Genomic DNA, 55,602 nt, shown 5'->3' with positions numbered 1-55,602 from the left:
GGTGGCCGAGCGCCGCGCCGAGGCGGTCGAGTCGGTGCGGGAGCTGGCCGCGCGGGTGCGCGCGGGCTGCGATCTCGAAGCGCTGCTGGCGCTGGCGCGCGGCGTGCCGCCACTGCCGGACGCGCCGTGGGACCCGGCGGCCGAGGTGGCCGCGCCGGAGGTGGGCCCCGGCGGCCGGCCGCTGATCGCGGTCGCCGGCGGCGCCGCGTTCACCTTCTCGTACGCCGAGCATGCCGAGCTGCTGGCCGCCGCGGGCGCCGATGTGGCCCCCTTCGACCCGCTGCGCGACGAGCGACTGCCGCCCGGGGCCCAGGGCCTGGTGATCGGCGGCGGCTTCCCCGAGGTGTACGCGCCGGACCTGTCGGCGAACGCACCGCTGCGTGCCGAGGTGGCCCGGCTGTGCGCCACGGGCGCTCCGGTCTCCGCCGAGTGTGCGGGGCTGCTGTATCTCTCCCGGTCCATAGACGGCCGGCCGATGTGCGGGGTGCTGCCCGCCGACGCACGGATGACGGAGCGGCTCACGCTGGGCTACCGCGAGGCGGTGGCACTGGAGGACAACGCGCTGGCCGTGGCCGGGACGCGGGTGCGCGGCCACGAGTTCCACCGCACGGTCCTGGAGCCGGGTGCGGGCGCCTCTGCGGCCTGGGGCATGACACATCCCGAGCGACGGCTGGAGGGCTTCGTCCACGCCGGGGTGCACGCCTCGTATCTGCATGTGCACTGGGCGGCCGAGCCGTCGCTGGCCGCCCGGCTGGTGCGGAGCGCGGCGCGGCACGCGGCGGCGCCGGACGCCGTCCGATGACAGGAGGAGAGACGGTGGCGGACGCGGCCCTGGACCATCTCGTGTACGCCACCCCCGACCTCGACCGCACGGTCGCCGAGGTCGCCGAACTGACCGGCGTGCGGCCGGTGCGCGGCGGCAGCCATCCGGGCAAGGGCACCTGCAACCATCTGCTGGGCCTGGGCGGCGGGGCGTACTTCGAGATCATCGGGCCCGATCCGGCGCAGCCCGCGCCGGCCGGGCCCCGCTGGTTCGGGATCGACGCGCTGACCGGGCCGCGGCTGGTCACCTGGGCGGTCCACGTCACCGCCATCGCCGATCGGGTGGCCGCGGCACGGGCCCGGGGCCACGATCCGGGCGACCCGGTGGCCATGTCCCGGCTCGCACCGGACGGCCGCCGCATCGCCTGGCAGTTGACGCCGCCGGGGGCGGGCGAGCAGGCGACGCCGTTCCTGCTGGACTGGGGCACCGCCCCGCATCCGTCCGGCAGCCGGCTGCCGGTGCTGCCGTTGGTCTCGCTGTCCGCGACGCATCCCGATCCGGCCGGGGTGCGGGCCGCCTGGGCGGCGCTCGGCGCCCGCTGGCCGGGCGGACCGGTCACCGCCGGGCCCGAGGTCCGGCTGACCGCGGTGCTGGCAGGGCGGCACGGCCGGGTGGCCTTCGGCCGGGGAGCCGTCGCACTGTGACGCGCCGGGCGGCCGGCGATGCCGGCGAGGGTGCCGCGCCGCTGGTCGTGGGGGTGGGCGCGAGCCGCGGTGTCCCGGTCTCCGAGGTCCTGGAGTTGATCACGGCCACGCTCGCGGCGGCGGGGTGCGCGGACCGGCCGGTCGCGACGCTCGCGACGGTGACGGCCCGGGCGGCGGAGCCGGGGCTGATCGGGGCGGCGCGGCGGCTCGGGGTGCCGCTGCGGTCGTATCCGGCGGCGGCGCTGGCGACCGTGCGGGGGGCGGATCCGTCCGCGGCGGTACGCGCCGCCGTGGGCACGCCGAGCGTCGCCGAGGCGGCCGCGCTGCTGGCCGCCGGGCCGGGCGCCGAACTGATCGCCGGCAAGCGGAAGTCGGCGCCCGCGGGGCGGCCGGCGCGGGCGACGTGCGCGCTCGCCGCGGTGCCGGTAACACTCAGCGGTGTCGTTACCGCTGGTAGGGAGGGAGCGCCCGCCGCTCCCGCCGCCGCTGCCGATATCGTCATGAGCTTCCCCAACCCGCCCCGCCGTGGGCCGGATCGGCGGACGACGGTCGTCGGCGACGAGGCGCCCGACAGGGAAACCACCGGTACCAAGGAGACCTAGTGACCACCCCTCCCGCACTGCTCATCGCCGGTCACGGCACCCGTGACGAAGGCGGGGCCGAGGCCCTGCGCACGCTGGTGCGCGTGCTCGGCGAGCGCCACCCCGAAGTGCCCGTCGCCGGCGGGTTCTTCGGCGCAGCGGACTCGCCGCTGCCGCTGGACGACGCCGTCGACGCGCTCGCCGGGCGGGGCGTGACCCGGCTCGCCGCCGTACCCCTGTTGCTGGCACCCACCGGGCCGATGGCCGAGCCGCTGCCCGCCGCGCTGGAGCGGGCAGCCGGGCGGCATCCCGGGCTCCGCTACCTCTGCGGCGCCGAGCAGGGTGTGCACCCCAAGCTGCTGGGAGTGCTGGAGCGGCGGCTGGAGGAGGCGCTGGGCGGCGGCGCCCGCACGCCCCGGGACCGGGCCCGCACGACGGTGCTGCTGGTGGGGCGCGGGTCGGCCGACCCGTACGCCAACGCCGAGGTGGTACGGGCCGCGCGGCTGCTGTGGGAGGGGCGGGGCTTCGCGGGCGTGGAGAGCGCGTTCGTCACCCAGGCGGCGCCCGACGTCCCGGCCGGGCTGGACCGGTGCAGAGCGCTCGCCGCACTGACCGCGCAGGCCGGTGTGGCGCGCCGGATCGTGGTGCTGCCGTACTTCTTCTTCGCCGGCGGGCCGCTGGAGCGCCTGCGGATGCAGGCCGAGGGCTGGGCCGCGGTGCACCCGGACACCGAGGTGGTCGGCGCCGAGGTGATCGGGGCGACGTCCGAGGTGGCCGAGGTGGTCATGGAGCGCTATCACGCGCTGGTGGCGGGCGGCGCGCCGGACGGCTCCCGGGCGGCGGCGGAGGACGCCCGGGGCCTCGGCGGCGCGTCGCTGCCGACAGCGACCGGCGGGCGGGGCGGCCATGCGGACGCACGCTGAGGCCGCGGCCGCGGCGGCGCACGAGCCCGACCTGCGCCACCACGGCGACGCCGAGGTCCGGGGGGCGGACGCCGGGCTGACGGACCTGGCGGTCAACGTCCGGGCCGGCACTCCCCCGGCCTGGCTCAAGACCGAGATCGCCGCGTCGCTGGACGGCCTGGCCACGTATCCGGACGGCCGCGCGGCGCGCCGGGCGGTCGCCGCGCGGCACGGGCTGCCGGTGGAGCGGGTGCTGCTGACATCGGGCGCCGCGGAGGCGTTCGTGCTGCTCGCGCGCGCCGTCCGGGCGGTGGCACCGGTCGTGGTGCACCCGCAGTTCACCGAGCCCGAGGCGGCCCTGCGGGACGCCGGCCACACGGTCGAACGGGTGCTGCTGAGCGAACGGTCCGGCTTCCGGCTGGACCCGGACGCGGTCCCCGAGCACGCCGACCTCGTCGTCGTCGGCAACCCCACCAACCCCACCTCCGTGCTGCATCCCGCCGAGACCCTGGCCCGGCTGGCCAGGCCGGGGCGGACACTCGTGGTCGACGAGGCGTTCATGGACGCGGTGCCCGGGGAGCGGGCGTCGCTGGCCGGCCGCAGGGATCTGCCGGGGCTGGTCGTGCTGCGCAGCCTCACCAAGACCTGGGGGCTCGCGGGGCTGCGGATCGGCTATGTGCTGGCCGCGCCGGACACCGTCGCCGCCCTGGAGCGGGCGCAGCCCCTGTGGCCGGTGTCCAGCCCGGCCCTGGCCGCGGCCGGGGCCTGCTCCACGCCGCGCGCGCTGGCGGAGGCGGCCGCGGCGGCCGAGGAGATCGCCCGGGACCGGGACCATCTGCTGTCCCGGCTGGGCGAGTTCGCGGCGCTGACGGCCGCCGGCCCGGCCGAGGGCCCGTTCGTGCTGGTCCGGGTGCCGGACGCGGCGGCGGTCCGGGCAGGGCTGCGGACGCGCGGCTTCGCCGTGCGCCGCGGGGACACCTTCCCCGGGCTGGGTCCCGACTGGCTGCGGCTCGCGGTCCGGGACCGCGCCACCACCGACCGGTTCGTGGCGGCGCTCGCCTCCGTACTGGCCGAGGTCCGCGCCGCGGCCCGGCCCGTGGCCCCCTCCGGGGCGGCGCGTCACCACGCCTCGTCGCCGCCCCGGAGGGGATGAGGCGCACCGTGCGGTGCGCCCCGGCCGTACCCGTGTCCGGCGCCCCCACGGCACCGCACCGGGTACGGGTCCGTCAGCCGCGGCTCCCGGCCGCGGTGGTGCGGCGCCGACGGGACCAGACGACCGATCCGGCGCCCGCGGCGAGCAGCAGGGCCGCGCCGCCGGCGAGATACGGGGTGGCCGAACTGCCGCCGGTCTCGGCGAGGTTCTGCGTGGCGGGGTGGGAGCCGGGGGCGTCCGCCTGGGTGCCGCCCGTGCTGCCGCCGCCCGAATCGCCGCCGGTCGCGCCGCCGGAGCCGCCCGGGTCGGGTGCCGTGGCGCGCGGCGCCGTGCAGGTGGCCTGCGCGAGCGTGACCCGCCCCCGGACGTCGGCGACGTTCAGCTTCAGCGGGTTGACCGCGACCTTGAGTTCCAGCGCGGTCGCCGCGGCGCTCCGGCCCGTCACGCTCCGCTTCGACAGGTCGAGCCGCACCTCGCCCACCCCGGGCACCTTGACGTCCGTCGTGCCGCCCGCGCGCAGCGTGACCTGCTTGCCCAGCACGCGCACGCCGCCGAGCACGTTCGACTCGGCCCGCGGCTGCTTGCCCGCCTCGCACACCGCACGGGAGGTGACCTGCTGGACCTCGATCAGGGAGAGCGCCCCGAGGCCGGGGACGTGCACCTTCGCGTGTACGAGGTGGGCGTAGCCCTCGGCCTTGCGACGGTCGGCGGTGGCCCGCGCGGTGGCGACGTCCGCGCGCAGCACGCTGAAGGGGCGGCCCTGGTTGATGCCGTCCAGATCGACGGTGAGCGTCGTCCGGTCGGCGGAGGCCGGTGCGTGCACGTCGTTGAGGACCGTGTTCAGCGGCACATCGAGCGTCTTGTTGAGCAGCCCGACGTCCAGTCCGGTGCGGAGCACGACGGCACCGGACGTGCCGTGGGCGCCGTGGTCACCGGTGGCATACGCGGGCGCGGTGGCCGCCAGGACTGCGGAACCGGCCGTGAGGGCGGCGGCGACGAAGGTCGCGGCGAGCCGTCGGGGCATGCCGAAGGTACTGGTGGATCTGGTGGACACGTGAGTGGAACCCCCACAAGAGAATTGGAGCCGCCGGCCGCGCCAATGGGGGACATCACGCGCGCCGACGACCTCGACCCGCACATCGTGTACGCACCGAGGGTGAACGGGCAGCCACGCGACGTGAGTTCACTCCAAGGGGTGGTTTCCGCCTGTTCATTCGATTCCTCCGGCACGGCACATCACCCGAACCCCAGCCGTCCCACCGCGCGGGCGACCTGCGAAGACCGGGGTTGACCGGTCCACTATGCGGAATTCGTTGTCCCGTACATGAAGACGGCGGCTAGGGTGCCGCCGTGTCGACCGAGCAGACGAACCAGGCCCCCAGGCAGCATCCCGCGCCGCCCAGCGACCTCCCCTCCTCCGACCGCGCCGCCCGCCGGGCGGTCACGCTCTTCCCCCTGCTGGTGATCGCCGCCGGTGCGGTGGGGCTGCTGTGGCCCGCGCACTTCACCGGCTGGGCACCCGGGGTGCCCTGGCTGCTGGGCGTGGTGATGTTCTCGATGGGGCTGACGCTGACCCCGCCGGACTTCACGGCGGTGGCCAAGCGCCCGTGGGCGGTGGGGCTCGGGCTGGTCGCCCACTACGTGATCATGCCGGGGCTCGGCTGGCTGATCGCGACGGCGCTGGACCTGCCGCCGCAGCTGGCGGCCGGGGTGATCCTGGTCGGCTGCGCACCCAGCGGGACCGCGTCCAACGTCGTCACCTTTCTGGCCCGTGGCGACGTGGCCCTCTCGGTGTCGGTGGCGACCGTGTCCACCGTGCTCGCGCCGCTGATCACGCCCCCGCTGACGCTGCTGCTCGCCGGCCGGTTCCTGGACGTGGACGCCGGCGTGATGGTGACCGACATCCTCAAGACGGTGCTGTTCCCGGTGCTCGCCGGGCTGGCCGTGCGGATCGTCGCCGGCCGGTTCGTCGACCGGCTGCTGCGCGTCCTGCCGTGGGTCTCGGCCCTCACCATCGCGGTGATCGTGCTGGTCGTGGTGTCCGGGAGCGCTGCGGCGATCAAGGACGCGGCGGCGCTGGTACTGCTCGCCGTCGTGCTGCACAACGGGCTCGGGCTGGCGCTGGGCTACGCCGCGGGCAAGCTCGCCCGGCTGGGCAGGCCCGCCAGCCGCGCGATGGCCTTCGAGGTCGGCATGCAGAACTCCGGCCTCGCCGCCTCGCTCGCCTCCGCGCACTTCAGCCCGGCGGCGGCGCTGCCCGCCGCGGTCTTCTCGGTCTGGCACAACGTCTCGGGCGCGGTGGTGGCGGCCTGGATGGCCCGCTCGGCCCGCCGGGCCGGCTAGCCTCGCACGGGGCCGCCCCGCCGCCTCCCTCAGCCCACCACCCGCCCGCGCAGCACCACCAGCCGCGGCGCCGCCAGCACCCGGACGTCGGCCCGCGGGTCCGCCTCGTACACGACCAGGTCCGCGGGGGCGCCCTCGGTGAGGCCGGGGCGGCCGAGCCACTCCCGGGCGCCCCAGGTGGTGGCGGAGAGGGCGGCCTCGACGGGCAGGCCGGCCTTCATCAGCTCGGCGACCTCGTCGGCGATCAGGCCGTGCGGCAGCGAGCCGCCGGCGTCGGTGCCGGCGTAGACGGGGACACCGGCGTCGTAGGCCGCCCGTACGGTGTCGTAGCGGCGGGCGTGGAGCCGGCGCATGTGGTCGGCCCACTTCGGGAACTTCTCCTCCCCGCCGTCCGCGAGCCGCGGGAACGTGGCGATGTTGACCAGCGTGGGGACGATGGCGACGCCCCGCTCGGCGAACAGCGGGATGGTGTCCTCGGTCAGGCCCGTGGCGTGCTCGATGCAGTCGATACCGGCCTCGACGAGCGGGGCGAGGGTCTCCTCCGCGAAGCAGTGGGCCGTCACACGGGCGCCCAGCCGGTGCGCCTCGGCGATCGCCGCCTCGACCTCGCCGCTCGGCCAGCAGGCGCTCAGATCGCCGGTGGAGCGGTCGATCCAGTCGCCGACGAGCTTGACCCAGCCGTCGCCGCGCCGGGCCTCCCGGGCGACATGGGCGACCAGGTCCGCGGGCTCGATCTCGTGCGCGTAGTTGCGGATGTAGCGCTTGGTGCGGGCGATGTGGCGGCCGGCGCGGATGATCCGCGGCAGGTCCTCGCGGTCGTCGACCCAGCGGGTGTCGGAGGGTGACCCTGCGTCGCGGATCAGCAGCGTCCCGGCGTCACGGTCGGTGAGCGCCTGCTTCTCGCTGGTCTCGGCATCCACCGGGCCGTGCGCGTCCAGGCCGACGTGGCAGTGCGCGTCGACGAGGCCCGGCAGCACCCAGCCCTCGACGGTGGTGACCTCCGACGCCCCGTTCGGCCGTTCGAATGTCACCCGACCGCCGAGAACCCAGAGCTCGTCGCGCACCTCGTCCGGTCCCGCCAGGACCCTCCCCTTGAGGTGCAGCACCGCACCTTCACTCATGGACGTCATACCGGCACCCTATGCGGCGCCCCACGGGCACCGGCCTCGCCGGGACCTCGCTCGCCCCGACCGGCCCGCCCGCTCCGCCGCCCTATTCGGTCGCCGGATTCACCGGAAGCTTCTGTCGGTTACCCGGATTTTCTTCCCGCACGCCTTGCGGCGGCCTTCCGGTTGCGAATTCCCAATTCTTCAGGAACACAGCTTCCCGTATTCTTCTGCCCGCTTTTCCGCACCTCAAACGCCAAGATTCCGCTAGCGGCAAGTATCAGAATTCGGACGGGTCTCAAGGGCGTTACGGACCTGTGACCGACTACACAACGTGTCCGTTTTACCCCAAACTTCCCAGGCAAATCGGTACATTCTGCAACCGGATCGCGCGCTCGTACGCACCCGCGCGATAACATACAAGGCCCGTCCATGTAACCCCTGCTCGCGATGCATTTTCCTTTTTCCCTCGGTAAATTTAATTCCCATGACCGCCGCACAAGCAGACCATGCAGGTGCCCGCAGCGATATCAAGGAATTGCCGGAGGGCTTCAAGCTCGACACCCCACGTATGGAGGACGGGGCCGCAATCTGGCGCATCGCCCGCGACTCCAGGACTCTGGACCTCAACTCCTCCTACAGCTACCTGCTGTGGTGTCGGGACTTCGCCGCCACCTCCGTCGTCGCACGCGACGCGGAGGGCGAGCCGGCAGCCTTCGTCACCGGCTACATACGCCCCGAGCACCCGGAGACCCTCGTCGTCTGGCAGGTCGCCGTCGACGACGCGCACCGCGGCCAGGGGCTGGCGGCCGCGCTGCTGGACGGGCTGACGACCCGCGCCGTACGCGAACTGGGCATCCGTCACGTCGAGACCACCATCACGCCGGACAACGCCGCGTCCATGCGGCTGTTCGCCTCGTTCGCCGAGCGCCACGGCGCAGGGCTGCAGCGTGACGTGCTCTTCGACGCCGGGCTCTTCCCCGAGCAGGGTCACGAGCCGGAGGTGCTGCACCTCATCGGCCCGTTCGACCCTCCACCGGGACGCCCGCACTGACGACCCGCCGAGCGCGGCCGCCGAGCGCCGCGCCGGCCCATGCCCCCTACGGCAGGCGGAACCGGCACACCTGAGGTGACACCCCCGTGACACCACCGGCCCGCCCGTCCCCCACAGACTTCGATCTTCCTTCGCCACTCATCTCCCTGGAGCATGCTGTGACCATCACCCAGCCCGACCTGAGCGTCTTCGAAACCGTGGAGTCGGAGGTCCGCAGCTACTGCCGCGGTTGGCCGACCGTGTTCGACCGTGCGCAGGGCAGCCGGATGACCGACGAGGACGGCCACACGTACCTCGACTTCTTCGCCGGCGCCGGATCGCTCAACTACGGCCACAACAACCCGGTCCTCAAACGCGCCCTGATCGACTACATCGAGCGGGACGGCGTCACCCACGGCCTGGACATGTCGACCACGGCCAAGCGGGCGTTCCTGGAGTCGTTCCAGAACACCATCCTGCGGCCGCGCGACCTGCCCTACAAGGTCATGTTCCCGGGGCCGACGGGCACCAACGCGGTCGAGGCCGCGCTGAAACTGGCCCGTAAGGTCAAGGGCCGCGAGTCGATCGTGTCCTTCACCAACGCCTTCCACGGCATGTCGCTGGGCTCGCTCGCCGTCACCGGCAACGCCTTCAAGCGCGCCGGCGCCGGCATCCCGCTGGTGCACGGCACCCCGATGCCCTTCGACAACTACCTCGACGGCGCCTACCCGGACTTCCTGTGGTTCGAGCGGCTGCTGGAGGACCAGGGCTCGGGTCTCAACACCCCGGCCGCGGTGATCGTCGAGACCGTGCAGGGCGAGGGCGGCATCAACGTCGCCCGCGCCGAGTGGCTGCGTGCCCTCGCCGACCTGTGCGAGCGCCGCGACATGCTGCTCATCGTGGACGACATCCAGATGGGCTGCGGCCGCACCGGTGCCTTCTTCTCCTTCGAGGAGGCGGGCATCGTGCCGGACATCGTCACCGTCTCGAAGTCCATCAGCGGCTACGGCCTGCCGCTCGCCCTCACCCTGTTCAAGCCGGAGCTGGACGTGTGGGAGCCGGGCGAGCACAACGGCACCTTCCGCGGCAACAACCCGGCCTTCGTCACCGCCGCCGCCGCGCTCGACACGTACTGGGCCGACGGCCAGATGGAGAAGCAGACCATCGCCCGCGGCGAGATCGTCGAGTCGCACCTGAAGGCCATCGTCGAGGAGCACCCCGAAGCCATCGCCGAGTACCGCGGCCGCGGTCTGGTGTGGGGTCTGGAGTGCGTCGACAAGAGCCTCGCCGGAAAGATCGCCAAGCGCGCCTTCGAGCTGGGTCTGCTGATCGAGACCTCCGGCCCGGAGAGCGAGGTCGTCAAGCTGCTTCCGGCGCTGACGACCACACCAGAGGAGCTGGACGAGGGTCTGCGCACCCTCGCCCGCGCGGTCCGCGACTGCGCCTGATCCACCTGCTGGGCCGGCCGGGACACCCGGCCGGCCCAGTGCTCCTTCACGTTTCACAGAAAGGCACCGACCACCGTGATCGTCCGATCCTTCCAGGACATCGAAGGCACCGACCGCCACGTCAAGGCCAAGTCCGGCACGTGGGAGAGCAAGCGCATCGTGCTCGCCAAGGAGCGCGTCGGCTTCTCTCTGCACGAGACCACCCTGTATGCAGGAACCGAGACGTCGATGTGGTACGCGAACCACATCGAAGCCGTACTCTGCGTAGAGGGTGAGGCGGAGCTCACCAACGACGAGACCGGCGAGAAGCACGTGATCACCCCGGGCACGATGTACCTGCTCGACGGTCACGAGAAGCACACCATGCGGATCAAGGAAGACTTCCGCTGCGTCTGTGTCTTCAACCCGCCGGTCACCGGCCGCGAGGACCACGACGAGAACGGGGTCTACCCGCTTCTCACCGAACCCGAGACGGAGCCCGAGACGGTCTGAGACGCCGCCCTCCTGTCCCCGTCCGGCAGCCGAGGAAGGCCCGCAGCACCAGCACGAAACAGAGAGCACGTACGAGAGGAGAGGAAGGCAACACCATGACCACCGCACCCGAGCGCATCGCCGACCTGTACCCGACCCGTGGGACCGCCGAGGTCATCACCCCGCGGAAGGACCCGGTGGTGTGGTCGCAGCCCGGAACGGCCGGCCCGTTCGCGCCGTCCGAGCTGAGCGACTTCGAACGCGACGGCTTTTTCGCCATCGGGGAACTGCTCACCGCGGAGGAAGTCGCGGTGTACCGCGCCGAACTGGACCGGCTCGTCCACGACCCGACGATGCGCGCCGACCCGCGCTCCATCGTCGAGAAGAGGTCGGGGAGCGTCCGGTCGGTCTTCGAGGTGCACAAGATCAGCGAGGTGTTCGCCAAGCTGGTCTCCGACCCGCGCGTGGTGGGTCGCGCGCGGCAGATCCTGGGCTCGGACGTCTACGTCCACCAGTCCCGGATCAACGTGAAGCCGGGCTTCGGTGCTTCCGGCTTCTACTGGCACTCGGACTTCGAGACATGGCACGCCGAGGACGGACTGGCGAACATGCGCACGGTGTCGGTCTCCATCGCGCTGACGGAGAACTACGACACCAACGGCGGCCTGATGATCATGCCCGGCTCACACCGGCACTTCGTGGGCTGTGAGGGTGCGACGCCGAAGGACAACTACAAGCGGTCGCTGCAGATGCAGGACGCGGGCATCCCGTCGGACGAGGTGCTGACGAAGATGGCGGACCAGCACGGCATCCGTCTCTTCACCGGCAAGGCCGGCTCGGCGACGTGGTTCGACTGCAACGCCATGCACGGATCCGGCGACAACATCACGCCCTACCCGCGCAGCAACGTCTTCATCGTGTTCAACAGCGTGGAGAACACCGCGGTGGAGCCGTTCGAGGCGCCGGTGCGGCGTCCGGAGTACATCGGTGCCCGGGACTTCACGCCGGTGAGGTGACCGGAAGAACCGGCACGGTGGCCGCCGCACAGCAGGGTCTGTGCGGCGGCCGCGCTGAGTCGTGCCGGAGCGGGCGTCAGACCGCCAGGGCCGGATAGTCGAGGTATCCGGTGTCGTCGCCGCCGTAGAAGCTCTCCCGCTCGGGGGTGTTGAAGGGCCCGCCGAGTGCCAGGCGCCGTGGCAGGTCGGGGTTGGCCAGGAACTGCCGGCCGAAGGCCAGCAGGTCGGCGCTGCCGTCCTCGATCAGGCCCAGGTCCTCGATGCCGGTGGGGCGGCCGTCGTTGGCCGGGTTGAGGACGAACGTGCCGGTGAAGTGCTCGCGCAGCCGGGCCAGCAGGTCGCGGTCCGGTACGTCGCAGACGTGCAGATAGGCCAGGCCCAGTGGTTCGACGGCCTGCAGCAGCGCGGTGTAGAGGGGTTCGGGGGCCGGCTCGTCGATGCCGTTGAAGGGGTTGCCGGGCGAGAGCCGCAGGCCGGTGCGGTGCGCGCCGACCGCTTCGGCCACCGCCCGGGTGACCTCCACCGCGAAGCGGATCCGGCCCTCGGTGTCACCGCCCCAGGCGTCGGTACGCAGGTTGCTGTTGGGTGCCAGGAACTGGTGCACCAGATAGCCGTTGGCGCCGTGGATCTCCACACCGTCGAATCCCGCCTCGACGGCGTTGCGGGCGGCGGTGGCGAACTCCGCGACGGTGGTGCGGATCTCGGCGTCGGTCAGCTCGTGCGGGACGACGCAGTCCTTCATCCCCTCCTCGGTGAAGACCTGGCAGTCGGCCGCCACCGGCGAGGGGCCCACGGGGATCAGGCCGTCCGGCAGCACCACCGGATGGCCCACCCGGCCGCCGTGCCACAGCTGCGCGAAGATCCGGCCGCCCGCCTCGTGCACGGCGTCCGTCACCCGGCGCCAGCCGGCGACCTGTTCGGCGGTGTGCAGCCCCGGGGTGAAGGGGTAGCCCTGGCCGACGACGGTGGTCTGGGCGCCCTCGGTGATGATCAGGCCGGCGGTGGCGCGCTGGGCGTAGTAGGCGACCATCGAGTCGGTCGGCACCCCGCCCCCCTGGGTGGCGCGGTTGCGGGTCATCGGCGCCATGACGATGCGGTTGGCGAGCGGGATCCCGGCAAGGTCCAGGGGGTCGAACCCGGTGGTCATTGATGGCCTCTCAACTGCTGCTCGGTACGGGGGGCATGATGGCGTGGATCACCGACCATGATCGACGACACCTGTTCCGGCGCTCCGGCCGCCCCCCGCATTCCCGCCCGGCGCCTCCGATGCGCCCAGGGTCCGCCGCCCTACCCGATGAGCTTGAGCAGCCGGTCCACGTCGTCGGTGGAGTTGTACAGGTGGAAGGCCGCACGCAGCAGACCCTCGCGGACCGAGACCAGGACGCCCGCCTCGGCCAGTCGGGCCGCCGCGTCCGTGAGGCCCGGCGTGGAGACGATCGCGGAGCCGGGCGCGGGGCGCGGCAGCAGCCCCCGTTCGGCCAGCCCCGCGCGGTAGCGGTCGGCCAGCGCGGTGTTGTGTGCGTGGACGGCGGCCACGCCGAGCTCCTCCAAGAGGGCCAGCGACCGTTCGGCCGCGACATAGGAGAAGTGCGCGTGCGGTTCGTCGTACCGGCGGGCGGTGGCGGCCGGCCGCAGGATGCCGTAGTTGGAGGCGTCGAGGTCCTCGCCGGCCACCCAGCCCGCGTGGCGCGCCTCGGGCCGGGCGGCGGGACCCGCGCCGGCTCCGTCCCCGAACGCCATGAACGTCGTGCCCCGCGGGCACAGCAGCCACTTGAAGGCGCCGCAGGCCAGGAAGTCCCATTCGACGGCGCGCAGCGGCAGCCAGCCGGCGGCCTGGGTGGCGTCGAGGTAGGTGCGCGCGCCGTGGGTCCGCGCGGCCTCCCGTACGCCCGCCAGGTCGGCGATCCGGCCGTCCAGCGACTGCACCGCGCTGAACGCGACCAGCGCGGTGCCCGGCCGGACCTCCTCTGCCAGTGCCTCGAGCGGTACGGTCCGCAGCCTGATCCCGGGGTGCGCGGCGAACGGGTTGACCAGGGAGCTGAAGTCGCCCTCGGGGGCGAGCACTTCGGACCCCGGGGGCAGCGAGGCCGCGACGAAGGCGGACTGCACCGCGACCGAACTGCCGACCGCGACCCGCTCCGCGGGGATGTCCAGCAGCCGGGCGAACGCGGCCCGGGAGGCCGCCGACGGCCCGAAGTAGTCGCGGCCCATGGTGCCGTAGGAGGCGGATTCGTCGACGGCCCGGCGCAGGGCGTCGGCGCTGCGGCGCGGGAGGAGTCCGCTGGAGGCGGTGTTCAGATACGTCGTCTCGGGCGCGAATTCCGCCCCGCCCAGTGGCGCATGTCGCTGCATACCCTCACTCTGCTGGATGCTCCGGGCCCCGTCCATGACGCCCGGCCCGGCCCGGGCGCGGTCTGCCGGCGCGGCCCGGCGGTCAGGCTCCCGGTACCGCGCACCCGTCGTCGTCGCAGCTGTCCGCCTCGGCGGGCGGGTGGATGCTCCCCGCGTCCGCCGCGTGGGCCTGCTCCAGCGCCTGCCGGAAGACCTCGGCGGGCTGGCCGCCGGAGATGCCGTACCGCCGGTCGATGACGAAGAAGGGGACGCCGGTGGCGCCCAGCTCCGCCGCCTCCCGCTCGTCGGCGCGCACCTCCTGGGCGTACGCGCCGGGGTCGGCCAGCACCCGGGCGGCCTCGTCGGCGGGGACGCCGGCCGCGGCGGCGATCTTGACGAGCACCTCGGGGTCGGCGAGCGGGCGTGCCTCGGCGAAGTTGGCGCGGTAGAGAGCACCGAGCAGCGCGTCCTGGACGCCGTGCGCCGTGGCCAGGTGCAGCAGCCGGTGGAGGTCGAAGGTGTTGCCGTGGATCCGGTCGGAGCGGTAGCCGAGCCCCTCCGACGCCGCGGCGTCGGCGACCCGGGCCTCCATCTCCTCGGCCTGCGCACGGCTGACGCCGTACTTCGCGGCCAGCATGTCGAGCACCGGGACGTCCGTGGCCGCCGGCGCCTTCGGGTCCAGCTCGAAGGAGCGGTGCACCACCTCGACGTCGTCCCGCCCCGCGAACGCGGCGAGCCCGGCCTCGAAGCGGGCCTTGCCGATGTAGCACCAGGGGCAGGCGATGTCGGACCAGATTTCGACGCGCATGGGGAGTTGCGTACCTCGTTGTCGGTGGCGCTGTGGCCGCATGGGTGGACGCCGGTGCAACGTGCCGGGGCGCCGGGCTATTCCCCGGGTACGGTCCGGGCATGACCACCCCACAGGATGCGGACGGGTTCTGGGAGACGACCGGGGCCGCCAAGACGTTCACCCATCCGCTCGACGAGGAGCTGCTCACCCGGTTCGTGCCGCGGCCCGCGCACGTCCTGGACTACGGCTGCGGCTACGGGCGGCTGACCGCCGAGCTGGCGGACCTCGGGTACCGGTCGGTGCGCGGCGTGGACTTCTCCGCGGCGCTGGTGGAGCGCGGAGGGCGGGAGCACCCCGAGGCGGATCTGCTGCGGTGGGCGGGGTTTCCGCTGCCGTTCGAGGACGCGGCGTTCGACGCGGCACTGCTGTTCGCGGTGCTGACATGTGTGCCCCAGGACGCGGACCAGAGGGCGATCGTGCGGGAACTGGGACGGCTGGTGCGGCCCGGCGGGGTGCTGTATCTGAGCGATGTGCCGCTGCAGACCGACCCGCCCAACCGGGAGCGCTACGAGCGGTTCGCCCGGCGGCACGGCACCTACGGGGTCTTCGAGACGCCGGACGGCGGGGTGTTCCGCCACCACCCGCCGGAGTGGCTGCGGGGGCTGGTGCGTGCGGCGGGGTTCGCGGTGGTGCGGGAGCGGCAGGACACGGTGGGCACCCTGGACGGCCGGACCGTGGGGCGGCTGCAGCTCATCGCGCGGCGGGAGCCGTCAGTGCCAGCGTCAGGCTGAGGTGGCTGGCGTCCGGTGCGGGGCGACGCCCGGGGTCGGGCCGCCAGCCGAGGCCGGTGTAGAAGGCGCGGGCCCGGTGGTTGTGCCACAGCACCTCCAGGGCCGCCCGGGAACAGCCCGCCGCACGCCAGGCGTGCAGGCAGGCGGCGTGCAGGGCGCGGCCCACGCCGGTGCCCCAGTGGTCGGGGTCGACGTGCAGTTGGTGCAGGGTGACGGCGGCGGTCCCGACCGCCCGGCGGTACGCGGCCGCGCCGACGACGGTGTCCTGCCGTAGGGCGCAGAGCGCGGGGGTGTCGTCGCGGTCCAGGAGGCGCGCCCAGGCGGCGTGCCGGCGGGTCCGTTCGGCCGGGATGTCGAAGGGGACGTCCGGGAATCGGCCGCGCTGGTAGGCCGCACGGGCGGCGGCGTGCAGGCGGGCGATCGCCGCCAGGTCCGCGGGGGCCGCCGCGCGGACCCGGAGCGCCGCCTGCTGTGTCGCGGAGGGCACGGTGTCTACCCGCCCTCGGGCCGGCCGTCGACCCGGCGCGGCAGGCCGAGCGGGTTGTCCTCGTGCAGCTCGGGCGGGAGCAGCGCGGGTGGGGTGTCCTGGTAGGCGACCGGGCGCAGCCATCGTTCGACCGCGGTGCCGCCGACGGACGTGGCGGTGGAGGTGGTGGCCGGGTAGGGGCCGCCGTGGTGCTGAGCGGGTGCGACCGCGACGCCGGTCGGCCAGCCGTTGACGACGACGCGGCCGGCGAGCGGGGTGACCTCGGCCAGCAGCCGGGCGCCGCGTCCGGCCTCGTCGGTGCCGGCGGCCTCGGCCTCACCGAGCTGGAGGGTGGCGGAGAGGCTGCCGGGCAGCCGGGCGAGTACGGCGCCGATCTCGGCCTCGTCGGCGTAGCGGGCGACGACCGTGACCGGACCGAAGCACTCCTCCAGGAGGAGGTCGTGCGGCCCCTCGGCGGCGAGGCGGGACGCCGGGACGGTGAGGAAGCCCGCGCTGACCGTGTGCGTGCCGCCCGCCCCCGGGGTCACCGGCGCCTGGACGTCGGGGAGCTGGGCCCGTTCGCGGACGCCGGTGAGGAACGCGTCCCGCATCCGGTGGTCCAGCAGCACCCCGGCCTCGGTGTCGCTGACCGCCGCGGTCAGCGAGGTCAGCAGCTGCTCGCCCCGCTCGCCCGCGGGCGCCAGGACGAGTCCGGGCTTGACGCAGAACTGGCCGACGCCGAGCGTCGTCGCGCCGCACAGCCCGGCGCCGATCTCCTCTGCGCGTTCCGCGACCGCGGCCTCGGTGATCACCACGGGGTTGAGGCTGCCCAGTTCACCGTGGAAGGGGATGGGGCGCGGGCGGGCCGCGGCCGCGTCGTACAGGGCACGGCCGCCGCGCACCGAGCCGGTGAATCCAGCGGCGCTGATCAGGGGGTGGCGCACCAGGTCGATGCCGGCCTGGAAGCCGTGCACCAGGCCGACCACGCCCTCCGGCAGCCCGGTCTCGGCGGCGGCGCGACGCAGCAACGCGGCGCACAGTTCGGAGGTGGCCGGGTGGTCGGGGTGGGCCTTGACGACGACGGGGCACCCGGCCGCCAGGGCGCTGGCCGTGTCGCCGCCGGGGACGGAGAAGGCGAGCGGGAAGTTGGAGGCGGCGTAGACCGCGACGGCGCCCAGCGGGATCTTGTAGCGGCGTAGGTCGGGCCGCGGCGGGGCGAGGGCGGGGTCGGCGTGGTCGATCAGTACGTCGAGGAACGCGCCCTCGTCCACGATGTCCGCGAAGGCCCGCAACTGGTAGGTGGTGCGGCCCAATTCGCCCGTGAGCCGGCCGGGGCCGAGCGCGGTCTCCGCGTCGGCGGCCTCGATGACCGCCTCGCCCGCCTCGTCGAGCAGGTCGGCGGCGCGGCGCAGCAGCGCGGCGCGCACCGTACGGTCGGCGAGGGCCGGGTGGGCTTCCTGCGCGGCTCGGACGGCCTGGTCCACTTCGGCCGCTGTGGCTTCCACCGCAACCTGTTCGCGCCGCTTCCCGGTTCGGGGGTCGACACTCCAGACTGGTGCTGCTACCGCTGTTGCCACCGTGCATTCCTCCCGGGCGAAGTCTTGCCGCACCCTGGACAGCGTTCGATATGCTGAACATCGTCCCAGATGGTGAATACCGGGGACTCTAGGGCTGTCCGAACAGAGGGGTCAAGGGCGATGTCAGCTGCCGACACCGGTGGATCGCAGGTCAAGTCCGCGGTGCGGACGGTGGAGTTGCTGGAGTACTTCGCGGGTCGCCCCGGAATGCACAGCCTGGCCTCCGTCCAGGAAGCCGTCGGCTACCCCAAGTCCAGCCTCTACATGCTGCTGCGCACCCTGGTCGACCTGGGCTGGGTCGAGACGGACGCGACCGGGACCCGCTACGGCATCGGCGTCCGCGCCCTGCTCGTCGGCACGTCGTACATCGACGGCGACGAGGTGGTGGCCGCGGCCCGTCCCACCCTGGACCGGCTCTCGGACGACACCACCGAGACCATCCACCTCGCCCGTCTGGACGGCACCAACGTCGTCTACCTCGCCACCCGCCAGTCGCAGCACTATCTGCGCCCCTTCACCCGGGTCGGCCGCCGGCTGCCGGCGCACTCCACCTCGCTGGGCAAGGCCCTGCTCGCCACCTACACCGACGACCAGGTACGGGCGATGCTGCCGCGCACCCTGGCGGCGCTGACCGAGCACACCCTCACCGACCGCGAGGCGCTGATCGAGGAGCTGCACGCGGTCCGCGAGCAGGGTTACGCGGTCGACCGCGAGGAGAACACCCTGGGCCTGCGCTGCTTCGGCATCGCGATCCCGTACCGCACCCCGGCCCGCGACGCCGTCAGCTGCTCGGTGCCGGTGGCCCGGCTGACCCCGGACCACGAGCAGATGATCAAGGACATGCTCTTCGACGCCCGCGACCGGCTGACGTTGGCGACCCGCCGCCTCTGAGGTACCGGGCGCCCCCGTGCGGCGGCGAGAGTGCGGGTTCGTGCGGCCCGGGTGACCGCCCGGCGGCGGGCGGGTTACCCCCTCCGGGGAGCGGGTTCACCCATTCGTCCCGGCCGGGCGGGCCCGCCCGCCGCCGTACCGATTAGCTCGGGGATCAGGAGGCGCGGACCTCTCCCCCGGTGGCGCAACGGCGTGCCGCCGGCCGCGCTTCGTGGAGGTCGCCGTATGCCGTCCCCGCGCTCCACCCGGCTGTTCACCGGTGCCGCGTTCGGTGCCGCCGCACTCGTGCTCGCCGCACCCGCGGCGCGGGCCGGCGACTTCGGCGAGGTCGAGTCCTCACCGCACCCGGCCAGGGCGGGCTCCAGCGTCTCGCTGGCCACCCGGGACTGCGGACACAGCCGGTCGGCGCGCGTCGACGCCGGCGCGCTGGGCGGGGGCATCATCACACTGCGGCCCGGTGTGCTCGCGGGCGCGCTGGTCGGCGAGGTGAGAGTCCGGCCCGACACCCGGCCGGGCAACTACGGCATCGGCGGGAGGTGCGCCGACGGCAGGGACATCACCGGCACGGTCAGCGCCGGTGACGCCGACGACAGCATCCCCGGACCCAGCGCCGGCCGGGCCCTGATGCCCAGGGGCGGAGTCAGGGCCGGCGCCGGCGCGCATGCCGACGCCGGCGCGACGGGCGAGGGCGCCGACACCACCGAGATCCTCGTGGGTACGGGCCTGATCCTGGCCGCAGGGGCCGGTGGCACCTGGGTCCTGCGGCGCCGGCACGCAGGCGGCCGGAGCTGATCTGCGCTCAACCCGCCGGTGCACCCGCGATCTCGCGCAGGGCCTCCTGGACCGCCGCCAGATCACCGTCGCTCGCCAGGCCCGCATGGTAGAGCCGCAGTTCGGTGGCGCCGAGCGAGGCGGCGTGGGCGGCGTCGGCGGCCAGCGCGCCGGGGCGGCCGCCCATGCCGGAGACGACGGTGAGGTTGGCGGCGACGGTGGCCCCGTCCGGGCGGCCGCGGAACGGGGCGAGCGCCTCGGCCCGGGTCCGGTCGTCGCCGGTGCACGGCACGACGACACCGTCCGCGTGCGCGAGGACGTCCGCCGGGTCCACTCCCGCATTGGCACCGCAGCGGTGCGGTGCGGGGTCGGCGTGCAGCAGCACCCGGAACGGGCCGGCCGCCGCGTCCCGCACGGCCGCGACCGCCGCCCGCTGGAGGGTCCGCGCCGTCCGGTCGCGCCAGGCCCGCAGCACTCCCGCGCACTCCTCGCCCAGCAGCGTCTCGACCGCGGCCCACTCCCCTCCGCGCTCCACCGGGGGGACCCCCGCAGCCCGGCCCGGCGGCCCGCCGTCCGCGCCCGCCCACACGGGCTCCAGGGCGCGCACCACCGCCGCGCGCAACTCCGCCGCCGGCACGCCCAGTTCGGCGTATCCGGCGGCGCACACCGGGCAGAAACACACCGACATCAGATACTGCGCGGCGGCGGAGAGCGGCACGCCGTCGGTCTTGTCGTGGGCGTGCGGATGGGCCAGCCCGTACCAGCCGCAGGACTCCAGCTCGGTGCCGCGGGCGCCGGGCCGTACGGCCGCCTCGGCGGCGAGGTCGACGAGATAGGCGCGGACCTCGGGGCGGGCGATGCAGGGCGCCCAGGGGTACGGGTCGCCGTAGGCGTTGCGCACGACGGCGTCCGGATGCTCCTCGCCCAGGCGGGAGTTGTGCGCCAGGACGACCCAGCTGTGCACCTCCAGCCCGGCGTCGGCCAACGCCCGCGCGGCCTCGTCGAAGGGGTCGGCACCGGGGACCCAGCCCTGGACGTACGGCCGCAGCGCCCGGCCCGCCCAGCGGCCGGCGTCCGGGGGGTAGAGGACGGCCGCGTGCCGCGCGGTGACGACGCGGTGGCGCGGGTGGCGCGGCGTGAGGGCACGGGTGGAGTGGTAGGCGGCGGCCAGGGTGACCTGCCGGACGCCGAGACCGGCGAGGCGTGCGGCGGCCCCGGGGTCGCCGACCACGTCCCAGGGGTAGAGGAAGGCGGCGCTGCGCATCACGCCTCCGGGGCGGCGACCAGGGTCAGTCCCCGGTCGATCAGCTCGGCGAGCCGCTCGACGTGCGCGGGGGCGGGTTCGCTCAGCGGGGGCCGGACCTCGCCGACGTCCCGGCCCCGCAGCCGCACCCCGGCCTTGACGAGCGAAACGGCATAGCCGCGGCCCTGGTTGCGCAGTTCGACCAGCGGTCGGTAGAAGCCGTCCAGCAGCCGGTCGAGGGTCTCCTGGTCGCCGGCGGTCAGTGCCCGGTGGAAGGCGAGGGCGATCTCGGGGGCGAAGGCGAAGACGGCGGAGGAGTAGCGGCGCACGCCCAGGCCCAGGTAGGCGGGGCCGGTGAGTTCGGCGGTGGGCAGGCCGTTGAAGTAGAGGAAGTCCTCGTCGGGGGCCTCGGTGCGGACCGCGCTGATGATCCGTTGCAGCAGATCGACGTCGCCCAGGCCGTCCTTGAGACCGATGATGCCCTCGGTCCTGGCCAGTGCCGCGACGGTGGAGGGCTCGAAGACGGCGTTGTCGCGCTGGTAGACGATGACGGGCAGGGGGGTGGCGGCGGCGAGTTCGGTGTAGTGCCGCAGCAGTCCCTCCTGCCCGGCGACGACCAGGTACGGGGGCATGGCGAGCAGCCCGTCGGCACCCGCGTCCCGGGCGAGGCGGGCGAACTCGGTGGCGAGCGCGGTGCCGTAGCCCACACCGGCGATCACGGGGACGCGGCCGGCGGCCTCCTCGGCGGCGGCCGCGACGCACTCGGCGAACTCGCCGGGGGTGAGCGCGTGGAATTCGCCGGTGCCGCAGCAGGCGAAGACCGCGGCCGCACCCGCCTCGATCCCGTCGCGCACATGGGCGCGGAACGCCTGCGCGTCCACGGTGCCGTCCGGCGCGTACGCGGTCACGGGGAAGAACAGCAGACCGTCGAGGCGGTCGGCGAGCGGCAGGTGTGAGGTCACGGGCTCTCCCTGGCAGGTCCGTACATGTACCTGTGCATGTCCCTGATTGATGTCCATATTCATGAACATCCATACGCTAGAGCAGCCGTCCCGCACCGGTCAAGGTCCCGCGACTACCGCCGCGCAAGCGGATTGAGCAGGTCCGTCAAGCGCCTTGACCGGCGAAGAACCGCCTCTCTACCGTGTCCACACATCTGAATGCCATCCGCACCCACAGCCATGCAGGCAGCCATGCAGCTCAGCCGGAGGAGTATTCCCGCCATGACCGCACCCCGCACCGTCCTGCTCACCGGCGCCGCAGGCGGCCTCGGCACCCTGATGCGCGAGCTGCTGCCCCCCTTCGGCTACACCCTCCGCCTCTTCGACCAGCGGCCGGTCGAGGGCGAACCGGACGCCGTCACCGCCGAGTTGGCGGACGGCGACGCCCTGCGCGAGGCCGTACGGGGCGTCGACGCGATCGTCCACCTCGCGGGGATCTCCCTGGAGGCCCCGTTCGAGAAGATCCTGCGGGCCAACATCGAGGGCACCTACCGCCTCTACGAAGCGGCCCGCGAGGCGGGCGTCCGGCGCGTCGTCCTCGCCTCCTCCAACCACGCCGTCGGCTTCACCCCACGCCCGCCGGACGGCTCGGCGGCGATCCCCGTCACCACCCCCCGCCGGCCCGACACCTACTACGGCCTGTCCAAGGGCTTCGGCGAGGACCTCGCCTCCCTCTACTGGGACCTGCACGGCATCGAGACCGTGTCCGTGCGCATCGGCTCCTGCTTCGCCCGGCCGACGTCGGTGCGGATGCTGTCGATCTGGCTGAGCCCGGCCGACTGCGCGCGGCTGCTGCACGCCGCACTGACCGCACCGGACGTCGGCCACACCGTCGTGCACGGCTCCTCCGCCAACACCCGCCTGTGGTGGGACCTGTCCACCGCCCGCGCGCTCGGCTACGTGCCGCAGGACGACTCCGAGCCGTACGCCGCCGAACTGGTAGCCGCCCAGGGCGAGCTCGACCCCCGCAACCCCGAACACGCACACCTCGGCGGCGCCTTCTGCACCGACCCGCCCCGGTGGCCGCACTGACCGTGGCCCGCCGCCCCGCGACCCGCGACCCGCGACCCGTCACTCATCGCCCGTGGTCCGTGGCCCGTGCCACGTCACGGAACCCGCACCGCCCCGGCGGCGTCCTGCTCTGTGTACCGACCCCGCAGGAACGAGGAACGCATCATGGGCATCGTCACCTGGCTCGTACTGGGCCTGATCGCCGGCATCATCGCCAAGGTCCTGCTGCCGGGGCGGGACCCGGGCGGCCTGGTCGGCACGACGCTGATCGGCATCGCCGGCTCCTTCATCGGCGGCTGGCTGTCCACGAAGATCCTGCACCGCCCGATCCCGAAGGACATCGGTGAACCGTCCATGTGGATCGCCTCGATCGCCGGAGCCCTGGTCCTGCTGATCGCCTACCGGCTGCTGTTCGGCAACTCCCGCGAACGCCACTGAGAATGCCCACACCGCTGACGCCGGGTAATGGAACCGCAAAGGCGAGCCGATCGTTACCTCTGACATGACCGCTATGACTCCTGGCTCGAACCTCCCGCTCCCGGCCGCGCGGGTGGCGGTGGACGTCACCGCCCCCGCGCAGCTGGACGTGTCGGGCCTGCTGCTCACTGCCCACGGCAAGGTGCGCTCCGACGACGACTTCGTCTTCTACAACCAGCCCAACGGCCCGGGGGTGACCCACGCCCCGGCGGCCGGCGGCCGCGGCGACACCATCACGGTGGACACCGCCGCCGTGCCCGCGGACATCGAGAAGATCGTGGTCACCGCGAGCCTGGACGCGCCGGGCGCGACCTTCGCCGGCACCGAGCCGACCGGCACGGTCCGAAACGCCGACGACGGCAGCGTGATCGCCTCCTTCACCCCGCCGCAGCTGGGCGCCGAAACGGCTCTGGTGGTCATCGAGATCTACCGTCGCAACGGCGTCTGGAAGGTGCGCGCGGTCGGCCAGGGCTACGCCGACGGGCTGTCCGGGATCGCCACCGACTTCGGCGTCAGCGTGGAGGAACCGGCCGCACCGGCCGCCACCCCGCAGGCGCCCCCCGCCCCCCAGGCACCTCAGGCCCCGCAGGCACCCCCCGCGCCGGCCGCCCCGCAGGCCGCCGCGCCCGCGGCGCCGGCCTCGGGCCCGGCCGCTCCCGGCACCGGCACCGGCACCGGCAAGATCAACCTCGACAAGGGCCGGGTCAGCCTGCAGAAGAACCAGACCGTCTCCCTGGTCAAGGGCGGCCGGCCGCTGCTGAGCTCCGTCCGGATGGGCCTGGGCTGGGAGCCCGCCTTCCGCGGCAAGAACATCGACCTGGACGCCTCCGTCATCGTCTACGGCCCGGACCGCAAGAAGATCGACAACTGCTTCTTCGGCAAGCTGATGATCCTGGGCGGCGCGATCCAGCACTCCGGCGACAACCTCACCGGCGACGGCTCCGGCGACGACGAGGTCATCACCGTCCACCTCGGCGGCCTCCCCCCGGAGGTCACCGGCCTGGTCTTCACGGTGAACTCCTTCTCCGGCCAGAAGTTCTCGGACGTGGCCAAGGCCTACTGCCGGCTGAGCGACGCCTCCAGCGGCGAGGAGCTGGTCCGCTTCGACCTCACCCACGCCGAACCGCGTACGGGCGTGATGATGGCGAAGCTGATCCGCCAGTTCTCCGGCGAGTGGGAGATGACGGCGATGGGCGAATTCGTCGACGCACGGACGGTACGCGGGATGATCAAGCCGGGCGGCGCCGCGCTCTGAGCCCACGAGTGGGGTGACCAGGGCACGCCCCGGTCACCCCCGGCCCGCCCGCCCGGTCACCCGCGCCAGCCGCTCGTAGGACTCCAGCAGTCCCGCCCGGTCGTCGGTGCTGGTCGTCACCAGCACCTCGTCCGCCCCGGTGCGGGCGATCAGGTCCGCCAGCTCCCCGGCGACCTCGTCCTCCGTACCGTGGAGATGCCCGTGCAGGGCCTCGTCGTAGAACTCCCGCTCCCGGTCGGACATCGCCGCGCCGTCGTCGTCCGCCGGCCGCAGCGGCGGAAACTCCCCGTGGGTCCGCGAGTACGCCAGCGCCCGCGCCTCCGGCACCAGCAGCCGGCGCGCCGCGGCGCGCGTACCGGCCACCGCGACCGTCCCGGAGACGACCACATACGGCCGCTCCCACAGCGCCGAGGGCCGGAAGGCCGCGCGGTAGGCCCCGATCGCCTCCACCAGCTTCGTCCGGCGGCGCAGGTCCCCGACGACCAGCGCCAGCCCGGCCTCCGCCGCGACCTGCGCCCCCGCGCCCGTGGCCAGGACGAAGGCCGGCACCCGCAGCCCCTCGGCGGGCCGGGCGTGGACCTGCGGATGGGCCGTCTGCGTGCCGGTGAAGTAGCCGAGGAGTTCGGCGAGTTGGGATCCGAAGTCGTCGGTGGCGTCCTTCCCGGTGCCCAGCGCCCGCCGGATCCCGCCGGTGAAGCCCACCGACCGGCCGAGCCCCATGTCGATCCGGCCGGGGAACAGCGACTCCAGCACCCCGAACTGCTCGGCGACGACCAGCGGCCGGTGGTTGGGCAGCATCACCCCGCCCGTCCCGACCCGGATGGCGGAGGTCGCCGCGGCCACCGCGGCGGCCAGCACCGTGGGGGCGGACCCCGCGACCCCGGGCACGCTGTGGTGCTCGGAGACCCAGAAGCGGTGGTAGCCCAGCTCCTCCGCGCGCCGGGCCAGGGCCACGGTGTCGCGCAGCGCGGCGCCCTGCGGCTGCCCCTCGATGGTGCGGGAGCGGTCCAGGACCGAGAATTGTGTCGTCCGTAGCGTCGAGCTCACCTCCCCTTCAACGCCCGCCCGCCCGCAGGATTCCCTTCGCCACGCCGCACTACGAGGAGCGTCCGATGGCGCAGCAGCCGCCCCCGCCCGCTGAGCGGGGCCCGGATCACCCGGACGGTCCAGCGCGGCCGGACATTCCCGAACGGGTCGCGACGATCTACGGCGAACACGATCTCAGCACGGTGACCGCCTTCGCCGGCGGCTACATCAACTTCGGGTACTGGGCACGGGTGCCCGGCCTCGCGGACGGCCCGCTGAGCGAGGCCGACCGCATCCGCAGCGAGCAGGACCTCTACCGGCTGGTGCTGGGCACCTTCCCCCGGACCCGGGACCGCAGCGCCCTGGAGGTGGGCTGCGGGCGCGGCCTGGGCTGCGCACTGGCGTTGCGGGAGTTCGGCCTGGGGCCGGTGACCGGCCTGGACGTCCACCCGGACCAGATCGCCCGCGCCCGGGAGACGAACGCGGAGCTGCTCGCCGGGCTCCCGCACGCCCCGGCCCGGCTGGACTTCGTCGAGGGCGCCGCCCAGCGCATCCCGCTGCCCGCCGCGAGTGTCGGCTGCCTGTACTCCGTGGAGGCGGCGCAGCACTTCCGCGACCTCGCCGGCTTCGCCCGGGAGGCGGGCCGGGTGCTGCGCCCGGGCGGCCGGCTGGCGCTGACGACGTTCTTCGCCCGCACCCCGCAGGCCGCCGCCGAACTGCCCCGGCTGCTGCCCCCGTACGCCGACGGCCTGGACGTCCCGTACGTGATCGGCGACGTGCGCGAGGTGCTGTCCGCGGCCGGGCTGCGGGACGTCCGGGTGGGGGCGATCGGCGAGGCGGTCTGGGAGCCGTACGACCGCTACATGGCGCAGCGGCCGGAGCTGCGGGACGACTGGCCGCGGCGCTATCTGACGGCATACCGGGCGGGGCTGCTGGACTACTACGTCATCACGGCCGCGGCCCCCTCCGCCGCCGCTACTTCTGCCGGCGGATCCGCTTCCACGGCCCCGTGACGGCCAGCATGATGCCCGGTTCCTGGATGTTGGCGAACAGCGTGCGCCCGTCGGGGGAGAAGACCGGCCCGGTGAACTCGCTGAACTCCGGTGCGTCCGCGGTCCCGATGTTGAGCTCGTTGCGGGCGACGGGATAGGTCCGGCCGTCCTCGGTGGCCCCGAAGAGGTGCTGGACGCCCTCGCCGTCCTCGGCGATGATCAACCCGCCGTAGGGCGAGACGGTGATGTTGTCGGGGCCGTCGAGCGCGCCGTCCGTCCCCGGGTCGGGGTTGACGCCGAGCAGGACCTTCAGGGTCAGCGTCCGGCGGCGCGGGTCGTAGAACCACACCTGGCCGTCGTGCCGCACCGGGCTCTCCTCGCGGGCGTAGGAGGAGACGAGGTAGGCGCCGCCGTCGGCCCACCACATGCCCTCCAGCTTGCGGGCGCGGGTGACCTCCCCCGCGCCGAACTGGTTGCGGACCGAGACCGTACGGGCGTCGCGGTCGGGGACGTCGATCCAGTCGACGCCGTAGACCGTGCCGGCCTCGGTGGCGCGCGAGAGGTCGTCGACGAACCGGCCGCCGGAGTCGAAGCACTTGGGGGCGGCCAGCACACCGGCGTCGTCGGCCAGCGTGCGCAGTCGGCCGCGCCCGTGCTCGAAGCCCTTGGGCGGGGTCCAGCGGTAGAACAGTCCGTTGGGGCCGGAGGCGTCCTCGGTCAGGTAGAGGTGACCGCGGCGCGGATCGACGACCACGGCCTCGTGGGCGTAGCGGCCCAGCGCCTTGATCGGCTTGGGGTGACGGCCGGCCTTACGGTCGTGGGGGTCGACCTCGAAGACATAGCCGTGGTCCTTGGTCATGCCGTTCCGGCCGGCCTTGTCCTCGGTCTCCTCGCAGGTCAGCCAGGTGCCCCACGGGGTGGTCCCGCCCGCGCAGTTGGTGGACGTACCGGCGATGCCCACCCACTCGCCGACCGGCGAGCCGTCCCTCGCGACCTCCACGACCGTGCAGCCGCCGGCCGCGGCCGGGTCGTAGACCAGGCCGGCGGCGAGCGGCACCGGGTGCGGCCAGTCGGCACGCGGGCCCTTGAGCTCGTGGTTGTTCACCAGCAGCGTGGTGCCGCGGTGACCGGCGAAGGTGCCGGTGCCGTCGTGGTGGGAGGGGGTGGACTCACCGCTCTCCAGCCGGGTCACACCGGTCCGGGTGATGATCCGGTACGCGAACCCGGCGGGCAGCGCGAGGATGCCGTCGGCGTCCGGGAGCAGCGGGCCGTAGCCGGCGGCGCGACCGTCCGCGGTGCCGTCGGGCCCGGTGTCCGGGACCTCCTCGCCGATGGCGCCGGGCGCGGTGGCGAGGACGTCGACGCTGCCGGCCAGCGCCACCGAGGCGCCGGTGAGCGCGGAACGCTTGGCGAAGTTTCTCCGGGTGAGTGGCATGGTCATCTCCTGGACGGCCGGTTTCTGCTCCCCTGTGCCTGCGCCGCACACGCTCTCGTGCGACATCGAACTCCAGTTGAACGTGGCCCTACATCCAGGCAGCGGTTGCCCTTCGCACCCGGCAGCGGGTGGCCGTCCGGCCACCCGCCGTGCGCGCCCCGCCTCAGCCCGCCTGTCGCGACCGCGCCTTGAAGGCGGCCTTGCGGGCCTCCTTGGCGGCCTTCCGGTCCGGGTGCAGCCGGCCCATGGCCTCCAGGACGTCCGCGGTGGCCGGGTGGTCCACCCGCCAGGCGGTGTCGAAGAACCCACTGTGCTGTTCGGTCAGGCTCTGTACGAGGTCCCGGAGCTCGGCCGCCGCCTCGTCGTCCGCGCTGTCCAGCTGCGCCGCGATGGTGTCCACCGTCAGCCAGAAGATCATGTCCTGGGACGGCTCGGGGATGCCGGGCAGGGAGCGCTCGGCGAGCCAGACCCGGGCCAGGCCGCCCAGCTGGCGGTCGTCGAGGACCTCGCGCAGCGCACCCTCGGCCTCGGGCGGGACCAGCGAGAGGGCCTGCTGGGCGGCGAGCCGGCGCAGCGGGGCCCGCGCGTCGTCGCCGCGGGCGGCCCCGAGCAGGTCGCGGGAGGCGTCGAGCGGGGCACGGGCGGCGAGCCACCGCTCGGACTCGGCCTGGGCGAGCGCCTCGGGGTAGTCGGGCAGCGCCTCCAGGAGGACGTCGGCGCCCTTGTCGGTGAGGTCGCCGACGGCCGGGGCGTGGGCTCCGGCGTCCAGCATCCGGGCGCGGACGGCCCAGACGCCGAGCGGGGTGAGGCGGACCATGCCGTAGCGGGAGACGTCCTCGTCGGTGAGCGGCTCCGCGGAGGTCACGGTCTCGCCCTGCTCGTCCAGCTCCTCGATCAGCGCCTCGTCGACCGGACGGTAGGCGACCAGACCGATCGGCTCCAGCACCCGGAACTGGTCGTCGAGGCGCATCATCGCCTCGGAGACCTCTTCGAGGATGTCGTCGGTGGGTTCTTCCATGTCGTCCGGAACGATCATGGAGGCGGCCAGCGCGGGCAGCGGGACGTCCTGGTCGGGGGCTTCGCTGAGGGCGGTGAGCAGGTAGAGGTTGCCGAGGATGCCGTCGAGCAGCTCTGCCTCCTCCTCCGGATTCCAGTCGAGGGCGTCCAGATCCACCTCGCCGCCCTCGGCGATCTGGTCGGCGATGTCGGAGAGGTCCGGGGCCGCCGCGTCGGCGAGCACGGTCTCCATGCCCTCGAGCCAGAGGTCGAGGATGTCGTGGGGGCTGCCGGAGGTGAGCAGTCCCAGCTCCTCGCCGGGGGTGGCGGTGCCGACCGCCGCGTCGCCCTTGTCCGCCTCCTCGTCCGACTCCGGGAGCTCCTCGATCTCCACCAGCCCGGTGTCCACCGCCAGCTGCCATGCCTCCGCGGCGTAGGCGGGTCCGTCCTCGTCGTCCGTCAGGCCCAGGTGCTCGGTGGCGGCGCCCAGCGCCTCGTGGAGGATCTCGCCGCCGACGCCGACCGGCACGCCCCGCTCGGCCCAGCGGGCGAGGCGGGCGGCGCGGGCCATCAGCGGGGCGCCGAGCGCGTCCCGGGCGAGCTCCGCTTCGGAGTGCAGCCGCACCGGCGGCAGGGTGGGGCGGTCTGCGGACATCTGGGGCTCAGCTCCTTGTGGGACTGCGGGCGCGTGCGACGCCCAAGCGTAGACGGAATTCGCCGTATCTCGGGCGGTTCACCCCCTCGCCGACTCCCGGCCACCGGGAGAACCTTGACAACTCCCGTATGCAGAACAGAGATTGACGCGCGTAGCGAGCGCCGGTCCCGCTCCGCACGCACTCTCACACCCCCCATACTCCTCGGAGGCACCACATGCCGTCCCGTCGTTCGCTCCGCAGGTCGGCCGCCATCAGCGCGGTGGCCGCAGCCGCCCTCGCCGGCGGTCTGATCACGGCCACCCAGTCCGCCCACGCGGCCGGCACCCGGATCCACGACATCCAGGGCAGTACCCGAATATCCCCGCTCGCCGGGAAACGGGTCAGCGGGGTGCCGGGCACGGTCACCGCGGTCCGCTCCTTCGGCTCCGCGCGCGGCTTCTGGATGCAGGACCCCCACCCGGACGGAAACGACGCGACCAGCGAGGCCGTGTTCGTCTTCACCGGCAAGGAGACCCCCAAGGTCTCCGTCGGCGACGCGGCCACCCTCGCCGGCACGGTCAGCGAGTACTACCCCGGCGGCAAGGACGCCGGGCTGCAGTCCGTCACCGAGATCACCGACGCCACCTGGCAGGTCACCGCCGCCAAGGCCCCGCTGCCGGCCGCCTTCAAGCTCAACCCGGCCTCCGTGCCGGACGGTTACGCCCCCGACGCGGGCGGCAAGAGCATCGAGTCGCGGAAGCTGGCGCCCTCCTCGTACGCGCTGGACCGCTACGAGTCCCTGGAGGGCATGCGGGTCTCGGTCGGCAGCTCCCCGGTCGTCGGCGCGACCAACACCCACAACGAGCTGTGGGTGACCGCCGAGCCGGACCACAACCGCACGCCGCGCGGCGGCACGCGCTACGGCTCGTACGCGGACCCCAACGGCGGCCGGGTCAAGGTGCAGTCGCTGCTCCCCCTCGCGGAGCACCCGTTCCCGAAGGCCGATGTCGGCGACGAGCTGACCGGCACCACCACCGGGCCGCTGGACTACGACAACTTCGGCGGCTACTCCCTCCAGGCCACCGGGCTGGGCAAGGTCACCGACCACGGCCCGGCCCCCGAGAGCACCCGCAAGCAGAAGTCCGGCGAGCTGGCCGTGGCCACGTACAACGTCGAGAACCTCTCCCCCACCACCCCGCAGGCCAAGTTCGACCGGCTGGCCAAGGCGCTGGTGAAGAATCTGTCGGCGCCCGACGTGGTCGCGCTCGAAGAGGTCCAGGACGACAACGGCGCCACCGACGACGGCACGGTCACCGCCGGAGCCACCCTCAAGAAGCTGACCGACGCGATCAAGGCGGCGGGCGGCCCGGCGTACGAGTGGCGGCAGATCGACCCGCAGAACGACCAGGACGGCGGGGAGCCCGGCGGCAACATCCGCACGGTATTCCTGTTCAACCCCGCGCGGGCGGCGTTCACGGACGTCAAGGGCGGCGACGCGACCACGCCGGTGAAGGTCGTCGACGACCACGGCAAGGCGGGCCTGTCCGCCTCACCGGGTCGGATCGCGCCCACCGACCCGGCGTGGAAGACCAGCCGCAAGCCGCTCGTCGGCCAGTTCACGCTGAAGAGCCGGCCGGACAGCCGGGTGTTCGTGATCGCCAACCACTTCAACTCCAAGGGCGGCGACCAGGGCCTGGACAGCCGCTACCAGCCGCCGGCCCGCAGCTCGGAGACCCAGCGCACCGCCCAGGCCGGGCTGGTCAACGCCTTCGTCAAGGACCTGCTGGCCAAGGACTCCAAGGCCCGGGCGGTGGTCGTCGGCGACCTCAACGACTACCAGTTCTCGCCCGCCCTGAAGAAGCTGACGAGCGGCGGGGCGCTCAGCGACCTGGTGACCGGGCTGCCGAAGGGCGAGCGGTACGGCTACGTCTACCAGGGCAACTCCCAGGTCCTGGACCACATGCTCACCACCCGGGCGCTGACCGCGACCGACTACGACATCGTCCACATCAACGCCGAGTACGCCGACCAGGCCAGCGACCACGATCCCCAGGTGCTGCGCATCAAGCCGTAGGTGACACAAGGTGACCGGCCCGTCACCCCTTCGGCCCCGTCGGGGGCGCCGATCGTCACCCGGGGTGCGCTACTGAGCTGGTAGGCACCACTACGGCTCGACGAGCCGGGCAGCACCAGCAAGGGAGTCACCATGGCCAAGGCGCAGGACCGTCAGCAGGGCAAGGACCGCCCCGCGGAGAGGCGCACCGACCGCGAGCGGCAGGAGCCGATGCCGGAGGAGTCCGCCGCCGAGCGGACCCAGGAGCTCAAGATCCGCTCACGGGAGCCCTGACGGGCACGTGACGGACACGTGACGGGTCCGTCACCGCACAACGGCCGCCGCACCGAGGGGTGCGGCGGCCGTTCTCCGTCCGGCGGGACGCTCAGCGTCCCTGGTACGGCGGGTAGGGGGCGGGGGGCGGGCCGAATCCGCCGGCGGCGGGCGCGCCGGGTGCCTGGGGCGCGCCGTACGGTGCGCCCGGCGCCCGGGGCGCGCCCTGCGGCAGCCGGCCGCCCTCACCGCCCTCGGGCTCCTCCTCGTCGTCCGCCACCAGGTCCCGCACCAGCAGCGTCGCGCCCGCCACCGCGCCCGGCATCAGCACCACGGCGATGAACGGGATCAGGAACAGCAGCACGATCGGGGTGCCGAAGCCGACGGCGAGGGCCTTGCGGCCGCGCAGCAGCCGCAGCCGCTCCCGGACGGGGACGTCGCGGCGCTGCATCGCCACCGAGGTCAGTTCGACGGCGAGGAAGAAGCCGTTGACGCAGAACCCGATGACCGGGATCACGGTCTGCCCGACGAACGGGACGAACCCCAGGGCGAACAGCACGATCCCGAAGGCGGCGGCGCGCAGCAGCACATGGACGCTGTCCCGCAGCGCGATCCAGATCTCCTGCCACACCGGCCGGTCCGGCCCCTGCGGGCAGTGGCCTTCGCTCTTCTCGACCTGCTCGGACAGCGACTCGTAGAAGGGGTCGCCGATCACCAGGGTCGCGGCGGTGAACGTGAGGACGGACAGCATCAGCGCGCCCGCGAACAGCAGCGCGACGAAGATCCCGCGCAGCAGGCCCTGCCAGGGCGACCCCCAGCCGTCGGCGAACGGTGTCGCCCAGGCGGCGACATCACCGGACCAGATCGCGAGCGCGGTGAGTACCGCGCCGTACAGCACCAGGGCGATCAGGGCCGGGATCAGCCCGAATCCCCACCACCGGCCGTGTCCGGCGACCCAGCGCTGCCCCTTGCCCAGATACCGCATCCCCGCTACAAGATCACGCATACGGTCCAGCCTATCGGCGCCCGCCACCGGGGCGTGAGGCGCGTACCGGATGGTTACCGGGACGTGCCCGGTTCCTCATGTCCCGCCGGTCAGCCGCCGCAACTGCCCCTGGAGGCGGTCGACCCGGGCCTGCATCGCCGTGGCCTCGGCGGCGAGTTCGGGGGCGGTACGGACGGCGGGCGCGGGGTCCGCAGCGCCGACCGGGCCGGCCTGGTGGCCGGGAAGCAGCCGTAGCCGGCCGCCGCCGATCCGCACGAAGTCCTCGAAGCTCACCTGACCGCGGCCGGCCGCGCAGTTCTTGCAGGCCCCGGCCAGCGCCCGCCAGCCGGTCCGCCCCCAGCCCGCGGGCACGAAGACCTCCGGCGGCAGGCCGCAGCCGCACGCCCCGATGCGCGCCACCCGCACCCGCTGGCGCGCATACCGCATGCCGCGCTCGAAGCGGATGTACGCCCCCAGCACCGTGACCTCGAGGACCGCCGCCCGCCGGTGGGCGCCCGCCCGGGCCAGGGCGAGCGTCTCGCCCAGGGTGTGCAGGCAGTAGAAGCCGCAGTCGCAGCGCAGGGCGGGGCAGCGGTGCCGCCGGCCGTACACACAGCGCGCCTCGTCCACCACGCCGTAGGGCTGCGCGCCGCCGATGGCGACCCCGGCGAAACCGATCCGGCCGCAGTCCTCGGACAGCACCGGGTTGGCGAGCTTGTATCCGCGGGGCGGCTCGGCGGGGTGCTCCCGCGGCAGGCGGATCCTCATCGCCCGGCCGGCGAGCCGACGAAGGGCAGGTCCGGCTCCGCGGTGGCGGGCACCGGCACTTCGTCCAGCGGTTCGACGGCCTCCCACGACCCGGCTCCCCGCTCCTCGGCCCGCGGGCGGCAGGGTTCCGGATCCTCCGCGATGCCGACAGCCAGCGGTTTGCCCAACCTCATGACGCCTCCCGGTCCGATTCGTCGAGCACCGTCCACGCCATGGTGAACCACCGTCGTCCCCCTTGGCACGAGCGCAGAGCGGTTCCGTCCCCGCGCCCGGAGCACACGCCGCCCCGCGCCCGCGCGCAGGCCGGGCAGCCGGGCACCGAAGCGCCCGGAGACGCCGGCGGCCCGGCGGGGATCACCCCGCCGGGCCGCCGGGCCGCCGTTGGGCAGCCGTCAGTTGTGGCTGTGCAGGACCTCGTTGAGACCGCCCCAGACCGCCTTGTTCGGGCGGGCCTCGACGGTGCCGGTGGTCGAGTTGCGGCGGAAGAGGACGTTGTCCGCGCCGGAGAGCTCCAGGGCCTTGACGATCTGGCCGTCGGGCAGGGTGACGCGGGTGCCCGCGGTCACGTACAGACCGGCCTCGACCACGCACTCGTCGCCCAGCGCGATACCGATACCGGACTCCGCGCCCAGCAGGCAGCGCTCGCCGATGGAGATGATCTGCTTGCCACCGCCGGAGAGGGTGCCCATGGTGGAGGCGCCGCCGCCGACGTCGGTGCCGTCACCGATGACCACGCCCGCGCTGATCCGGCCCTCGACCATGGAGGTGCCCAGCGTCCCGGCGTTGAAGTTGACGAAGCCCTCGTGCATGACGGTGGTTCCGGCCGCCAGGTGGGCGCCCAGCCGCACCCGGTCGGCGTCGCCGATCCGCACGCCGGCGGGCGCGACGTAGTCGGTCATCCGCGGGAACTTGTCCACGCTGGTCACCATCAGGTGCAGGCCCTCGGCGCGGGCGTTGAGCCGCACCTTCTCCAGCTGGTCGACGGCCACCGGGCCCAGCGACGTCCAGGCGACATTGGCCAGCAGGCCGAACTGGCCCTCCAGGCTCTGCCCGTGCGGCTTGACCAGCCGGTGGCTGAGCAGGTGCAGCCGCAGGTAGACGTCGTGCGCGTCCAACGGCTTGTCCGTCAGCGAGGAGATGACCGTGCGGACCGCGACGACCTCCACGTCGCGGACCGGGTCGGGACCGATCGCCTTGAGAACGGCGGGGCCCAGCAGATCCGTGGCGCGCTCGTCCTCCAGCCGCTCGGTACCGGCGGGCCCGAGGTCCGCGGCGGACTCGGCGACCAGCTCGGGCGCCGGGAACCAGGTGTCGAGAACAGTGCCGTCGGAGGCGATGGTGGCGAGCCCGGCGGCCACGGCGCCGGTCACGGGGGAAGCGGAAGAAGCAGCATCGGTCATGCTCGAAACCTAACCGGAGGGCGCCCGCTCAGGCGAACCGGTCTCAGTGACCGGGCCCGGCCGTAGGGCCCTACGAACCGGTTCGTAGGGCCCTACGAACGGCCGCCCCGTCCCGGTCCGCGGTCCAGCACCCCTGCCAACCCGGCCCGCATCTCGGCCGGTTCGAAGGGCTGCCCGGTCAGCACGTGCTGGAGCACCAGCCCGTCGATGAACGCCGCCACCGCGCGTGCCGTCGGCAGGTCGCCGATCCGCCGCCCGAGCACCAGCGTCATCTCGTCCAGGCAGGCGGCGGCGATCGGCCGGACCGCCGTATGCCGCAGCGCCGCCAGATACAGCTCGTACATCAGCTCCACCTGCGCCCGGTCGCCGCCCAGGATGTCCGCCACGTACCGGATGACCTCGTCGGCGAGCGGCACCGACAGGTCGATGCCGGCCACCCAGTCCGCGAACTCGGCCAGCCACTCGGCGTCGAGCTGTTCCAACGCCGCGACCAGCAGATCGTCCAGCGTCCGGAAGTGATACGTGGTCGACCCCAGCGGCACGTCCGCCGCGGCGGCCACCCTCCGGTGGCTGAGCCCGGCGATGCCCCGCTCGCCGACCACCCGGATCGCCGCGTCGATGATCCGCTGACGCCGGTCGGGGTCGTAGCGCCTGGCCATCAGTGCGCACCCTCGAGATTCAGTGCCACCACGCCGGCGATGACCAGCACCACCCCGAGAAGCTTCAGGGCACTGGCGCTCTCCCCCAGGAACACCATCCCGATCGCCGCGACCACGGCCGTACCGGCTCCGGACCAGATCGCGTACGCGGTTCCCACACTCATTGTCTTGAGCGTCTGCGCCAGCAGCGCAAAGGCGATGACATACCCCACCACCGTGCCCACCGAGGGCCAGAGCCGGCTGAAGCCGTTGCTGTACTTCATCGCGGTGGTCGCGAGTATCTCGGACAGGATCGCGGTCGCGAGCGTCACATAGACCATGCGTACGAGCGTACACAACGATGCGTACGGATGTACACAGCGATGCGTACGGAAGTACACATGCGGCGGCGGACGGCACGGCCGGCGCTCGGCGTCCGAAACCGCGAAACGGCCGTGCCCGCCGGGGAGAACCCCGGCGGGCACGGCCGTATGCGCGCGGTGCGGCGACCGCCTCAGACGTTGAAGCCCAGCGCGCGCAGCTGCTCGCGGCCGTCGTCGGTGATCTTGTCCGGGCCCCACGGGGGCATCCAGACCCAGTTGATCTTCAGCTCGTTGACGATGCCGTCGGTGGCCGACCTCGCCTGGTCCTCGATGACGTCGGTCAGCGGGCAGGCCGCGGAGGTCAGCGTCATGTCGATGGTGGCGATGTTGGCGTCGTCGATGTGCACGCCGTAGATCAGACCCAGGTTGACGACATCGATGCCCAGCTCGGGGTCCACGACGTCGTACAGCGCCTCGCGGACCTCTTCCTCCGAGGCCGGCTTGGTGGTGGTCGGGGTGTCGGTCATGCGGTCTTCGCCTCCTCGGAGAGGGCCTTGGCCGTGGCGTCCTTCCAGGCCATCCAGCTGAGCAGCGCGCACTTCACGCGCGCCGGGTACTTCGAGACACCGGCGAACGCGACGGCGTCCTCCAGCACCTCCTCCATCGCGTCATCCGGCTCCAGCTGCCCCTTGGACTGCATCAGCTCCAGGAACGTCTCCTGGATCTTCTGCGCGTCACCGAGCTGCTTGCCGACCAGGAGCTCGTTGAGCACCGAGGCGCTGGCCTGGCTGATGGAGCAGCCCTGGCCCTCGTACGACACATCTTCAATGGTCGCGCCGTCGAGGCGCACGCGCAGGGTGATCTCGTCGCCGCAGGTCGGGTTGACGTGGTGCACCTCGGCGTCGCCGTCCCGAAGACCGCGCCCATGGGGGTGCTTGTAGTGGTCCAGGATGACGTCCTGGTACATGGAATCCAGCTTCACGGCTCAGTCAGTCCTCGTCCTCATCCGCTGTGCTTGGGTTAACCGGTTGCATTTCCTCAACCGAAGAAGTTGCGGACGTGCTCCAGGCCCTCGACCAAGGTGTCGACCTCGGCGGGAGTGGAGTACAGGTAGAACGACGCTCGCGTGGTGGCAGGAATTCCGTAGCGAAGGCAGACGGGCCGTGCGCAGTGGTGACCCACCCGGACCGCGATGCCCTGCTCGTCCAGCACCTGGCCGACGTCGTGCGGGTGGATGTCGCCGAGCGTGAAGGAGATCGTCGCCCCGCGGTCCTCGGCCGTGCTCGGGCCGATGATGCGCAGGTCGGGGACCTCCAGCAGCCGCTTGACGGCGTACTCGGTGATCGCGTGCTCATGCTCGGCGATCTTGTCCATGCCGATCGAGGAGAGGTAGTCCACGGCCGCACCGAGGCCGACGGCCTGGGCGATCGGGGGCGTACCGGCCTCGAACTTGTGCGGCGCCGGCGCATACGTCGACGAGTGCATCGAGACGGTCTCGATCATCTCGCCGCCGCCCAGGAACGGCGGGAGGTCCTCCAGCAGCTCCTGGCGACCCCACAGGACACCGATGCCGGTCGGGCCGCACATCTTGTGCCCGGTGAAGGCGACGAAGTCGGCCTGCAGCGCCTGGACGTCCAGCACCATGTGCGGGGCGGCCTGCGAGGCGTCGATGCAGACCAGCGCGCCGACCTCCTGGGCCCGCCGGATGATCGCCTCGACCGGGTTGATCGTGCCCATGATGTTGGAGACCAACGTGAACGAGACGATCTTCGTCCGCTCGGTGATGACCTCGTCGATGGTGGACAGGTCGAGGCGGCCGTCGTCGGTGATGCCGAACCACTTCAGCTTCGCGCCGGTGCGCTGCGAGAGCAGCTGCCACGGGACGATGTTGGAGTGGTGCTCCATCTCCGTGATGACGATCTCGGTCTCGTGGTCCACGCGGTAGGGCTCGTCGGCCCAACCGAGCATGTTCGCGACGAGGTTGAGCGACTCCGAGGCGTTCTTGGTGAAGATCACCTCGTCGCGGCTCGGCGCGTTGATGAACGCCGCCACCTTGTCGCGAGCACCTTCGTACAGCGCCGTGGCCTCCTCGGCGAGCACATGCACGCCGCGGTGGACGTTGGCGTTGTGGCGTTCGTAGTAGGCGTTCAGGGCGTCGAGGACCTGGCGCGGCTTCTGGGAAGTCGCGGCATTGTCCAGGTACACGACCTTCTTCCCGTCGTGGACCACGCGGTCCAGGATGGGGAAGTCCTTACGGATCGCCTCTGTGTCGAGGAGGCCCGGCAGCTGTGTCACGCGGTTGCGCCACCCTTCGTGTAAGCCTCGTAGCCCTCGGCCTCCAGCTTGTCGGCGAGCTCGGCGCCGCCGGACTCGGCGATGCGGCCGTTCGCGAACACGTGGACGTGGTCGGGCTTGATGTAGCGCAGGATGCGCGTGTAGTGGGTGATCAGCAGGGTGCCGACCTCGCCGGTCTCGCGGACCCGGTTGACGCCCTCGGAGACGGTGCGCAGCGCATCGACGTCCAGGCCCGAGTCCGTCTCGTCGAGGATCGCGATGGCGGGCTTGAGGAGCTCCAGCTGAAGGATCTCGTGGCGCTTCTTCTCACCGCCGGAGAAGCCCTCGTTGACGTTGCGCTCGGCGAACGCCGGGTCCATGGAGAGACGCTCCATGGCCTCCTTGACCTCCTTGACCCACAGCCGCAGCTTGGGGGCCTCGCCGCGGATCGCGGTCGCGGAGGTCCGCAGGAAGTTGGAGACGGAGACGCCGGGCACCTCGACCGGGTACTGCATGGCGAGGAAGACGCCGGCCCGTGCGCGCTCGTCGACGGACATCTCCAGGACGTCCTCGCCGTCGAGGGTGACGGTGCCGCCGGTGATCGTGTACTTGGGGTGACCTGCCAGCGAGTAGGCGAGGGTCGACTTGCCGGAGCCGTTGGGGCCCATGATGGCGTGCGTCTCGCCCTGCTTCACGGTCAGGTCGACGCCCTTCAGGATCTCGCGCGGGCCGTTCTCGGCCTCGACGGAGACGTGCAGGTCGTGGATCTCAAGCGTTGCCATGGGGAACTCAGGACTCCTGGGTGACGGAGACGAGCACGTCGTCCCCTTCGATCTTTACGGGGTATACGGGGACGGGGCGCGTCGCGGGCAGTCCGGACGGCTTACCGGTACGCAGGTCGAAACTGGAGCCGTGCAGCCAGCACTCGATCGAGCAGTCCTCGACCTCGCCCTCCGAGAGGGAGACGTTCGCGTGCGAGCAGATGTCGTTGATCGCGAACACCTCGCCCTCGGTGCGGACCAGGGACACCGGCGTGCCGTCGATCTCCACCCGCTTGGGGGTGTCCTCCGCCAGCTCGCTCAGCGCCGCTGCGCGTACATAGCTCATGCCGCGGACGCTTCCAGCTCGGCCTCGATCTTGCTCATCAGACGCTGTTCGACGTCCGGGAGACCGATCTGCTGGACCAGCTCGGCGAAGAAGCCGCGGACGACCAGTCGGCGGGCCTCGTCGGCCGGGATGCCGCGGGCCATGAGGTAGAAGAGCTGCTCGTCGTCGAACCGGCCGGTCGCCGAGGCGTGGCCGGCGCCGACGATCTCGCCGGTCTCGATCTCCAGGTTGGGGACCGAGTCGACCCGCGCGCCGTCGGTGAGGACGAGGTTGCGGTTGAGCTCGTAGGTGTCCGTGCCGGTGGCGGACGCCTGGATGAGGACATCGCCGATCCAGACCGCGTGCGCGTCCTGGCCCTGCAGCGCCCCCTTGTACGTGACGTGCGAGCGGCAGTTGGGCGCCTCGTGGTCGACCATGAGGCGGTGCTCCTGGTGCTGGCCCTCTTCGGTGAAGTACAGGCCGTAGAGCTCGGCCTCGCCGCCGGGGCCCGCGTACGTGATGCGCGGGTGCAGACGGACGAGGTCGCCGCCGAAGGTGACGACCACCGACTTGAAGGTGGCGTCCCGGCCGACGAGGGCGTTGTGCTGCCCGACGTGGACCGCGGTGTCGTCCCAGTCCTGGACCGAGACCACGGTCAGCTTGGCGCCGTCGCCGAGGAGGTAGTCGACGTTGGCGGCCAGCACCGCGTCACCGGTGTGGTCGATGACGACGACCGCCTCGGCGAACGCGCCCACCTCGATGACCTGGTGGCCGAAGGCGGTGCCGCCCTCGCCGTGCACGGTGATCCGGATCGGCTCGGGCAGCACGGTCTCCTTGGGGACCGTGACGACCGAGGCCTTCTCGAAGGAGCTGTACGCCTGCGCCGCGACCCGGTCCACGGGCACGCCGGCCTTGCCGACCCGGGGGTCGGCGCGGTCGACGAGCTCGTGGGTGACGCCCTCGGGCGCCGTGATGTCGATCTTCAGGTCGGGACCGCCGGCCTCGGCGCTCCCGTCGTGCAGGCCCTTCAGCCGCGAGAGGGGCGTGAAGCGCCACTCCTCCTCGCGGCCGTGCGGCACGGGGAAGTCCGCCACGTCGTAGGACGGCGGGGCGCTCATCCTCGTGGCGACGGTGGACTCCGCGGCCACCGCGATGGAGCCGGTGGTCGTGGAACCCGCCGGTGGGGGTCCCCCCGCTCGAACGGAGCCGAGAGTGGGGGAGTTCTGAGCCTCAGCCATGGCTGTCGTCGTGCTCGCTTTCTGCAATCAGGGAGTCGGTCGCTGCGTGGGGCCGGGCGTCAGCCGACCGAGCCTTCCATCTGCAGCTCGATGAGCCGGTTCAGCTCCAGCGCGTACTCCATCGGCAGCTCACGGGCGATCGGCTCGACGAAGCCGCGCACGATCATCGCCATGGCCTCGAACTCCGTCAGGCCGCGGGCCATCAGGTAGAAGAGCTGGTCCTCGCTGACCTTGGAGACGGTCGCCTCGTGGCCCATGGAGACGTCGTCCTCGCGGACGTCGACGTAGGGGTAGGTGTCCGAGCGGGAGATGGTGTCCACCAGCAGGGCGTCACACAGCACGTTGGACTTGGAGCCCGCGGCGCCCTCGCCGATCTCGACCAGGCCGCGGTAGGAGGTCCGGCCGCCGCCTCGCGCCACCGACTTGGAGACGATGTTGGAGGAGGTGTTCGGCGCCATGTGGACCATCTTGGAGCCGGCGTCCTGGTGCTGGCCCTCGCCCGCGAAGGCGATGGACAGGGTCTCGCCCTTGGCGTGCTCACCCATGAGGTAGACCGCCGGGTACTTCATCGTCACCTTGGAGCCGAGGTTGCCGTCGACCCACTCCATGGTCGCGCCCTCGTAGGCGACGGCGCGCTTGGTGACCAGGTTGTAGACGTTGTTCGACCAGTTCTGGATCGTCGTGTAGCGGCAGCGGCCGCCCTTCTTCACGATGATCTCGACGACCGCGGAGTGCAGCGAGTCCGACTTGTAGATCGGCGCCGTGCAGCCCTCGACGTAGTGGACGTAGGCGTCCTCGTCGACGATGATCAGCGTCCGCTCGAACTGGCCCATGTTCTCGGTGTTGATCCGGAAGTAGGCCTGCAGCGGGATGTCGACGTGGACACCCTTGGGGACGTAGATGAACGAGCCGCCGGACCACACCGCGGTGTTCAGCGACGCGAACTTGTTGTCGCCGACCGGGATGACCGTGCCGAAGTACTCCTGGAAGAGCTCCGGGTGCTCCTTGAGCGCGGTGTCGGTGTCCAGGAACAGGACGCCCTGCTCCTCCAGGTCCTCACGGATCTGGTGGTAGACGACCTCGGACTCGTACTGCGCGGCGACACCGGCGACCAGGCGCTGCTTCTCCGCCTCGGGGATGCCGAGCTTGTCGTAGGTGTTCTTGATGTCCTCGGGCAGGTCCTCCCAGGAGGCGGCCTGCTGCTCGGTGGAGCGGACGAAGTACTTGATGTTGTCGAAGTCGATGCCCGACAGGTCCGAGCCCCAGTTCGGCATGGGCTTCTTGTCGAACAGCTTCAGGCCCTTGAGGCGGAGCTTGAGCATCCACTCCGGCTCGTTCTTCTTCCCCGAGATGTCGCGGACGACTGCCTCGGAAAGCCCTCGCTTGGCAGAGGCGCCGGCCACGTCGGAGTCGGCCCAGCCGTATTCGTACTTGCCCAGACCCTCGAGCTCGGGGTGAGCAGTCTCCGTGGGGAGCGTCATGCGGGGTTCCTCCCGGCCGTGCTTGCAGATGCTGTGGTGGTCTTGGTCGTGCTGTGAGCTGCCTTGCCGGCCCCGGCCTTCGGGATGAAGGTCGTACACACTCCATCGCCGTGGGCAATGGTGGCAAGGCGCTGTACGTGGGTCCCGAGCAATCGGGAAAAGACCTCGGTCTCCGCCTCGCACAGCTGCGGGTACTGCTCGGCGACATGGGCGACCGGGCAGTGGTGCTGGCAGAGCTGTTCACCGAGCTGGGAATTGGGCGCGCTGCGCGCCGTAGCAGCGTACCCGTCCGCGGTCAACGCCTCGGCAAGGGCCTGGGTGCGGGCCTCCGGCTCGGCGGCCTCCACCGCTTCGCGGTAGCCCTGGGCCTGGGCCGCGAGCCGCGCCCGGGCGAACGCCGCGACCGCGGCCTCACCCATCGCGCCGCCGCCCGCGGTCTGCGCGATCCAGCGCAGCGCATCGGTGGCCAGCTGGTCGTAGGCCTGGTCGAAGGCGTCCCGCCCGCAGTCCGTGAGGGCGAAGGCCCTGGCGGGGCGGCCGCGGCCGCGCGCGCCGTAGACCCGCTTCTCCCGGGGCTCGACGACACTCTCCGCGACCAGCGCGTCCAGGTGACGGCGGACCGCCGCCTGGGTGAGCTCCAGCCGCAGGGCGAGCTCGGCCGCGGTGGACGGACCGTGGTCGAGAATGGAGCGGGCGACGCGATTGCGCGTGCCCTCCTGCTCGTCGTGCGCCGACGGGACGGGGTGCTGCCGCGGCGCCGCGGCGGGGTGCTCGGGCGCGGAGGGGGCCAGCCCGGCGGCCGGGGCGGCCACTGGTGCTTCCTGATCCTCGCTCGACTTTTTCACAACGCCATTGTTGCGTAATTCCTCAGAGCGATTCAACCCATGTCCGCATCACGGACTGGTGGCCTCGATCACTTAGGGTCACCTAATCGCGAGGCCGGCCCGGGTGCCGCACTCCCCGCGCGCCGGGTGTCCGGTGGCCGGAACCCGCCATCGCACGAGCCCCGCCCGTGGGCGTTGCCGCCGCTCTCCGTAAACTGCCCGGCATGCGAACCGAGCCTGCCGTCGAGGTCGTCGGCCTGGTCAAGCGATACAGGACCAAGACCGCCGTGGACGGGCTCGGCCTGACCGTCGCGCGCGGCTCGGTGACCGCCGTGCTCGGCCCCAACGGCGCCGGCAAGACCACCACCGTGGAAATCTGCGAGGGCTACCGCCGTCCGGATGACGGCACCGTCCGCGTCCTGGGCCTGGACCCCGTCGCCGACGCCGCCGCACTGCGCCCCCGGATCGGCGTGATGCTGCAGTCCGGCGGCGTCTACGCGGGCGCCCGGGCCGACGAGATGCTGCGGCACACCGCCACCCTGCACGCCCACCCCGTCGACGTCGACCTCCTGATCGACCGACTGGGCCTCGGCAGCTGCGGCCGCACGCCCTACCGGCGACTGTCCGGCGGCCAGCAGCAGCGGCTCGCACTGGCGATGGCCGTCGTCGGCCGCCCCGAGCTGGTCTTCCTCGACGAGCCCACGGCCGGCCTCGACCCGCAGGCCCGGCACGCCACCTGGGACCTCGTGCGGGAGCTGCGCACCGACGGCGTGAGCGTCGTGCTGACCACCCACTTCATGGACGAGGCCGAGCAGCTCGCCGACGACGTCGCGATCATCGACGGCGGCCGCGTCATCGCCCGCGGCACCCCGGAGGAGCTCTGCCGGGGCGGTGCGGAGAACAGCCTGCGCTTCATCGGCCGGCCGGGCCTCGACGTCGCCTCCCTCCTCAAGGCGCTGCCCCCGGACAGCACCGCCACCGAGCTGACCACGGGCACCTACCGCGTCAACGGCACGGTCGACCCGCAGCTCCTCGCCACCGTCGCCTCCTGGTGCGCGCAGAACGGCGTCATGCCCGACGCCATAGCGGTCGAGCGGCACACCCTGGAGGACGTCTTTCTCGAGCTCACCGGCAAGGAGCTGCGCGCATGACCGCCACCGAGGCAGGTACCGCCACCGGTACGTTCACTCCGCGTCCCGGCGCCGCCCCGCTGCCCCGGATGATCCGCGCGCAGGCCACCCTGGAAGCCAGGATGCTGCTGCGCAACGGCGAACAGCTGCTGCTGACCGTCGTCATCCCGACCCTGCTGCTGGTGCTCTTCTCCGCCGTCGACATCGTCGACACCGGGTCGGGCAGGGCCGTCGACTTCCTGGCGCCCGGCATCCTCGCCCTCGCCGTGCTGTCCACCGCCTTCACCGGCCAGGCCATCGCCACCGGCTTCGAACGGCGCTACGGCGTGCTCAAGCGGCTGGCCGCCTCACCGCTGCCGCGCTGGGGGCTGATGGCGGCCAAGACCTGCGCGGTACTGGTCACCGAGGTGCTGCAGGTCGTCCTGCTGGCGGCGGTCGCGTTCGCACTGGGCTGGTCCCCGCACGGCGGCCCGCTGCCGGTCGTGCTGCTCCTCGTTCTCGGCACCGCCGCGTTCTCCGGCCTCGGGCTGCTGATGGCCGGGACACTGAAGGCCGAGGCCACCCTCGCCGCCGCCAACCTCGTCTTCCTGCTGCTCCTGGTGGGCGGCGGGGTCGTCGTCCCGCTGACGAAGTTCCCCGAGGCGGCCCGGACGGTGCTCGAACTGCTGCCGATCTCGGCGCTGTCGGACGGCCTGCGGGACGTGCTCCAGCAGGGCGGCGGGATGCCCTGGACCGACCTCGCGATCCTCGCCGCATGGGCCGTCCTCGGGCTCGGCGCGGCGGCCAGGTTCTTCCGCTGGGAGTAGTCGCGGGAGGGCGGCAAACGGGGACACACCCCCCTCGTGAAATCTTGCACAAGAGCCCGCCTACGATGTCTCCGTGCCGAATTCGCTGAAGCCACTCGAGCTGAACCCCCTCGAGCTGATCGCCCGCCGCTGGCAGCCGTCCGCGGCCTTCGTGCGGCGGGCCGCGCTGGCCACCGTCGTCATGGCCGTCATCATCGTCGTGACGGGAGGGGCGGTCCGGCTCAGCCAGTCCGGCCTGGGGTGCTCCACCTGGCCCAAGTGCACGCCGGAGAGCCTGACCCCGACCGCCGCGATGGGCATCAACGGCCTGATCGAGTTCAGCAACCGCATGCTGACGTACGTCCTGTGCGTGGTCGTCGGCCTGTTCATCATCGCCGCCCGCGCCAGGCATCCGCACCGCCGTTCCCTCACCCGCCTCGGCTGGGCGCAGTTCTGGCTCGTCATGAGCAACGCCGTCATCGGCGGCGTCACGGTCCTGACCGGCCTGAACCCGTACATCGTCAGCTCGCACTTCCTCGCGGCCACAGCGCTGCTCACGGTCGCCGTGCTGAGCTGGCAGCGGGCCGGCGAGGGCGACGAGGAGCCGCGCGACGTGGTCGCCCGCCCGGTGCGGCAGCTGGCCTGGCTGCTGGTGGCGGCGACCGGCGCGCTCACCGTCATCGGCACGGTCGTCACCGGCACGGGCCCGCACGCGGGCGACGCGCACAAGGTCCACCGCATCCCGCTGGACTGGCAGGAGATCACCCAGCTGCACGTCGACTTCGTCTATCTCGTCGTCGGCCTGACCGTCGCCCTGTGGTTCATGCTGCGCGCCGTCAAGGCCCCCGCGGCCCCGCGCCGGATGGTCGGGGAGCTCTTCGCCGGTATCGCCCTGCAGGGCGTCATCGGCTATGTGCAGTACTTCCTGGGCCTGCCCGAAATCGTCATCGGGCTCCACATGCTGGGCTCCACCCTGGTGTGGATCTGCGTGCTGCGGGTCTGCCTGTCGCTGCGCGACCGCGGTCCGCTCCAGGAGGACGACCCCGAGGCGCCCGTCCTCTCCGAGGAATCCGGGGCGCCCGCCCCTCAGGCCGCCTCCGCCGGCAGCCGGTAGACCCGTCGAGCCGTTCCCGACCCGACCGTCTCGATGATCCGCCGCCCCTCGGCGACGCCGCACAGCCCCTCGTCGGCCCACTCCCGGGCCACCCGTTCCATGGCCCGTACGAACAGCCGTGCCCCGGTGACGTAGAGCTCCGGCAGCCCACGCGTCCCGGACGAGAACAGCAGCTTGCCGAACGGCGCCTGACCCAGCGTCTCCCGCGGACTCGGTCCGACGTCCGCATAGACATGGGCGTGCACCCCGGCGAGCTGCGCCGCGCGCCGGTGGTGCGGCGCGGCGGGCAGCAGTACGACATCCGCGCCGAAGCCGGCCGTGGCCGCCAGGAAATCGGCCAGCGGCCCGGCATCGGGGCAGTGCAGCTGTACGGGCAGCCCGGTGGCCATGGCGCTCCACAGCAGATGCCGCACGAGCGTGGGCTCGACGAGCCGCTCCCCCGGCCGCCGGCCGCGCAGCCAGCGGTCCGCGGCCCGCCGGACCTCCCCGGCCTCGGGGGCGCGCCCGTCGCAGTGGGCGGCGCCGGAGGCGAAGGCGGTGGCGTGCTGGGCCGCGGCGTAGAGGGCCTCGGCGGTGTAGCCGAGAAAGGAATCGACGCTGCCGGAGGTGTCGGCGACCTGTTCGGCGAGCGCTTCGAGCCGGACGACCTCGTGGGCGCGGGCTCCGGCGGCGGCACCCAGTTCGGCGGCGGAGGTCAGATCGCTGGGGGTGCCGGCCTCCAGCAGGAAGGTGGCGATGCCGGCGCCGCGCAGCAGCAGCCGGCCGGCCCGGAAGGCGCCGAGCTCGCGCCTGCGGGCCAGATAGCGGGCGGGCGGACAGTGCGGCTCCAGGCCCAGCAGCGGGGGGCACCAGCGGCGCACGGCGAGCCCGGTCCGGCTGTCGAAGTAGCTGATGCCCGCGGGCGCCGGACCGTGTGCGCCGGCCGCCGCGGCCAGGTGGGCCTCGAAGGACCCGAGCCCGAGGTCGCCGTGCACCACGCCATGGCTGTGCTGGTCGATGAGCGGTGGCAGTCCGTCCATCCGCCCCTCCTGACCGAGAGCCCCCGGGCACGGACGAAACGCCGCGCCCGACGGGCCTAACGGGTGGGGAGGGAGTGAGGTAGCGGGCTCCGCTTGTGACGTGCGCCCCGGCGCACGCCGCCCGCTCCCGTCAGGAGTTGGCCGGGCCGCCCAGCTGGAGGCCCGCCATCCGGGACCATTCGTAGCGGCCGGTGCGGACCTTGGCGGCGAGGTCGCCGTCGAAGTCGTCCTGGAGCGCGAGCCCCGCCCGGTCGGCGGCCGCCTTGGCGTCCTCGAAGCTGTCCGCGACGAGGTTTCCCCACTCGCCGTTGGCGCCTACCAGGGCGATCCGGGTGCGGCCGCGGCCGATGTGCGCGAGCTGGCCCTCGGCGCTGCCGCCGTGGGTGTCGGCGAAGGCACGGATCTGCTTGGCGAGCCTGGCCACATGCTTGCCGGTCCGCTGGTCGCCCTTGGCCTCGGCCGCGGTCCGGGCCTGCTCGTCCGCCTGCTGGGTGTCTGCCATGGACAACATGCTACCCGTCGGTAATCGACTGAGGAAGAGTCCACGTCACACGGCCCACCGGGGCGGTCAGCGCAGGAAGGGGTCCACCGCGACCGCCACGAACAGCAGCGAGACGTAGGTGATGGACCAGTGGAAGAGCCGCATCTCCTTGAGCTTGGGGCCGGTGATCCCGGCCTTGGCGCGAGCCTGGAGGCCGTGCGCCTCCTTGAGCCAGAAGGCGCCGCAGACGAGCGCGACCGCGGTGTAGAACCAGCCGGTGTAGTCCAGGGGCTGGAGCAGCAGCGAGACGGCGACCATCACCCAGCTGTAGGCGACGATCTGCCGCGCGACGACCTTGTTTCCCGCGACGGCCGGCAGCATCGGCACGCCGACCCGCGCGTAGTCGTCCTTGACCTTCATCGACAGCGGCCAGTAATGCGGCGGCGTCCAGAAGAAGATGACGAGGAAGAGGATGAACGAGGCCCAGGAAACGGAGTTCGTCACCGAGGACCAGCCGATGAAGACCGGCATGCATCCCGCGATTCCGCCCCAGACGATGTTCTGCGCGGTACGCCGCTTGAGAATCATCGTGTAAACGACGACATAGAAAAGCAGCGCCCCGAGCGACAACATCGCCGACAGCGGGTTGACCAGGAACCAGAACCAGGCGGTGGAGCCGACGGCGAGGGCGGTCGCGAAGACCAGGCATTCGCGCGGCGAGACCATGCCGGTGACCAGGGGCCGCTGCGACGTACGGTCCATCAGCGCGTCGATGTCGCGGTCGAGATACATGTTGAAGGCGGCCGCGCCACCGGCGGAGAGGTATCCGCCGACGCACGTCGCCAGCACCAGCCACAGATCGGGTACGCCCTTGGCTGCCAGGAACATCACCGGCACGGTGGTCATCAGCAGCAATTCGATGACCCGTGGCTTGGTCAGCGCCACGAATGCTTTGACACGGGCCCCGAACGGCCGGTTACCGGGACTCCCGGGGGCCTGAGAGAGCGCCCCCGCTGGACGGGATTCGACGGCCGTCACGCACACCCCTGGAAGTAACTTCAGCGGCCCTTGCCGCGGAGATAAGGCCCGCAAGCCCGACCGGCCGCGAAAGAGGCGGTGAAGCTTGCGCGTACCACGCCACTTTAGACGTTGGCGATAGAGCGATCTTCGCGGGGGTCGGGTCGTGTTGGCCCCGCCCGGCGCCGCAGGCCCCGGCATTCCCCGGGCGTCCGCCCGACGTCCGGGAGGCGAAGGCGCCCGCCGCCCGGCAGTCTGGTCGTATGGCCGACGCATCCGGGCCGGGAACACCCGATGTCCTGACTTGGTTGCGCAAAGCGACGACCCCCCGCGGTACGGCGCACCGACTGAGCGTCGAAAACACCGACTGAGCGTCGAAAAGGCGGCCGCACCGGCGGGGGTAGGCTCGGCACCGCCGGCGGACATACCGTCCCCAGCGTCCGACATGTGGAGAGGAGCCCTGACTCAGGGTGAGCACCAAGCCGACCACCACAGATTTCGAGTGGACCGAACTGGACCAGCGGGCGGTGGACACCATCCGCGCCCTGGCCATGGATTCCGTGCAGAAGGTCGGTAACGGCCATCCGGGTACGGCCATGAGCCTGGCGCCCGCCGCCTATGTTCTCTTCCAGAAGCTCATGCAGCACGACCCGGCGGACCCGGACTGGACCGGCCGTGACCGGTTCGTCCTCTCCGCGGGCCACTCCAGCCTGACCCTCTACATCCAGCTCTACCTGGCCGGCTACGGCCTGGAGCTGGACGACCTGAAGGCCTTCCGGACCTGGGGCTCGAAGACTCCCGGCCACCCGGAGTACGGCCACACCACCGGCGTGGAGACCACCACCGGCCCGCTGGGCCAGGGCGTCGCCAACGCCGTCGGCATGGCCATGGCGTCCCGCTACGAGCGCGGTCTGTTCGACCCGGAGGCGGCGCAGGGCACCTCGCCCTTCGACCACACCATCTTCTGCATCGCCGGCGACGGCTGCCTCCAGGAGGGCATCTCCGCCGAGGCGTCGTCGCTCGCGGGCCACCAGAAGCTCGGCAACCTCATCCTGCTGTGGGACGACAACCACATCTCCATCGAGGGCGACACCGAGACCGCGGTCTCCGAGGACACCTGCAAGCGCTACGAGGCCTACGGCTGGCACGTCCAGCGGGTCGAGCAGCTGCCCGACGGCGACCTGGACCCGGCCGGTCTGGCCCGCGCCCTGACGGCCGCCAAGGCCGAGACCGAGCGGCCGTCGTTCATCGCGGCCCGCTCGATCATCGCCTGGCCCGCCCCGAACGCCCAGAACACCGAGGCCGCGCACGGCTCGGCGCTGGGTGCCGAGGAAGTCGCCGCCACCAAGCGCGTCCTGGGCTTCGACCCCGAGCAGGACTTCGAGGTCTCCCCGGAGGTCCTGGCGCACACCCGTGCCGCCCTGGACCGCGGGCGCGACGCCAAGAAGGAGTGGGAGAAGTCGTTCGCCGCCTGGCGCACGGCCAGCCCGGAGCGCGCCGCAGAGTTCGACCGGATCGCCGCCACCGACCTGCCCGAGGGCTGGGAGGAGCACCTCCCGGCGTTCGAGACCGGCAAGGCGGTCGCCACACGCGCCGCCTCCGGCAAGGTGCTGCAGGCGCTCGGCGCGGTCATCCCCGAGCTGTGGGGCGGCTCCGCCGACCTCGCGGGCTCGAACAACACCACGATCGACAAGACGTCGTCGTTCCTGCCCAAGGGCAACCACCTCCCCGGCGCCGACCCGTACGGCCGCACGATCCACTTCGGTATCCGCGAGCACTCCATGGCCGCGGAGATGAACGGCATCGCGCTGCACGGCAACACCCGCATCTACGGCGGCACCTTCCTGGTGTTCTCCGACTACATGCGCAACGCCGTCCGGCTGTCCGCACTGATGCACCTGCCGGTGACCTACGTGTGGACGCACGACTCCATCGGTCTGGGCGAGGACGGCCCGACCCACCAGCCGATCGAGCACCTCGCCTCGCTGCGCGCCATCCCGGGCCTCAATGTCGTACGCCCGGCCGACGCCAACGAGACCGCCATCGCGTGGCGCGAGATCCTCAAGCGCTACACCAAGAAGTTCGGCGTGGGGGCCCCGCACGGCCTCGCGCTGACCCGTCAGGGCGTGCCGACGTACCCGGCCAACGAGGATGCGGCCAAGGGCGGTTACGTCCTGTTCGAGGCCGAAGGGTCCGACGGGCAGAGCGCCGCGCCGCAGGCCGTCCTGATCGGTACCGGCTCCGAGGTTCAGCTCGCCGTCGAGGCGCGCGAGCAGCTGCAGGCCGCGGGCATCGCGACGCGGGTCGTGTCGATGCCGTCGGTCGAGTGGTTCGAGGAGCAGGACCAGGCGTACCGCGACAGCGTGCTGCCGCCGTCCGTCAAGGCCCGTGTCGCCGTCGAAGCCGGCATCGGCCTGACCTGGCACCGCTTCGTCGGTGACGCCGGGCGCATCGTGTCGCTGGAGCACTTCGGTGCCTCGGCCGACGGCAAGGTCCTCTTCCGCGAGTTCGGCTTCACCGCCGACGCGGTGGCGGCGGCGGCCCGGGAATCCCTCGAAGCAGCAACGCGCTGACGCCCGCATACGAGAAGTAGGAGATGCAGAACCCATGACAGACGCACTCAAGCGCCTCTCCGACGAAGGCGTCGCGATCTGGCTGGACGACCTGTCGCGCCAGCGCATCACGTCCGGCAATCTCGCGGAGCTGATCGACCAGCAGCACGTCGTCGGCGTCACGACCAACCCGTCGATCTTCCAGAAGGCGATCTCGGACGGCCACGGCTACGACCAGCAGGTCGCCGACCTCGCCGCCCGCAAGGTCACCGTCGAGGAAGCCATCCGCATGATCACGACGGCGGACGTCCGCGACGCCGCCGACATCCTGCGCCCGGTCTTCGACGCCACCGGCGGCCAGGACGGCCGGGTCTCCATCGAGGTCGACCCGCGCCTGGCGCACCACACCGCACCGACCATCGCCGAGGCCAAGCAGCTGGCGTGGCTGGTGGACCGCCCGAACACCCTCATCAAGATCCCGGCCACCAAGGCGGGTCTCCCGGCCATCACCGAGGTCATCGGCCTGGGCATCAGCGTCAACGTCACGCTGATCTTCTCGCTGGAGCGCTACCGCGAGGTGATGGACGCCTACCAGGCGGGCCTGGAGAAGGCGAAGGCCGCCGGCCTGGACCTCTCCCTGATCCGCTCGGTCGCCTCGTTCTTCGTGTCCCGTGTGGACAGCGAGATCGACAAGCGCCTGGACGTGATCGGCACGGACGAGGCCAAGGCCCTCAAGGGCAAGGCCGCGCTCGCCAACGCCCGCCTGGCCTACCAGGCGTACGAAGAGGTCTTCTCCTCGGACCGCTGGGCCGCGCTCGACAAGGCCGGCGCCAACAAGCAGCGGCCGCTGTGGGCCTCGACCGGCGTCAAGGACCCGGCCTACAAGGACACGCTGTACGTCGACGAGCTGGTCGCCCCGGGCACGGTCAACACCATGCCGGAGGCCACCCTGGTCGCCGCCGCCGACCACGGCCGGATCACGGGTGACACCGTGCGCGGCACCTACGCCGAGGCCAAGGCCGACCTCGACGCGCTCGCGAAGCTGGGGATCTCGTACGACGACGTCGTGCAGCTCCTGGAGGACGAGGGCGTCGACAAGTTCGAGACCGCCTGGAACGACCTGCTCAAGTCCACGGAGGCGGAGCTCAAGCGCCTCGCTCCCTCGGAGGGCTGATCCCCGTTGTCCAGCAGCAATCCGCTGCGTGACGCCCTGGACCGACGGCTCCCGCGTATCGCGGGGCCGTCGGGCCTGGTCATCTTTGGCGTCACGGGCGATTTGTCCCGTAAAAAGCTGATGCCCGCCGTCTACGACCTCGCCAACCGCGGCCTGCTGCCACCGGGCTTCTCGCTCGTCGGGTTCGCCCGCCGCGAGTGGGAGCACGAGGACTTCGCGCAGGAGGTGTACGAAGCGGTCAAGCAGCACTCGCGTACACCGTTCCGCGAGGAGGTCTGGCAGCAGCTCGTGCAGGGCTGCCGATTCGTCCAGGGCGACTTCGACGACGACGAGGCCTTCGAGACGCTCAAGGAGACGATAAACGAGCTCGACAAGGCCCAGGGCACCGGCGGCAACTTCGCCTTCTACCTCTCCGTGCCGCCGAAGTTCTTCCCCCAGGTCGTCCAGCAGCTCAAGAAGCACGGGCTGGCCGACCAGAAGGAGGACTCCTGGCGCCGCGCGGTCATCGAGAAGCCCTTCGGGCACAACCTCGAGAGCGCCCAGGAGCTCAACCGGATCGTCCACGAGGTCTTCCCGCCCAACGAGGTCTTCCGCATCGACCACTACCTGGGCAAGGAGACGGTCCAGAACATCATGGCGCTGCGGTTCGCCAACACGATGTTCGAGCCGCTGTGGAACCGCAGCTATGTCGACCACGTCCAGATCACGATGGCCGAGGACATCGGCATCGGCGGCCGGGCCGGTTACTACGACGGCATCGGCGCGGCCCGTGACGTCATCCAGAACCACCTCCTGCAGCTGCTCGCGCTGACCGCCATGGAGGAGCCCGCCTCCTTCGACGCGGACGCCCTGGTCGCCGAGAAGACCAAGGTGCTGGGCGCGGTGCGGCTGCCCAAGGACCTCGGCAAGGAGACCGTGCGCGCGCAGTACGCGTCGGGCTGGCAGGGCGGCGAGAAGGCCGTCGGCTACCTCCAGGAAGACGGCATCGACCCCAAGTCGAAGACCGACACCTACGCCGCGATCAAGCTGTCGATCGACAACCGCCGCTGGGCGGGCATCCCCTTCTATCTGCGCACCGGCAAGCGTCTGGGCCGCCGGGTCACCGAGATCGCGGTGGTCTTCCAGCGCGCCCCGCACTCCCCCTTCGACCAGACGGCGACGGAGGAGCTGGGACAGAACGCCCTGGTCATCCGCGTCCAGCCGGACGAGGGCGTCACGGTCAGGTTCGGCTCGAAGGTGCCGGGCACCTCCATGGAGGTGCGGGACGTCTCGATGGACTTCGCGTACGGCGAGTCCTTCACGGAGTCCAGCCCTGAGGCGTACGAGCGGCTGATCCTCGACGTGCTGCTCGGCGACGCCAACCTCTTCCCGCGCGTGGAGGAGGTCGAGCAGTCCTGGCGGATCCTCGACCCGATCGAGGAGTACTGGGACAGGCACGGCAAGCCCGCGCAGTACACGGCGGGCACCTGGGGCCCGGCCGAGGCGGACGAAATGCTCGCACGAGACGGACGGAGCTGGCGTCGGCCATGAAGATCGATCTGACGGAAACCACGTCCAGCAAAATCAACAAAGCGCTGGTGGAGGGCCGTCGCGCCGTCGGCACCCCGGCCATCGGCATGGTGTTGACCCTCGTCATCGTCACCGACGAGGAGAACGCCTACGACGCCCTCAAGGCGGCCAACGAGGCGTCCCGCGAGCACCCCTCGCGCACCCTGGTCGTCATCAAGCGGGTCAGCCGGTCGCCGCGCGACCGCGCCAAGGCCCGCCTGGACGCCGAGGTGCGGGTCGGCACGGACGCCGGCACCGGCGAGACGGTGGTGCTGCGGCTGTACGGCGAGGTCATCGACCACGCCCAGTCCGTGGTGCTGCCGCTGCTGCTGCCGGACGCCCCGGTGGTGGTCTGGTGGGCGGTGAACGCCCCGCTGGACCCGGCCAAGGACCCGCTCGGCGCGCTGGCACAGCGCCGCGTCACCGACTCCTACACGGCCGAGGAGCCCGTCACGGAGCTGACCGAGCGCTCCGAGAGGTACACCCCCGGCGACACCGACCTGTCGTGGACCCGCATCACGCCCTGGCGCTCGATGCTGGCGGCGGCGCTGGACCAGATGCCCTGCACGGTCACCTCGGCCGAGGTCGAGGGCGAGGAGTTCAACCCCAGCGGTGAGCTGCTGGGCATGTGGCTCGCCAGCAGGCTGAACGTCCCGGTCCGGCGCACCGTGTCGGCCGGTCCCGGCCTGACGGCGGTCCGGTTGGACACCACCTGCGGCCCGATCGTGCTGGACCGCCCGGACGGCTCGCTGGCCACGCTCTCCATGCGCGGCCAGCCCGACCGCGCGGTGGCGCTCAAGCGGCGGGAGACCTCCGAGCTGCTCGCCGAGGAGCTGCGCCGGCTCGACCCGGACGACATCTACGCCGCCGCGCTGAAGTACGGCGTGGCCCGGCTCGGCGACGGGGAGGCACAGCCCACGCCGGACGCCCCGGCGGCCGGCGAGAGCGCCCCGGAGAAGCCCGCGGCGAAGAAGGCGCCCGCCAAGCCCGCCAAGAAGGCGGCTGCCAAGTGAGCGCTCCGCAAGTCGTCGTCCACCGCGACAAGGAGCTGATGGCGAAGGCCGCGGCGGCCCGGCTGATCACGAAGATCGTGGACGCCCAGACCGCCCGTGGCTTCGCCTCGGTCGTCCTGACCGGCGGCCGCAACGGCAACGGCCTGCTCGCGGCCCTCGCCGAGGCCCCCGCGCGGGACGCGGTGGACTGGTCCCGCCTCGACCTGTGGTGGGGCGACGAGCGGTTCCTCCCGGACGGCGATCCGGAGCGCAACCACACCCAGGCCCGCGAGGTGCTCCTGGACGGCGTCCCGCTGGACCCCGCCCGGGTGCATCCGATGGCCCCGTCCAACGGACCGCTGGGCAATGACGCCGATGCCGCCGCCGAGGCGTACGCGGCCGAACTCGCCGCCGCGGCGGGCCCCGAGGACCACGGCCCGGTGCCGTCCTTCGACGTCCTGCTCCTGGGCGTCGGCCCGGACACCCATGTCGCGTCGCTCTTCCCCGAGCTGCCCGGCGTGTACGAGCGGGAGCGGACGGTGGTCGGCGTGCACGGCGCGCCCAAGCCGCCGCCCACCCGCACCTCGCTGACCCTGCCGGCGATCCGCGCGGCCCGCGAGGTCTGGCTGCTGGCGGCCGGCGAGGACAAGGCCAACGCCGCGGCCATGGCCCTCTCCGGCGCCGGCGAGGTGCAGGCCCCGGCAGCGGGCGCCCGGGGCCGCGGCCGCACACTGTGGCTGCTGGACGAGGCAGCGGCGACCCAGCTGCCGCGCGACCTGTATCCGCCGGCCTCGGCCTGAGCCGGGCGGCGCTCCGGCACAGCAGGGCCCCCGTACCGCTCGTCGGTGCGGGGGCCCTGCTGCTGCTCCCTGGCGCTCCGCACCCGGCCCACCCGCACGCGCCGGACGCGCCCAGGCCGTGTATCGAAAGTGGACCTTGAGCGATGAATGATCTCGATTCATGGGGCGGGGAGATCTCACGGACGAGCAGTGGGCGCTGCTGGAGCCGTTGTTGCCGAAGGGCACGAGAGGGGGGCGGCCGCCCGTCTGGCCGCGGCGGCAGTTGATTGACGGCATACGGTTCCGGGTCCGGACCGGGGACGCTCGCGCGGCGGGTTCACAACCAAGCTGCACCTTGCCGTCTGTATTGATCACGAGCGTTGTTAACGGTTGGGTCTTGATCACGGCGAAGGCCTCCGTGTGTGGTGGAGGTGTCGAATCTTCACCGCACGGAGGCCTT

Annotated in this window: 56 protein-coding genes and 1 pseudogene (1 of these 57 only partly in view); 28 read left to right on the top strand and 29 right to left on the bottom strand. The window is 72.5% G+C overall.

Annotated elements, in window-relative coordinates; translation table 11 throughout:
- The 5 genes in view from ACGFML_RS35020 to cobC are tightly spaced (at most 14 nt apart) and all read left to right on the top strand, a layout consistent with a single transcriptional unit that may run on beyond the window.
- A protein-coding gene (locus ACGFML_RS35020) for a cobyrinate a,c-diamide synthase (protein WP_393549710.1) crosses the window boundary here: on the top strand, positions 1-802 show its 3' portion. Its footprint begins 593 nt before the window's first position; only the last 802 of its 1,395 coding nucleotides appear in the window; its start codon lies off the left edge, out of view; the stop codon is at positions 800-802.
- Positions 803-816: 14 nt separating this feature from the next.
- Positions 817-1,467, top strand: coding sequence for a VOC family protein (locus ACGFML_RS35015; RefSeq protein WP_393549709.1), 651 nt, complete (start codon positions 817-819; stop codon positions 1,465-1,467).
- Positions 1,464-2,069, top strand: a complete 606-nt coding sequence (locus tag ACGFML_RS35010; RefSeq protein ID WP_393549708.1) for a cobalamin biosynthesis protein — start codon at positions 1,464-1,466, stop codon at positions 2,067-2,069. The genes ACGFML_RS35015 and ACGFML_RS35010 overlap by 4 nt, the downstream gene beginning before the upstream one ends.
- Positions 2,069-2,971: a sirohydrochlorin chelatase gene (locus ACGFML_RS35005; protein WP_393549707.1), complete on the top strand. Its 903-nt coding sequence runs from the start codon at positions 2,069-2,071 to the stop codon at positions 2,969-2,971. The genes ACGFML_RS35010 and ACGFML_RS35005 overlap by 1 nt, the downstream gene beginning before the upstream one ends.
- Positions 2,955-4,103: an Rv2231c family pyridoxal phosphate-dependent protein CobC gene (gene cobC / locus ACGFML_RS35000; protein ID WP_393549706.1), complete on the top strand. Its 1,149-nt coding sequence runs from the start codon at positions 2,955-2,957 to the stop codon at positions 4,101-4,103. The genes ACGFML_RS35005 and cobC overlap by 17 nt, the downstream gene beginning before the upstream one ends.
- Before the next feature lie 73 nt (positions 4,104-4,176).
- Here the strand turns inward: cobC and ACGFML_RS34995 are convergent, their stop codons facing one another.
- Entirely contained in the window at positions 4,177-5,127 is a 951-nt protein-coding gene (locus ACGFML_RS34995) for an SCO1860 family LAETG-anchored protein (protein ID WP_393549773.1), read from the bottom strand.
- 326 nt (positions 5,128-5,453) lie between these two features.
- On the opposite strand from ACGFML_RS34995, the gene ACGFML_RS34990 reads away from it, so the two are divergent.
- A complete protein-coding gene (locus tag ACGFML_RS34990) occupies positions 5,454-6,446 on the top strand; it encodes a bile acid:sodium symporter family protein (protein WP_393549705.1) in 993 nt (330 codons plus the stop codon).
- Positions 6,447-6,475: 29 nt separating this feature from the next.
- On the opposite strand, the gene ACGFML_RS34985 is transcribed toward ACGFML_RS34990, so the two are convergent.
- Positions 6,476-7,567, bottom strand: a complete 1,092-nt coding sequence (locus tag ACGFML_RS34985) for an amidohydrolase family protein (protein WP_393549772.1) — start codon at positions 7,565-7,567, stop codon at positions 6,476-6,478.
- A 472-nt stretch (positions 7,568-8,039) separates the two neighbouring features.
- Between ACGFML_RS34985 and ectA the strand changes: the two genes are divergently transcribed.
- The 4 genes from ectA (at position 8,040) to thpD (ending at position 11,520) form a co-directional block, all read left to right on the top strand.
- Positions 8,040-8,606: a diaminobutyrate acetyltransferase gene (gene ectA / locus ACGFML_RS34980; RefSeq protein ID WP_393549704.1), complete on the top strand. Its 567-nt coding sequence runs from the start codon at positions 8,040-8,042 to the stop codon at positions 8,604-8,606.
- A 158-nt stretch (positions 8,607-8,764) separates the two neighbouring features.
- Positions 8,765-10,033, top strand: a complete 1,269-nt coding sequence (gene ectB / locus ACGFML_RS34975) for a diaminobutyrate--2-oxoglutarate transaminase (protein ID WP_393549703.1) — start codon at positions 8,765-8,767, stop codon at positions 10,031-10,033.
- A 75-nt stretch (positions 10,034-10,108) separates the two neighbouring features.
- On the top strand, positions 10,109-10,525 hold the full coding sequence (locus tag ACGFML_RS34970; protein ID WP_393549702.1) for an ectoine synthase: 417 nt from the start codon (positions 10,109-10,111) through the stop codon (positions 10,523-10,525).
- Between the two features lie 95 nt (positions 10,526-10,620).
- Complete coding sequence (gene thpD, locus ACGFML_RS34965) at positions 10,621-11,520, top strand: ectoine hydroxylase (RefSeq protein WP_393549701.1); 900 nt, start codon at positions 10,621-10,623, stop codon at positions 11,518-11,520.
- A 76-nt stretch (positions 11,521-11,596) separates the two neighbouring features.
- On the opposite strand, the gene ACGFML_RS34960 is transcribed toward thpD, so the two are convergent.
- The 3 genes from ACGFML_RS34960 to ACGFML_RS34950 all read right to left on the bottom strand — a co-directional run bounded on the left by ACGFML_RS34960 (position 11,597) and on the right by ACGFML_RS34950 (position 14,659).
- On the bottom strand, positions 11,597-12,667 hold the full coding sequence (locus ACGFML_RS34960) for an alkene reductase (protein WP_393549700.1): 1,071 nt from the start codon (positions 12,665-12,667) through the stop codon (positions 11,597-11,599).
- Between the two features lie 140 nt (positions 12,668-12,807).
- Positions 12,808-13,872 carry an aminotransferase class V-fold PLP-dependent enzyme gene (locus tag ACGFML_RS34955; RefSeq protein WP_393549699.1) on the bottom strand — a complete coding sequence of 355 codons (1,065 nt, stop codon included), beginning with the start codon at positions 13,870-13,872 and terminating at the stop codon, positions 12,808-12,810.
- Between the two features lie 82 nt (positions 13,873-13,954).
- The gene (locus ACGFML_RS34950) at positions 13,955-14,659 is read right to left on the bottom strand and encodes a DsbA family oxidoreductase (protein ID WP_393549698.1); all 705 of its coding nucleotides are present in this window, start codon (positions 14,657-14,659) and stop codon (positions 13,955-13,957) included.
- 101 nt (positions 14,660-14,760) lie between these two features.
- Here ACGFML_RS34950 and ACGFML_RS34945 point away from each other — a divergent pair, with 101 nt between their 5' ends.
- On the top strand, positions 14,761-15,432 hold the full coding sequence (locus ACGFML_RS34945; RefSeq protein ID WP_393549697.1) for a class I SAM-dependent methyltransferase: 672 nt from the start codon (positions 14,761-14,763) through the stop codon (positions 15,430-15,432).
- Here ACGFML_RS34945 and ACGFML_RS34940 read toward each other — a convergent pair.
- The gene (locus ACGFML_RS34940; protein WP_393549696.1) at positions 15,392-15,919 is read right to left on the bottom strand and encodes a GNAT family N-acetyltransferase; all 528 of its coding nucleotides are present in this window, start codon (positions 15,917-15,919) and stop codon (positions 15,392-15,394) included. The two genes, ACGFML_RS34945 and ACGFML_RS34940, sit on opposite strands and share 41 nt — an antisense overlap.
- A gap of 5 nt (positions 15,920-15,924) precedes the next feature.
- On the bottom strand, positions 15,925-17,475 hold the full coding sequence (locus ACGFML_RS34935) for an aldehyde dehydrogenase (NADP(+)) (RefSeq protein ID WP_393549695.1): 1,551 nt from the start codon (positions 17,473-17,475) through the stop codon (positions 15,925-15,927).
- 120 nt (positions 17,476-17,595) lie between these two features.
- Here ACGFML_RS34935 and ACGFML_RS34930 point away from each other — a divergent pair, with 120 nt between their 5' ends.
- Positions 17,596-18,366, top strand: a complete 771-nt coding sequence (locus tag ACGFML_RS34930; protein WP_393549694.1) for an IclR family transcriptional regulator — start codon at positions 17,596-17,598, stop codon at positions 18,364-18,366.
- Positions 18,367-18,591: 225 nt separating this feature from the next.
- The gene (locus ACGFML_RS34925; RefSeq protein ID WP_393549693.1) at positions 18,592-19,158 is read left to right on the top strand and encodes a hypothetical protein; all 567 of its coding nucleotides are present in this window, start codon (positions 18,592-18,594) and stop codon (positions 19,156-19,158) included.
- Between the two features lie 7 nt (positions 19,159-19,165).
- Here the strand turns inward: ACGFML_RS34925 and ACGFML_RS34920 are convergent, their stop codons facing one another.
- Positions 19,166-20,401: a hypothetical protein gene (locus ACGFML_RS34920; protein ID WP_393549692.1), complete on the bottom strand. Its 1,236-nt coding sequence runs from the start codon at positions 20,399-20,401 to the stop codon at positions 19,166-19,168.
- Positions 20,401-21,399, bottom strand: a complete 999-nt coding sequence (locus tag ACGFML_RS34915; RefSeq protein WP_393549771.1) for a 5-dehydro-4-deoxyglucarate dehydratase — start codon at positions 21,397-21,399, stop codon at positions 20,401-20,403. Before ACGFML_RS34915 ends, ACGFML_RS34920 begins: the two co-directional genes overlap by 1 nt.
- A gap of 204 nt (positions 21,400-21,603) precedes the next feature.
- Here ACGFML_RS34915 and ACGFML_RS34910 point away from each other — a divergent pair, with 204 nt between their 5' ends.
- The 3 genes from ACGFML_RS34910 (at position 21,604) to ACGFML_RS34900 (ending at position 24,124) form a co-directional block, all read left to right on the top strand.
- On the top strand, positions 21,604-22,413 hold the full coding sequence (locus tag ACGFML_RS34910; protein ID WP_393549691.1) for an NAD-dependent epimerase/dehydratase family protein: 810 nt from the start codon (positions 21,604-21,606) through the stop codon (positions 22,411-22,413).
- 144 nt (positions 22,414-22,557) lie between these two features.
- On the top strand, positions 22,558-22,830 hold the full coding sequence (locus ACGFML_RS34905; protein WP_393549690.1) for a GlsB/YeaQ/YmgE family stress response membrane protein: 273 nt from the start codon (positions 22,558-22,560) through the stop codon (positions 22,828-22,830).
- Between the two features lie 73 nt (positions 22,831-22,903).
- Complete coding sequence (locus ACGFML_RS34900) at positions 22,904-24,124, top strand: TerD family protein (RefSeq protein WP_393549689.1); 1,221 nt, start codon at positions 22,904-22,906, stop codon at positions 24,122-24,124.
- Between the two features lie 33 nt (positions 24,125-24,157).
- Here the strand turns inward: ACGFML_RS34900 and ACGFML_RS34895 are convergent, their stop codons facing one another.
- The gene (locus tag ACGFML_RS34895) at positions 24,158-25,171 is read right to left on the bottom strand and encodes an MsnO8 family LLM class oxidoreductase (RefSeq protein WP_393549688.1); all 1,014 of its coding nucleotides are present in this window, start codon (positions 25,169-25,171) and stop codon (positions 24,158-24,160) included.
- A 65-nt stretch (positions 25,172-25,236) separates the two neighbouring features.
- On the opposite strand from ACGFML_RS34895, the gene ACGFML_RS34890 reads away from it, so the two are divergent.
- A complete protein-coding gene (locus tag ACGFML_RS34890; RefSeq protein WP_393549687.1) occupies positions 25,237-26,163 on the top strand; it encodes a class I SAM-dependent methyltransferase in 927 nt (308 codons plus the stop codon).
- Here ACGFML_RS34890 and ACGFML_RS34885 read toward each other — a convergent pair.
- On the bottom strand, positions 26,126-27,577 hold the full coding sequence (locus ACGFML_RS34885) for an alkaline phosphatase PhoX (RefSeq protein WP_393549686.1): 1,452 nt from the start codon (positions 27,575-27,577) through the stop codon (positions 26,126-26,128). The two genes, ACGFML_RS34890 and ACGFML_RS34885, sit on opposite strands and share 38 nt — an antisense overlap.
- Before the next feature lie 163 nt (positions 27,578-27,740).
- Positions 27,741-29,228: a hypothetical protein gene (locus ACGFML_RS34880; RefSeq protein WP_393549685.1), complete on the bottom strand. Its 1,488-nt coding sequence runs from the start codon at positions 29,226-29,228 to the stop codon at positions 27,741-27,743.
- Between the two features lie 215 nt (positions 29,229-29,443).
- Here ACGFML_RS34880 and ACGFML_RS34875 point away from each other — a divergent pair, with 215 nt between their 5' ends.
- Complete coding sequence (locus ACGFML_RS34875; RefSeq protein ID WP_393549684.1) at positions 29,444-31,282, top strand: endonuclease/exonuclease/phosphatase family protein; 1,839 nt, start codon at positions 29,444-29,446, stop codon at positions 31,280-31,282.
- Between the two features lie 132 nt (positions 31,283-31,414).
- Positions 31,415-31,555 carry a hypothetical protein gene (locus tag ACGFML_RS34870; RefSeq protein ID WP_393549683.1) on the top strand — a complete coding sequence of 47 codons (141 nt, stop codon included), beginning with the start codon at positions 31,415-31,417 and terminating at the stop codon, positions 31,553-31,555.
- Between the two features lie 91 nt (positions 31,556-31,646).
- Here the strand turns inward: ACGFML_RS34870 and ACGFML_RS34865 are convergent, their stop codons facing one another.
- From ACGFML_RS34865 to ACGFML_RS34800, 14 genes are all read right to left on the bottom strand, one after another.
- Positions 31,647-32,540 (bottom strand): EI24 domain-containing protein, encoded by an 894-nt coding sequence (locus tag ACGFML_RS34865; RefSeq protein WP_393549682.1) that lies wholly within the window; start codon positions 32,538-32,540, stop codon positions 31,647-31,649.
- 75 nt (positions 32,541-32,615) lie between these two features.
- Positions 32,616-33,287 (bottom strand): hypothetical protein, encoded by a 672-nt coding sequence (locus ACGFML_RS34860; protein ID WP_393549681.1) that lies wholly within the window; start codon positions 33,285-33,287, stop codon positions 32,616-32,618.
- Positions 33,284-33,460, bottom strand: coding sequence for a hypothetical protein (locus ACGFML_RS34855; RefSeq protein WP_393549680.1), 177 nt, complete (start codon positions 33,458-33,460; stop codon positions 33,284-33,286). The genes ACGFML_RS34860 and ACGFML_RS34855 overlap by 4 nt, the downstream gene beginning before the upstream one ends.
- Positions 33,461-33,679: 219 nt before the next feature.
- The gene (gene dapD, locus ACGFML_RS34850; protein WP_393549679.1) at positions 33,680-34,687 is read right to left on the bottom strand and encodes a 2,3,4,5-tetrahydropyridine-2,6-dicarboxylate N-succinyltransferase; all 1,008 of its coding nucleotides are present in this window, start codon (positions 34,685-34,687) and stop codon (positions 33,680-33,682) included.
- 92 nt (positions 34,688-34,779) lie between these two features.
- Positions 34,780-35,346: a TetR/AcrR family transcriptional regulator gene (locus ACGFML_RS34845; protein WP_393549678.1), complete on the bottom strand. Its 567-nt coding sequence runs from the start codon at positions 35,344-35,346 to the stop codon at positions 34,780-34,782.
- A complete protein-coding gene (locus tag ACGFML_RS34840; RefSeq protein ID WP_393549677.1) occupies positions 35,346-35,666 on the bottom strand; it encodes a DMT family transporter in 321 nt (106 codons plus the stop codon). The genes ACGFML_RS34845 and ACGFML_RS34840 overlap by 1 nt, the downstream gene beginning before the upstream one ends.
- Positions 35,667-35,839: 173 nt before the next feature.
- A complete protein-coding gene (locus tag ACGFML_RS34835; RefSeq protein ID WP_393549676.1) occupies positions 35,840-36,175 on the bottom strand; it encodes a metal-sulfur cluster assembly factor in 336 nt (111 codons plus the stop codon).
- Complete coding sequence (gene sufU / locus ACGFML_RS34830; protein WP_393549675.1) at positions 36,172-36,630, bottom strand: Fe-S cluster assembly sulfur transfer protein SufU; 459 nt, start codon at positions 36,628-36,630, stop codon at positions 36,172-36,174. The genes ACGFML_RS34835 and sufU overlap by 4 nt, the downstream gene beginning before the upstream one ends.
- Before the next feature lie 56 nt (positions 36,631-36,686).
- Positions 36,687-37,943, bottom strand: coding sequence for a cysteine desulfurase (locus ACGFML_RS34825; RefSeq protein WP_393549674.1), 1,257 nt, complete (start codon positions 37,941-37,943; stop codon positions 36,687-36,689).
- Positions 37,940-38,704, bottom strand: a complete 765-nt coding sequence (gene sufC / locus ACGFML_RS34820) for a Fe-S cluster assembly ATPase SufC (RefSeq protein ID WP_393549673.1) — start codon at positions 38,702-38,704, stop codon at positions 37,940-37,942. The genes ACGFML_RS34825 and sufC overlap by 4 nt, the downstream gene beginning before the upstream one ends.
- Before the next feature lie 7 nt (positions 38,705-38,711).
- Positions 38,712-39,029 carry a non-heme iron oxygenase ferredoxin subunit gene (locus tag ACGFML_RS34815; RefSeq protein WP_393549672.1) on the bottom strand — a complete coding sequence of 106 codons (318 nt, stop codon included), beginning with the start codon at positions 39,027-39,029 and terminating at the stop codon, positions 38,712-38,714.
- On the bottom strand, positions 39,026-40,246 hold the full coding sequence (gene sufD, locus ACGFML_RS34810) for a Fe-S cluster assembly protein SufD (protein WP_393549671.1): 1,221 nt from the start codon (positions 40,244-40,246) through the stop codon (positions 39,026-39,028). Before sufD ends, ACGFML_RS34815 begins: the two co-directional genes overlap by 4 nt.
- A gap of 59 nt (positions 40,247-40,305) precedes the next feature.
- Positions 40,306-41,727 carry a Fe-S cluster assembly protein SufB gene (sufB, locus tag ACGFML_RS34805; protein WP_393549670.1) on the bottom strand — a complete coding sequence of 474 codons (1,422 nt, stop codon included), beginning with the start codon at positions 41,725-41,727 and terminating at the stop codon, positions 40,306-40,308.
- The gene (locus ACGFML_RS34800; RefSeq protein WP_393549669.1) at positions 41,724-42,572 is read right to left on the bottom strand and encodes a helix-turn-helix transcriptional regulator; all 849 of its coding nucleotides are present in this window, start codon (positions 42,570-42,572) and stop codon (positions 41,724-41,726) included. Before ACGFML_RS34800 ends, sufB begins: the two co-directional genes overlap by 4 nt.
- A gap of 203 nt (positions 42,573-42,775) precedes the next feature.
- Between ACGFML_RS34800 and ACGFML_RS34795 the strand changes: the two genes are divergently transcribed.
- The 3 genes from ACGFML_RS34795 (at position 42,776) to ACGFML_RS34785 (ending at position 45,580) form a co-directional block, all read left to right on the top strand.
- Positions 42,776-43,702, top strand: coding sequence for an ABC transporter ATP-binding protein (locus tag ACGFML_RS34795; protein WP_393549668.1), 927 nt, complete (start codon positions 42,776-42,778; stop codon positions 43,700-43,702).
- Positions 43,699-44,487 carry an ABC transporter permease gene (locus ACGFML_RS34790; protein WP_393549667.1) on the top strand — a complete coding sequence of 263 codons (789 nt, stop codon included), beginning with the start codon at positions 43,699-43,701 and terminating at the stop codon, positions 44,485-44,487. The genes ACGFML_RS34795 and ACGFML_RS34790 overlap by 4 nt, the downstream gene beginning before the upstream one ends.
- Before the next feature lie 73 nt (positions 44,488-44,560).
- Positions 44,561-45,580, top strand: coding sequence for a heme A synthase (locus ACGFML_RS34785; RefSeq protein ID WP_393549666.1), 1,020 nt, complete (start codon positions 44,561-44,563; stop codon positions 45,578-45,580).
- Here ACGFML_RS34785 and ACGFML_RS34780 read toward each other — a convergent pair.
- From ACGFML_RS34780 to ACGFML_RS34770, 3 genes are all read right to left on the bottom strand, one after another.
- A complete protein-coding gene (locus ACGFML_RS34780; RefSeq protein ID WP_393549665.1) occupies positions 45,553-46,599 on the bottom strand; it encodes an amidohydrolase in 1,047 nt (348 codons plus the stop codon). The two genes, ACGFML_RS34785 and ACGFML_RS34780, sit on opposite strands and share 28 nt — an antisense overlap.
- A gap of 130 nt (positions 46,600-46,729) precedes the next feature.
- On the bottom strand, positions 46,730-47,110 hold the full coding sequence (locus tag ACGFML_RS34775; protein WP_393549664.1) for a hypothetical protein: 381 nt from the start codon (positions 47,108-47,110) through the stop codon (positions 46,730-46,732).
- Positions 47,111-47,167: 57 nt separating this feature from the next.
- Positions 47,168-48,124: a heme o synthase gene (locus ACGFML_RS34770; protein ID WP_393549663.1), complete on the bottom strand. Its 957-nt coding sequence runs from the start codon at positions 48,122-48,124 to the stop codon at positions 47,168-47,170.
- Between the two features lie 443 nt (positions 48,125-48,567).
- Here ACGFML_RS34770 and tkt point away from each other — a divergent pair, with 443 nt between their 5' ends.
- From tkt to ACGFML_RS34740, 6 genes and pseudogenes are all read left to right on the top strand, one after another.
- The gene (tkt, locus tag ACGFML_RS34765; RefSeq protein WP_393549662.1) at positions 48,568-50,670 is read left to right on the top strand and encodes a transketolase; all 2,103 of its coding nucleotides are present in this window, start codon (positions 48,568-48,570) and stop codon (positions 50,668-50,670) included.
- A gap of 34 nt (positions 50,671-50,704) precedes the next feature.
- Positions 50,705-51,823 (top strand): transaldolase, encoded by a 1,119-nt coding sequence (tal, locus tag ACGFML_RS34760; protein ID WP_393549661.1) that lies wholly within the window; start codon positions 50,705-50,707, stop codon positions 51,821-51,823.
- A 6-nt stretch (positions 51,824-51,829) separates the two neighbouring features.
- Complete coding sequence (gene zwf / locus ACGFML_RS34755; RefSeq protein ID WP_393549660.1) at positions 51,830-53,353, top strand: glucose-6-phosphate dehydrogenase; 1,524 nt, start codon at positions 51,830-51,832, stop codon at positions 53,351-53,353.
- Positions 53,350-54,384: a glucose-6-phosphate dehydrogenase assembly protein OpcA gene (gene opcA / locus ACGFML_RS34750; protein ID WP_393549659.1), complete on the top strand. Its 1,035-nt coding sequence runs from the start codon at positions 53,350-53,352 to the stop codon at positions 54,382-54,384. Before zwf ends, opcA begins: the two co-directional genes overlap by 4 nt.
- Positions 54,381-55,163 carry a 6-phosphogluconolactonase gene (gene pgl, locus ACGFML_RS34745; RefSeq protein WP_393549658.1) on the top strand — a complete coding sequence of 261 codons (783 nt, stop codon included), beginning with the start codon at positions 54,381-54,383 and terminating at the stop codon, positions 55,161-55,163. Before opcA ends, pgl begins: the two co-directional genes overlap by 4 nt.
- A 160-nt stretch (positions 55,164-55,323) precedes the next feature.
- Positions 55,324-55,461: pseudogene (locus ACGFML_RS34740) on the top strand (transposase); the annotation flags it as partial.
- Positions 55,462-55,602 lie beyond the last annotated feature (141 nt).

It is taken from the genome of Streptomyces sp. NPDC048650 (assembly GCF_043199095.1).
In the GTDB taxonomy this organism is placed as follows: domain Bacteria; phylum Actinomycetota; class Actinomycetes; order Streptomycetales; family Streptomycetaceae; genus Streptomyces.
This window is presented reverse-complemented; position numbering and strand designations above follow the sequence as displayed.

Coding starts and splice junctions, on each gene's coding strand:
- cobC (WP_393549706.1), top strand. CDS start 2,955: ATGCGGACGCACGCTGAGGCCGCGGCCGCGGCGGCGCACGAGCCCGAC.
- ACGFML_RS34995 (WP_393549773.1), bottom strand. CDS start 5,127: ATGCCCCGACGGCTCGCCGCGACCTTCGTCGCCGCCGCCCTCACGGCC.
- ACGFML_RS34985 (WP_393549772.1), bottom strand. CDS start 7,567: ATGAGTGAAGGTGCGGTGCTGCACCTCAAGGGGAGGGTCCTGGCGGGA.
- ectA (WP_393549704.1), top strand. CDS start 8,040: ATGACCGCCGCACAAGCAGACCATGCAGGTGCCCGCAGCGATATCAAG.
- thpD (WP_393549701.1), top strand. CDS start 10,621: ATGACCACCGCACCCGAGCGCATCGCCGACCTGTACCCGACCCGTGGG.
- ACGFML_RS34960 (WP_393549700.1), bottom strand. CDS start 12,667: ATGACCACCGGGTTCGACCCCCTGGACCTTGCCGGGATCCCGCTCGCC.
- ACGFML_RS34955 (WP_393549699.1), bottom strand. CDS start 13,872: ATGCAGCGACATGCGCCACTGGGCGGGGCGGAATTCGCGCCCGAGACG.
- ACGFML_RS34950 (WP_393549698.1), bottom strand. CDS start 14,659: ATGCGCGTCGAAATCTGGTCCGACATCGCCTGCCCCTGGTGCTACATC.
- ACGFML_RS34945 (WP_393549697.1), top strand. CDS start 14,761: ATGACCACCCCACAGGATGCGGACGGGTTCTGGGAGACGACCGGGGCC.
- ACGFML_RS34930 (WP_393549694.1), top strand. CDS start 17,596: ATGTCAGCTGCCGACACCGGTGGATCGCAGGTCAAGTCCGCGGTGCGG.
- ACGFML_RS34925 (WP_393549693.1), top strand. CDS start 18,592: ATGCCGTCCCCGCGCTCCACCCGGCTGTTCACCGGTGCCGCGTTCGGT.
- ACGFML_RS34920 (WP_393549692.1), bottom strand. CDS start 20,401: ATGCGCAGCGCCGCCTTCCTCTACCCCTGGGACGTGGTCGGCGACCCC.
- ACGFML_RS34915 (WP_393549771.1), bottom strand. CDS start 21,399: ATGGACATCAATCAGGGACATGCACAGGTACATGTACGGACCTGCCAG.
- ACGFML_RS34910 (WP_393549691.1), top strand. CDS start 21,604: ATGACCGCACCCCGCACCGTCCTGCTCACCGGCGCCGCAGGCGGCCTC.
- ACGFML_RS34905 (WP_393549690.1), top strand. CDS start 22,558: ATGGGCATCGTCACCTGGCTCGTACTGGGCCTGATCGCCGGCATCATC.
- ACGFML_RS34900 (WP_393549689.1), top strand. CDS start 22,904: ATGACTCCTGGCTCGAACCTCCCGCTCCCGGCCGCGCGGGTGGCGGTG.
- ACGFML_RS34890 (WP_393549687.1), top strand. CDS start 25,237: ATGGCGCAGCAGCCGCCCCCGCCCGCTGAGCGGGGCCCGGATCACCCG.
- ACGFML_RS34885 (WP_393549686.1), bottom strand. CDS start 27,577: ATGCCACTCACCCGGAGAAACTTCGCCAAGCGTTCCGCGCTCACCGGC.
- ACGFML_RS34880 (WP_393549685.1), bottom strand. CDS start 29,228: ATGTCCGCAGACCGCCCCACCCTGCCGCCGGTGCGGCTGCACTCCGAA.
- ACGFML_RS34875 (WP_393549684.1), top strand. CDS start 29,444: ATGCCGTCCCGTCGTTCGCTCCGCAGGTCGGCCGCCATCAGCGCGGTG.
- ACGFML_RS34870 (WP_393549683.1), top strand. CDS start 31,415: ATGGCCAAGGCGCAGGACCGTCAGCAGGGCAAGGACCGCCCCGCGGAG.
- ACGFML_RS34865 (WP_393549682.1), bottom strand. CDS start 32,540: ATGCGTGATCTTGTAGCGGGGATGCGGTATCTGGGCAAGGGGCAGCGC.
- ACGFML_RS34860 (WP_393549681.1), bottom strand. CDS start 33,287: ATGAGGATCCGCCTGCCGCGGGAGCACCCCGCCGAGCCGCCCCGCGGA.
- ACGFML_RS34855 (WP_393549680.1), bottom strand. CDS start 33,460: ATGAGGTTGGGCAAACCGCTGGCTGTCGGCATCGCGGAGGATCCGGAA.
- dapD (WP_393549679.1), bottom strand. CDS start 34,687: ATGACCGATGCTGCTTCTTCCGCTTCCCCCGTGACCGGCGCCGTGGCC.
- ACGFML_RS34845 (WP_393549678.1), bottom strand. CDS start 35,346: ATGGCCAGGCGCTACGACCCCGACCGGCGTCAGCGGATCATCGACGCG.
- ACGFML_RS34840 (WP_393549677.1), bottom strand. CDS start 35,666: ATGGTCTATGTGACGCTCGCGACCGCGATCCTGTCCGAGATACTCGCG.
- ACGFML_RS34835 (WP_393549676.1), bottom strand. CDS start 36,175: ATGACCGACACCCCGACCACCACCAAGCCGGCCTCGGAGGAAGAGGTC.
- sufC (WP_393549673.1), bottom strand. CDS start 38,704: ATGGCAACGCTTGAGATCCACGACCTGCACGTCTCCGTCGAGGCCGAG.
- ACGFML_RS34815 (WP_393549672.1), bottom strand. CDS start 39,029: ATGAGCTATGTACGCGCAGCGGCGCTGAGCGAGCTGGCGGAGGACACC.
- sufD (WP_393549671.1), bottom strand. CDS start 40,246: ATGGCTGAGGCTCAGAACTCCCCCACTCTCGGCTCCGTTCGAGCGGGG.
- sufB (WP_393549670.1), bottom strand. CDS start 41,727: ATGACGCTCCCCACGGAGACTGCTCACCCCGAGCTCGAGGGTCTGGGC.
- ACGFML_RS34795 (WP_393549668.1), top strand. CDS start 42,776: ATGCGAACCGAGCCTGCCGTCGAGGTCGTCGGCCTGGTCAAGCGATAC.
- ACGFML_RS34790 (WP_393549667.1), top strand. CDS start 43,699: ATGACCGCCACCGAGGCAGGTACCGCCACCGGTACGTTCACTCCGCGT.
- ACGFML_RS34780 (WP_393549665.1), bottom strand. CDS start 46,599: ATGGACGGACTGCCACCGCTCATCGACCAGCACAGCCATGGCGTGGTG.
- ACGFML_RS34775 (WP_393549664.1), bottom strand. CDS start 47,110: ATGTTGTCCATGGCAGACACCCAGCAGGCGGACGAGCAGGCCCGGACC.
- tal (WP_393549661.1), top strand. CDS start 50,705: ATGACAGACGCACTCAAGCGCCTCTCCGACGAAGGCGTCGCGATCTGG.
- opcA (WP_393549659.1), top strand. CDS start 53,350: ATGAAGATCGATCTGACGGAAACCACGTCCAGCAAAATCAACAAAGCG.